The 57,051-nt window shown below is 65.0% G+C and carries 52 protein-coding genes (2 of these 52 running past the window's edge); 23 read left to right on the top strand and 29 right to left on the bottom strand.

All coding sequences use genetic code 11. The annotated features are described in order from the left end of the window. The 11 genes from J2X09_RS09955 to J2X09_RS09905 all read left to right on the top strand — a co-directional run. On the top strand, window positions 1-16 hold the 3' end of the coding sequence (locus J2X09_RS09955) for a TetR/AcrR family transcriptional regulator (protein ID WP_204733043.1). Its footprint begins 635 nt before the window's first position; 16 of the gene's 651 nt are visible here — the last part of the coding sequence; its start codon lies beyond the left edge, outside the window; its stop codon occupies window positions 14-16. Between the two features lie 78 nt (window positions 17-94). After that, window positions 95-1,102, top strand: coding sequence for a Bug family tripartite tricarboxylate transporter substrate binding protein (locus tag J2X09_RS09950; protein WP_204733044.1), 1,008 nt, complete (start codon window positions 95-97; stop codon window positions 1,100-1,102). A gap of 21 nt (window positions 1,103-1,123) precedes the next feature. Further along, a complete protein-coding gene (locus tag J2X09_RS09945; RefSeq protein WP_204733045.1) occupies window positions 1,124-1,621 on the top strand; it encodes a tripartite tricarboxylate transporter TctB family protein in 498 nt (165 codons plus the stop codon). A 9-nt stretch (window positions 1,622-1,630) separates the two neighbouring features. Further along, window positions 1,631-3,130, top strand: a complete 1,500-nt coding sequence (locus J2X09_RS09940; RefSeq protein ID WP_204733046.1) for a tripartite tricarboxylate transporter permease — start codon at window positions 1,631-1,633, stop codon at window positions 3,128-3,130. Then, entirely contained in the window at window positions 3,127-3,957 is an 831-nt protein-coding gene (locus J2X09_RS09935) for a sugar phosphate isomerase/epimerase family protein (protein ID WP_204733047.1), read from the top strand. Before J2X09_RS09940 ends, J2X09_RS09935 begins: the two co-directional genes overlap by 4 nt. Continuing rightward, the gene (locus J2X09_RS09930) at window positions 3,954-5,309 is read left to right on the top strand and encodes an enolase-like domain-containing protein (RefSeq protein WP_204733048.1); all 1,356 of its coding nucleotides are present in this window, start codon (window positions 3,954-3,956) and stop codon (window positions 5,307-5,309) included. Before J2X09_RS09935 ends, J2X09_RS09930 begins: the two co-directional genes overlap by 4 nt. A 218-nt stretch (window positions 5,310-5,527) precedes the next feature. Next, window positions 5,528-6,499 (top strand): tripartite tricarboxylate transporter substrate binding protein, encoded by a 972-nt coding sequence (locus tag J2X09_RS09925; protein ID WP_204733049.1) that lies wholly within the window; start codon window positions 5,528-5,530, stop codon window positions 6,497-6,499. 53 nt (window positions 6,500-6,552) lie between these two features. Next, window positions 6,553-7,716: a Gfo/Idh/MocA family protein gene (locus J2X09_RS09920; RefSeq protein ID WP_204733050.1), complete on the top strand. Its 1,164-nt coding sequence runs from the start codon at window positions 6,553-6,555 to the stop codon at window positions 7,714-7,716. 4 nt (window positions 7,717-7,720) lie between these two features. Continuing rightward, window positions 7,721-8,905 carry a dihydrodipicolinate synthase family protein gene (locus tag J2X09_RS09915; protein ID WP_204733051.1) on the top strand — a complete coding sequence of 395 codons (1,185 nt, stop codon included), beginning with the start codon at window positions 7,721-7,723 and terminating at the stop codon, window positions 8,903-8,905. Window position 8,906: 1 nt separating this feature from the next. Further along, entirely contained in the window at window positions 8,907-9,785 is an 879-nt protein-coding gene (locus J2X09_RS09910; RefSeq protein WP_204733052.1) for a sugar phosphate isomerase/epimerase family protein, read from the top strand. Between the two features lie 283 nt (window positions 9,786-10,068). Continuing rightward, complete coding sequence (locus J2X09_RS09905; RefSeq protein ID WP_204733053.1) at window positions 10,069-10,371, top strand: putative quinol monooxygenase; 303 nt, start codon at window positions 10,069-10,071, stop codon at window positions 10,369-10,371. Window positions 10,372-10,428: 57 nt separating this feature from the next. On the opposite strand, the gene J2X09_RS09900 is transcribed toward J2X09_RS09905, so the two are convergent. The 5 genes from J2X09_RS09900 to J2X09_RS09880 form a co-directional block, all read right to left on the bottom strand. Further along, complete coding sequence (locus J2X09_RS09900) at window positions 10,429-10,698, bottom strand: hypothetical protein (protein ID WP_204733054.1); 270 nt, start codon at window positions 10,696-10,698, stop codon at window positions 10,429-10,431. 157 nt (window positions 10,699-10,855) lie between these two features. Then, window positions 10,856-11,665 carry a diiron oxygenase gene (locus J2X09_RS09895; RefSeq protein WP_204733055.1) on the bottom strand — a complete coding sequence of 270 codons (810 nt, stop codon included), beginning with the start codon at window positions 11,663-11,665 and terminating at the stop codon, window positions 10,856-10,858. A 27-nt stretch (window positions 11,666-11,692) separates the two neighbouring features. Continuing rightward, window positions 11,693-11,824 carry a hypothetical protein gene (locus J2X09_RS09890; RefSeq protein WP_310308129.1) on the bottom strand — a complete coding sequence of 44 codons (132 nt, stop codon included), beginning with the start codon at window positions 11,822-11,824 and terminating at the stop codon, window positions 11,693-11,695. A gap of 6 nt (window positions 11,825-11,830) precedes the next feature. Beyond that, window positions 11,831-14,362: a DUF1631 family protein gene (locus tag J2X09_RS09885; RefSeq protein ID WP_204733056.1), complete on the bottom strand. Its 2,532-nt coding sequence runs from the start codon at window positions 14,360-14,362 to the stop codon at window positions 11,831-11,833. A gap of 156 nt (window positions 14,363-14,518) precedes the next feature. Continuing rightward, on the bottom strand, window positions 14,519-15,757 hold the full coding sequence (locus J2X09_RS09880) for an MFS transporter (RefSeq protein WP_204733057.1): 1,239 nt from the start codon (window positions 15,755-15,757) through the stop codon (window positions 14,519-14,521). Window positions 15,758-15,840: 83 nt separating this feature from the next. Between J2X09_RS09880 and J2X09_RS09875 the strand changes: the two genes are divergently transcribed. Both J2X09_RS09875 and J2X09_RS09870 read left to right on the top strand, forming a co-directional pair. Further along, on the top strand, window positions 15,841-16,674 hold the full coding sequence (locus J2X09_RS09875; protein ID WP_204733058.1) for an AraC family transcriptional regulator: 834 nt from the start codon (window positions 15,841-15,843) through the stop codon (window positions 16,672-16,674). 115 nt (window positions 16,675-16,789) lie between these two features. Continuing rightward, complete coding sequence (locus tag J2X09_RS09870) at window positions 16,790-17,038, top strand: hypothetical protein (protein ID WP_204733059.1); 249 nt, start codon at window positions 16,790-16,792, stop codon at window positions 17,036-17,038. A gap of 21 nt (window positions 17,039-17,059) precedes the next feature. Here J2X09_RS09870 and J2X09_RS09865 read toward each other — a convergent pair whose 3' ends face one another. The 9 genes from J2X09_RS09865 to J2X09_RS09825 form a co-directional block, all read right to left on the bottom strand. Beyond that, complete coding sequence (locus tag J2X09_RS09865; RefSeq protein ID WP_204733060.1) at window positions 17,060-18,481, bottom strand: coniferyl aldehyde dehydrogenase; 1,422 nt, start codon at window positions 18,479-18,481, stop codon at window positions 17,060-17,062. Window positions 18,482-18,560: 79 nt separating this feature from the next. Then, entirely contained in the window at window positions 18,561-21,167 is a 2,607-nt protein-coding gene (gene clpB, locus J2X09_RS09860) for an ATP-dependent chaperone ClpB (RefSeq protein WP_204733061.1), read from the bottom strand. A 110-nt stretch (window positions 21,168-21,277) separates the two neighbouring features. Further along, the gene (locus tag J2X09_RS09855; RefSeq protein ID WP_204733062.1) at window positions 21,278-22,036 is read right to left on the bottom strand and encodes a GNAT family N-acetyltransferase; all 759 of its coding nucleotides are present in this window, start codon (window positions 22,034-22,036) and stop codon (window positions 21,278-21,280) included. An 8-nt stretch (window positions 22,037-22,044) separates the two neighbouring features. Beyond that, complete coding sequence (locus J2X09_RS09850; RefSeq protein WP_204733063.1) at window positions 22,045-22,518, bottom strand: molybdenum cofactor biosynthesis protein MoaE; 474 nt, start codon at window positions 22,516-22,518, stop codon at window positions 22,045-22,047. A gap of 1 nt (window position 22,519) precedes the next feature. Continuing rightward, window positions 22,520-22,771, bottom strand: coding sequence for a MoaD/ThiS family protein (locus J2X09_RS09845; protein WP_204733064.1), 252 nt, complete (start codon window positions 22,769-22,771; stop codon window positions 22,520-22,522). Then, complete coding sequence (locus J2X09_RS09840) at window positions 22,768-24,048, bottom strand: molybdopterin molybdotransferase MoeA (protein WP_204733065.1); 1,281 nt, start codon at window positions 24,046-24,048, stop codon at window positions 22,768-22,770. The genes J2X09_RS09845 and J2X09_RS09840 overlap by 4 nt, the downstream gene beginning before the upstream one ends. Window positions 24,049-24,179: 131 nt before the next feature. Next, window positions 24,180-25,622, bottom strand: coding sequence for a threonine synthase (thrC, locus tag J2X09_RS09835; RefSeq protein ID WP_204733066.1), 1,443 nt, complete (start codon window positions 25,620-25,622; stop codon window positions 24,180-24,182). Next, the gene (locus J2X09_RS09830) at window positions 25,622-26,944 is read right to left on the bottom strand and encodes a homoserine dehydrogenase (RefSeq protein ID WP_204733067.1); all 1,323 of its coding nucleotides are present in this window, start codon (window positions 26,942-26,944) and stop codon (window positions 25,622-25,624) included. Before J2X09_RS09830 ends, thrC begins: the two co-directional genes overlap by 1 nt. A 27-nt stretch (window positions 26,945-26,971) precedes the next feature. Next, window positions 26,972-28,198 (bottom strand): pyridoxal phosphate-dependent aminotransferase, encoded by a 1,227-nt coding sequence (locus tag J2X09_RS09825; protein WP_204733068.1) that lies wholly within the window; start codon window positions 28,196-28,198, stop codon window positions 26,972-26,974. 138 nt (window positions 28,199-28,336) lie between these two features. Between J2X09_RS09825 and J2X09_RS09820 the strand changes: the two genes are divergently transcribed. The 3 genes from J2X09_RS09820 (at window position 28,337) to J2X09_RS09810 (ending at window position 31,318) form a co-directional block, all read left to right on the top strand. Beyond that, window positions 28,337-28,717 carry an Mth938-like domain-containing protein gene (locus J2X09_RS09820; RefSeq protein ID WP_204733069.1) on the top strand — a complete coding sequence of 127 codons (381 nt, stop codon included), beginning with the start codon at window positions 28,337-28,339 and terminating at the stop codon, window positions 28,715-28,717. 179 nt (window positions 28,718-28,896) lie between these two features. After that, window positions 28,897-29,373 carry a peroxiredoxin gene (locus J2X09_RS09815; RefSeq protein ID WP_204733070.1) on the top strand — a complete coding sequence of 159 codons (477 nt, stop codon included), beginning with the start codon at window positions 28,897-28,899 and terminating at the stop codon, window positions 29,371-29,373. Window positions 29,374-29,569: 196 nt separating this feature from the next. Further along, entirely contained in the window at window positions 29,570-31,318 is a 1,749-nt protein-coding gene (locus tag J2X09_RS09810) for a PhoH family protein (RefSeq protein WP_204733071.1), read from the top strand. A gap of 57 nt (window positions 31,319-31,375) precedes the next feature. Here J2X09_RS09810 and dnaB read toward each other — a convergent pair whose 3' ends face one another. From dnaB to ppsA, 10 genes are all read right to left on the bottom strand, one after another. Then, window positions 31,376-32,758, bottom strand: coding sequence for a replicative DNA helicase (gene dnaB, locus J2X09_RS09805; protein ID WP_204733072.1), 1,383 nt, complete (start codon window positions 32,756-32,758; stop codon window positions 31,376-31,378). 240 nt (window positions 32,759-32,998) lie between these two features. Next, window positions 32,999-33,451, bottom strand: coding sequence for a 50S ribosomal protein L9 (gene rplI / locus J2X09_RS09800; protein WP_204733073.1), 453 nt, complete (start codon window positions 33,449-33,451; stop codon window positions 32,999-33,001). A gap of 13 nt (window positions 33,452-33,464) precedes the next feature. After that, window positions 33,465-33,746, bottom strand: a complete 282-nt coding sequence (gene rpsR / locus J2X09_RS09795) for a 30S ribosomal protein S18 (protein WP_068166407.1) — start codon at window positions 33,744-33,746, stop codon at window positions 33,465-33,467. 11 nt (window positions 33,747-33,757) lie between these two features. Further along, window positions 33,758-34,030: a primosomal replication protein N gene (priB, locus tag J2X09_RS09790; RefSeq protein ID WP_310308119.1), complete on the bottom strand. Its 273-nt coding sequence runs from the start codon at window positions 34,028-34,030 to the stop codon at window positions 33,758-33,760. A gap of 40 nt (window positions 34,031-34,070) precedes the next feature. After that, entirely contained in the window at window positions 34,071-34,457 is a 387-nt protein-coding gene (gene rpsF / locus J2X09_RS09785; RefSeq protein ID WP_204733075.1) for a 30S ribosomal protein S6, read from the bottom strand. Between the two features lie 130 nt (window positions 34,458-34,587). Further along, complete coding sequence (locus tag J2X09_RS09780; RefSeq protein WP_204733076.1) at window positions 34,588-35,061, bottom strand: hypothetical protein; 474 nt, start codon at window positions 35,059-35,061, stop codon at window positions 34,588-34,590. 216 nt (window positions 35,062-35,277) lie between these two features. Continuing rightward, window positions 35,278-36,963, bottom strand: coding sequence for an MFS transporter (locus J2X09_RS09775; RefSeq protein ID WP_204733077.1), 1,686 nt, complete (start codon window positions 36,961-36,963; stop codon window positions 35,278-35,280). Between the two features lie 126 nt (window positions 36,964-37,089). Beyond that, complete coding sequence (locus tag J2X09_RS09770; protein ID WP_204733078.1) at window positions 37,090-39,153, bottom strand: VC_2705 family sodium/solute symporter; 2,064 nt, start codon at window positions 39,151-39,153, stop codon at window positions 37,090-37,092. Further along, window positions 39,146-39,418 carry a DUF4212 domain-containing protein gene (locus J2X09_RS09765; protein WP_310308115.1) on the bottom strand — a complete coding sequence of 91 codons (273 nt, stop codon included), beginning with the start codon at window positions 39,416-39,418 and terminating at the stop codon, window positions 39,146-39,148. Before J2X09_RS09765 ends, J2X09_RS09770 begins: the two co-directional genes overlap by 8 nt. A 70-nt stretch (window positions 39,419-39,488) precedes the next feature. Beyond that, window positions 39,489-41,882, bottom strand: a complete 2,394-nt coding sequence (gene ppsA, locus J2X09_RS09760) for a phosphoenolpyruvate synthase (protein ID WP_204733080.1) — start codon at window positions 41,880-41,882, stop codon at window positions 39,489-39,491. Window positions 41,883-42,042: 160 nt separating this feature from the next. Between ppsA and ppsR the strand changes: the two genes are divergently transcribed. The 4 genes from ppsR to J2X09_RS09740 all read left to right on the top strand — a co-directional run bounded on the left by ppsR (window position 42,043) and on the right by J2X09_RS09740 (window position 45,454). Then, window positions 42,043-42,864 carry a posphoenolpyruvate synthetase regulatory kinase/phosphorylase PpsR gene (gene ppsR / locus J2X09_RS09755; RefSeq protein WP_204733081.1) on the top strand — a complete coding sequence of 274 codons (822 nt, stop codon included), beginning with the start codon at window positions 42,043-42,045 and terminating at the stop codon, window positions 42,862-42,864. Window positions 42,865-43,117: 253 nt separating this feature from the next. After that, on the top strand, window positions 43,118-43,303 hold the full coding sequence (locus tag J2X09_RS09750) for a hypothetical protein (protein ID WP_204733082.1): 186 nt from the start codon (window positions 43,118-43,120) through the stop codon (window positions 43,301-43,303). 121 nt (window positions 43,304-43,424) lie between these two features. Then, window positions 43,425-43,733, top strand: a complete 309-nt coding sequence (locus J2X09_RS09745; RefSeq protein ID WP_204733083.1) for a DUF485 domain-containing protein — start codon at window positions 43,425-43,427, stop codon at window positions 43,731-43,733. Next, complete coding sequence (locus J2X09_RS09740; protein ID WP_204733084.1) at window positions 43,730-45,454, top strand: cation acetate symporter; 1,725 nt, start codon at window positions 43,730-43,732, stop codon at window positions 45,452-45,454. The genes J2X09_RS09745 and J2X09_RS09740 overlap by 4 nt, the downstream gene beginning before the upstream one ends. 45 nt (window positions 45,455-45,499) lie before the next feature. On the opposite strand, the gene ahpF is transcribed toward J2X09_RS09740, so the two are convergent. Beyond that, the gene (ahpF, locus tag J2X09_RS09735) at window positions 45,500-47,092 is read right to left on the bottom strand and encodes an alkyl hydroperoxide reductase subunit F (RefSeq protein ID WP_204733085.1); all 1,593 of its coding nucleotides are present in this window, start codon (window positions 47,090-47,092) and stop codon (window positions 45,500-45,502) included. A gap of 143 nt (window positions 47,093-47,235) precedes the next feature. Then, window positions 47,236-47,799 carry an alkyl hydroperoxide reductase subunit C gene (ahpC, locus tag J2X09_RS09730; RefSeq protein WP_204733086.1) on the bottom strand — a complete coding sequence of 188 codons (564 nt, stop codon included), beginning with the start codon at window positions 47,797-47,799 and terminating at the stop codon, window positions 47,236-47,238. 426 nt (window positions 47,800-48,225) lie between these two features. Between ahpC and J2X09_RS09725 the strand changes: the two genes are divergently transcribed. From J2X09_RS09725 to J2X09_RS09715, 3 genes are all read left to right on the top strand, one after another. Continuing rightward, entirely contained in the window at window positions 48,226-50,631 is a 2,406-nt protein-coding gene (locus tag J2X09_RS09725) for a TonB-dependent receptor domain-containing protein (protein WP_204733087.1), read from the top strand. Between the two features lie 256 nt (window positions 50,632-50,887). Beyond that, on the top strand, window positions 50,888-53,077 hold the full coding sequence (locus J2X09_RS09720; protein WP_204733088.1) for a catecholate siderophore receptor Fiu: 2,190 nt from the start codon (window positions 50,888-50,890) through the stop codon (window positions 53,075-53,077). 76 nt (window positions 53,078-53,153) lie between these two features. Beyond that, a complete protein-coding gene (locus J2X09_RS09715) occupies window positions 53,154-53,834 on the top strand; it encodes a Fe2+-dependent dioxygenase (protein WP_204733089.1) in 681 nt (226 codons plus the stop codon). Window positions 53,835-53,867: 33 nt separating this feature from the next. Here the strand turns inward: J2X09_RS09715 and J2X09_RS09710 are convergent, their stop codons facing one another. The 3 genes from J2X09_RS09710 to J2X09_RS09700 all read right to left on the bottom strand — a co-directional run. After that, a complete protein-coding gene (locus J2X09_RS09710) occupies window positions 53,868-55,280 on the bottom strand; it encodes a sulfite reductase subunit alpha (RefSeq protein ID WP_204733090.1) in 1,413 nt (470 codons plus the stop codon). A gap of 19 nt (window positions 55,281-55,299) precedes the next feature. After that, window positions 55,300-56,319: an FAD:protein FMN transferase gene (locus tag J2X09_RS09705; protein ID WP_204733091.1), complete on the bottom strand. Its 1,020-nt coding sequence runs from the start codon at window positions 56,317-56,319 to the stop codon at window positions 55,300-55,302. A gap of 75 nt (window positions 56,320-56,394) precedes the next feature. Further along, window positions 56,395-57,051, bottom strand: the 3' portion of a protein-coding gene (locus J2X09_RS09700) for a DUF4198 domain-containing protein (RefSeq protein ID WP_204733092.1). Its footprint extends 300 nt past the window's final position; the window shows 657 of its 957 coding nt (coding positions 301-957); its start codon lies off the right edge, out of view; it ends in the stop codon at window positions 56,395-56,397.

The raw sequence follows: 57,051 nt of genomic DNA, 5'->3' as shown, positions 1-57,051 counted from the left end.
TGTCCTGATGAGCTGAGGCGGCTGGCGGCTTGACGTCGCAGGGGGCGGTTTCTACTATTAACCGCTCGGTGAATTAAACCCCTGGAGACAACGCATGAAGACCGCCCTGCCCCTTCGCCACCTGTTGATCACCTCCTTGCTGGCCGCCGCATCGGCCAGCGCCCTGGCCCAGTGGAAACCCGACCGCCCGATCACGCTGATCGTGCCGTGGGCCCCCGGCGGCTCCACCGATCAGGTCAGCCGCGTGACCGCCGCCGAGCTGGAGAAACACCTCGGCCAGAAGATCGTCGTGATGAACCAGCCCGGCGCGTCGGGCTCGGTGGGCACCAAGAACGCGATGGCCGCCCCGGCAGACGGCTACACCTGGACCGCCGGTGGCGCGAAGGACTTGGGTACCTACAAGGTGCTGGGCATGCTCGACACGTCCGCCGCGGACTGGAACCTCTACCTGAACGTCGCGCACATCGCTGTGGTGGGCGTCAACGCGGACGCGCCGTACAAGAACATGAACGAACTGCTGGCCGCGATGAAGGCCAAACCGGGTGCGGTCTCCGTGGCCACGGCGGGCGTGAATTCCAGCGGCCACTCGGCGATCGAGGCGCTCTCGCGCGCGGCCGGCGTCACCTACAAGCACGTCACCTACGACGGTGGCGCGCCGGCCGCCGTGGCGGCCGCCTCCGGCGAGACGGAAGTGACGACGCAACTCGCGGCCGAGCAGACCGACATGATCCGCGCCAAGCGCATCCGTCCCCTCGCGGTGGTGGGTGACAAGTCGATCGAGATCGAAGGCTACGGCACCATCCCGCCGCTGTCGCAGTTCATCCCCGGCTTCAAGGACCCGATCAACTACTTCGGCATCTTCGTGCCCAAGGCCGCACCGCCGGAAGTGGCGCAGACGCTCAACCGCATCTGGAGCACGGAGATGGTGAAGAGCGATGCGCTGAAGAAGTACGCGCAGTCGCGCGGCGCCATGTTCGCCCCCATGTCGGGTGATGAAGCGCAGAAGGCCGTGTTCCCGGCCATCCAGTCCTACGCCTGGACGCAGCAGGCGGCCGGCAAGGCCAAGGTGTCGCCCGACACCGTGGGCATTCCCAAGCCCTGACCTTCACACACGGAACACAACATGAGTGAGGGTGGAAAGACCGCCCGCTCCGACCTCATCGGTGGAGCGGGCTGGGTGGTGTTCGGCCTGGCGATCGTGATCGGCTCCGTGCGCATGGAGCGCTTCGAGTCCATGGGCGCGGAGCTCTACACGATGCCGGGTTTTGTGCCCGGAATGATCGGCGGCCTCGTCGCGTTGCTCGGCCTGGTGCTGATGCTGCGCGGCTGGGTACGGCGCGGCAGCGAAACCCCAGTGCCCGGGGCGGAGGCTGTCGAGCCGCTGCTGAACCGCCGCATCGTCACGACGATGCTGCTCACGCTGGTCTATGCCGGCCTGCTGATCGGACGCGCGCCTTTCTGGCTGGTGACGGCCCTGTTCGTCGCGGCTTTCGTGGCGATCTTCATGCCCCCCGGCTCGACCCCGATGCGCCGAGCCGCGGTGGCGATGCTGGCCGGCGTTCTCACCTCGGCCGTCGTCACGCTGCTCTTTCAGCAAGTCTTTCTCGTCCGCCTTCCCTAAGCAATCTGTATGTTTGATGGACTGATCATGTTCGGGCAGTCGATCGGGCGCTTCGCCGCGCCCGAGACGATCGCCTACGCCCTGCTGGCCTCGCTGGTCGGTGTGGTCATTGGCGCGCTGCCCGGTCTCACCGCGACCATGTCGCTGGCGCTGGTAACCACGCTCACACTCAAGCTGCCGCCCAGCCAGGCGTTGCTGATCCTGATCTGCACCTACGTCGGTTCGATCTACGGCGGCTCGCGTTCGGCGATCCTGCTGAACATCCCGGGCACGCCGGCCTCGGCCGCCTCGTGCCTCGACGGTTACACACTCGCGCGTCAGGGTATGGCAGGCCGCGCCATGGGCATTGCCACCACCGGCTCGGTAATGGGCACGCTGATCGGCATGTTCTTCCTCGCCACGCTCACGCCGGTGCTGGGCAACATGGCACTCAAGTTCGGTGCGTACGAATTCTTCTGGCTTGCGCTCTTCGGCGTCATCATCGCCGGCACGCTCACAGGCGACGACCCGCTCAAGGGCTGGATTGCAGGCATCGCCGGCCTGTTCATCGCCACCATCGGGCAGGAGCCGCAGTACGGTTACGAGCGCTTCGCCTGGGGCGTGCGCGATCTGGCCGGGGGCATCCAGCTGGTGCCCGCGCTGGTGGGCGCCTTCGGTTTCGCCGAGCTGCTCACCGCCATGCGCGACCGCCAGCCTCCAGTGAAGATCAGCCCCTTCGACACGGTGATTCCCAAAGTGCGGGACGTGATGCAGTACTGGCGCACCATCCTGCGCTCGGGCCTCATCGGCACGGGCGTGGGCATCGTGCCCGGCGTGGGCGAAGACGTGGCGGCCTGGTCGTCCTACGCCGCCGCCAAGCGCGCAAGCAAGGAAAAGGAAAAGTTCGGCAAGGGCTCGGTGGAAGGCCTGATGGCCGCCGAGACCGGCGACAACGCCTGTGTGCCCGGTGCGGTCATTCCCGTGCTCACGCTGGCCATCCCCGGATCGGCCCCCGCTGCCGTGCTGATGGCCGCGATGATCATCCACGGCGTCAAGCCCGGCCCGCTGATCATGGTGGAGAACCCCAGCTTCGTGTACGACGTGGTGACCATGATGCTGTTCGCCACCATCGGCATCCTGATCTTCGGGCTGGTGCTCACCAAGGCGCTGGTGCAGGTGCTTCGCGTGCCCCAGCACCTCATCACGCCCATCGTCTTCGTGCTCTGCGCGGTGGGCAGCTTCGCCATCGCCGGGCGGCTGTTCGACGTGTATGTGATGCTGGCCTTCGGCCTGATCGGCTTCTTTCTTCGGCACTACGGCTACCCCATGGCACCGCTGGTGCTGGGCATCGTGCTCGGCGACCTGCTGGAGAAGAACCTGCGCCGCGCACTCATCCTGTCCGACGGCGATCTCTCACCCTTCTTCACGCGCCCCATCGCCGGCACCGTGGCCGCCGTCATCTTCGTCACCATCGCCTGGAAGCTCTGGGCCGTGTATGGCCGAAAGCCGCTGAGCAAGGCGCCGGCATGAAGCTCTCGTTGTGCAACGAGGTGCTGCAGCCCATGCCGCTGGCCTCCCAGTGCGAGGCCGCCGCGCGCATGGGGTACGAGGCGCTGGAGATCGCGCCCTTCACGCTGACGGACGAACCCGAGACGCTGGACACCGCCGCCGCACACCGTGTGCGCGCCACGGCGCACAGCCAGGGCCTGGCGATTTCCAGCCTGCACTGGCTGCTGGTCAAACCCGATGGGCTGTCGCTCGTCAACGGCGATGCGGCGCTGCGGCGGCGCACGCTGGACCTGTTGCGCCGCCTGATCGACTTCACCGCCGCCTGCGGTGCGCGCGTGCTGGTGCACGGCTCGCCCCGGCAGCGCTCGCCACAGGCCGGCCAGACGGTGGCCGACGCCAGCCTGCGCTTCGAGGCCGCCATGGCCGAGCTCGCCCCGCATGCGGAGGCCGCCGGTGTGGTGTATTGCATCGAGCCGCTGGGCCGGTTCGAAACCAGCGTGGTGAACACGGTGGCCGACGCCGCCGCGATGGTGGACCGCATCGGCTCACCCGCCCTGCGCACCATGCTGGACGTGAGCGCGGCATCGCACAGCGAGACCGAGCCCGTGCACGAGGTGCTGCGCCGGTTTCTGGCCAGCGGGCACATCGCACACGTGCAGCTCAACGACCGGAACCGCCGTGGCCCGGGCCAGGGCGACACCGACCAGAGGCCCGTTCTCCAGGCGCTGAAAGACCTCGCCTACCCCGGCTGGCTGGCGGTGGAACCCTTTGAATACGTGCCCGACGGGCCGGGCTGCGCCCGCTCCTCGGCACGGCATGTGATTGATCTCTGGAGGAAGCTTTCATGACCGGTGTGCCCCTGCGCGTGCACGAGGTGCAACTCCATCAGCGCCACGTCACACTCCGCCTGCCCTTCCGCTTCGGTGCGGCCACCGTCACGCAATGCCCGCAGGCCTTCGTCCGTGTGCTGGCGGAAGTCGACGGGCGCCGCGTCGAAGGCGCCAGCGCCGAGCTGATGGTGCCGAAGTGGTTCGACAAGTCACCCGCGCTCACGCACGAGCAGAATTTCGAACAGTTGCGCGAGTCGCTGCGCAACGCGCGCGAATCCGTCCTTGCCGTGCGCGGCTCGCTCAGCCCCTACGCGTTCTCGCACGAAGCGGGTGAAGCGGCCATCGGGGTATCCGTCGCGCGCGGCCTGCCGCGTCTGGCCGCGCAGTTCGGCCCGGCCCTGCTGGACAAAGCCATCGCCGACGCCGCCCTGCGCGCTGCCGGACACACCTGGGTGGACGGCCTCCGTGCGGGCCTGCTGGGCGATCCCTGGAGCACGCGGCTCGACGTCCAACGGCCTGCGCAGGTCGTGCTGCGCCACACCGTGGGCCTGGCCGACCGGCTGGTGGAAAGCGACGCAGGTGCCGACCCGCAGGACGGCCTGCCCGCGACGCTGGAAGCCGCCATCCAGCGCCACGGCCTGCACCACTTCAAACTCAAACTCTGCGGCCAGATCGAGGCCGATGTGGAGCGCCTGACCCGCATCGCCGAGGTGTTGCAACGCCGGAGCAGCGACTACCGCGTGACGCTTGACGGCAACGAAACCTTCACCGACGCGACCAGCCTGGGCCGCTTCTGGCAGACGCTGCGCACCACGCCCGCGCTGGCCGACCTGCTGCGCCGCACGCTGCTGCTGGAACAGCCGTTGGCGCGCACGGTGACGCTGAGCGAATCCATCGCCTCACTGGGCATCGGCGTGCCGGTGATCCTGGACGAGTCCGACGACCACGCCGGCGCGCTCGACGAAGGCCTGGCACTCGGCTACCACGGCATCTCCAGCAAGGCCTGCAAGGGCATCTACCGCTCGCTGCGCAACGCCCACCGCATCGCGCAGGACCCACGCCTGCTGCTCTCGGGCGAAGACCTCACCTGCCAGGCCGGCCTGGCAGTGCAGCAGGACACGCTGCTCGCCGCCAGCCTGGGGGTGCGGCACATCGAGCGCAATGGCCACCACTACGTGGACGGCTTCGGCACCGCGCCCGCCGAAGAAGCCCAGGCCTTCGCCACGGCCCACGCCGGCTTCTACGAGATCAGCGCCGGGCGGCCGCACCTCGCGGTGCACCACGGCCAGCTGGATCTGAGCTCGCTGCACGTGCCCGGTTTCGCGAGCGCGGCAGCGCCGCAGTGGCGGAGTTTGCAAGCGATCAACTGAAATTCACCATTCAGTTAACAAAATTGGCCAGCACCACAAGCCAGGTCGCGCTGCGAGCGCCCAAGCCGTCGCCCGCTTCACCCGAAATCATGGGGAAAACCCTTAACAACAGCCCTGCAGTCGTCGCTTGCAGTCCCCATGTGCCTGCTCCTATAATTTCCACTATTCACTGATTGGTGAATTAAACCAACGCCAGAACCTACTCACCGGAGACAAGCATGAAACTGATCCACGCCACGGCCCTGGCCGCCATCGCCCTCGTCACCAGCCTGCCCGCCACCGCCCAGCAGGGCTACCCGAACAAGGCCATCCGCGTGATCGTGCCGTTCGCCGCCGGCAGCACCACGGACATCATTGCCCGCGCCATCACGGACAAGATGAGCGCCAGCATGGGCCAGCCGATCGTGGTGGACAACCGGGGCGGTGCCAGCGGCACCATCGGCCAGGCAGCGGTGGCCACGGCCGCGCCCGATGGCTACACGATCATGATCCACTCGTCGTCGCACACGGTGAGCCCCTCCACCTTCGCCAAGCTGTCGTTCGACACGGTGAACGACTTCGCGGGTGTCACGCCCATCTCCTCCACGCCCAACGTGCTGGTGATCGCGCCGAGCAAGAACATCAAGACGCTGCCGCAGCTGGTGGCCAACGCCAAGGCCAACCCCGGCAAGATGAACTTTGCTTCCGCCGGCCAGGGCAGCGCCACCCACCTCAACGCCGAGAAGTTCAAGATGGCCGCTCAGATCGACGCGGTGAACATCCCCTTCAAGGGCTCCGCCGAAGCCGTGACCGAAGTGCTCGCCGGCCGCGTGGACTACTACTTCTCGCCCATCGCGCCCGTCATCGGCCAGATCAAGGAAGGCCAGCTGCTGGCCCTGGCCGTGGGCTCGCCGCGCCGCGCCAGCGCCCTGCCCGACGTGCCCACCACCGCCGAATCCGGCGTGCCCGGCTCCGAATTCAACTTTTGGATCGGGATGATGGCTCCGGCCAAGACCCCGCGCGACATCGTCAACCGCCTGCACGACGAAGTGGTGAAGGCCCTGGCCACGCCGGAAGTGAAGGAACGTTTCCTGAAGCTGGGCGCCGACGCCTGGACGCTCAAGCCCGAGCAGTTCGATGCCTACATCAAGGAAGAAATCAAGAGCAACGCCTCGCTGGTGAAAGCCGCCGGCCTGCAAGTGACCAACTGACCCGTTTCATCCAACCCACGGGTTTTCACAGAGAGAAGAGAAGGAACTCAACGATGGCCGTTCAACAACTCGGGATCATCATGCACGGCGTGACCGGACGCATGGGCATGAACCAGCACCTGATCCGCTCCATCTGCGCCATCCGAGCGCAAGGCGGGGTGACGCTGTCCAACGGCGACAAGGTCATGCCCGACCCCATCCTCATCGGCCGCAACGCCGAGAAGATGGAAGCGCTGGCCAAGGCGCACAACATCGCGCGCTGGGGCACCGACCTCGACGCCGCACTGGCCAACCAGAGCGACACGATCTTCTTCGACGCCGGCACCACGCAGATGCGCCCCGCCCTGCTGGCCAAGGCCATCCGCGCGGGCAAGCACGTGTACTGCGAGAAGCCCATCGCCACCAACCTCAACGAGGCGGTGGAGATCGCGCGCCTGGCCGAAGCCTCGGGCCTCAAGCACGGCGCCGTGCAGGACAAGCTGTTCCTGCCAGGGCTGCGCAAGCTCGACATGCTGCGCCGCGCCGGCTTCTTCGGCCGCATGCTCAGCGTGCGCCTGGAGTTCGGCTACTGGGTGTTCGAAGGCGACCTGCAGCCCATCCAGCGCCCGAGCTGGAACTACCGCAAGGAAGACGGCGGCGGCATGATCCTGGACATGATGTGCCACTGGCGCTACGTGCTGGACAACCTGTTCGGCGAAGTGAAGTCGGTCTCGTGCATCGGCACCACGCACATTCCCACCCGCTGGGACGAAGCCGGCAAGCCCTACGAGTGCACGGCCGACGACGCGGCCTACGCCACCGCCGAACTCACCGGCCACAACGGCGAACACGTGATCGCGCAGCTCAACATGAGCTGGGCCACGCGCGTGAACCGCGACGACCTGGTGACCTTCCACGTCGACGGCACGCACGGTTCCGCCGTGGCCACGCTGACCGGCTGCAAGGCACAGAGCCGCGTGAACACGCCGCGCCCGGTGTGGAACCCGGACGTGAAGAACACCATGAACTTCTCCGAACAGTGGCAGGACGTACCGGACACCCAGGTGTACGACAACGGCTTCAAGATCCAGTGGGAACACTTCATCCGCCACGTGGTGGAGAACGAGCCCTACAAGTGGACCCTGCCCGAAGGCGCCAAGGGCGTGCAACTGGTGGAAGCCGCGCTGGAGAGCTGGGAACAGCGCCGCTGGGTCGACGTTCCTCCGTTGAAAGTCTGACGGCATGGCCATCTCGCTCACCCTCCCCAACGCCTCGGGCAAGCTCGAGGCCTACACCCTGCGCGGCACGGCCCCGGCCAAGCCCGCCAGGGGCGTGAAGTTCAACCGCATCGCCTACTCGGCAGCGCACGTGGTGGCCGACCCGCTCGCCGCCATCGACCCGTGGCTGCAATGCGGCGTCGACTGGGACGCCACCATCGCCTACCGCCAGCACCTCTGGTCGCTCGGCCTGGGCGTGGCCGAGGCCATGGACACCGCGCAACGCGGCATGGGCATGGACTGGCCCACCTCGCTCGAACTCATCCGCCGCTCCATCGACGCGTCCAAAGACGTGCCCGGCGCCTTGCTCGCCTCCGGCTGCGGCACCGACCACCTCGCGCCGGAAGACGTGACGTCGGTCGACGAAGTCATCGCCGGTTACGAAGAGCAGATGGCCGCCATCGAGAAACTCGGCGGCAAGCTCATCGTCATGGCCAGCCGTGCCCTCGCCCGTGTGGCGAAGAGCCCGGCGGACTACGAGCGCGTGTACGACCGCATCCTGAGCCAGGCCCAACAGCCCGTGGTGCTGCACTGGCTGGGCGACATGTTCGACCCGGCGCTCAAGGGCTACTGGGGCAACGTGGACGCCGACAAGGCCATGGACACCGCGCTCGCCGTGATTGCCGCGCACCCCGAGAAGGTGGACGGCATCAAGATCTCCCTGCTCGACAAGGACAAGGAAATCGCCATGCGCCGCCGCCTGCCCAAGGGCGTGCGCATGTACACCGGCGACGACTTCAACTACGCCGAACTCATCGCCGGCGACGGCCACGGCCCCGAGATCACCCACGGCCAGAGCGACGCGCTGCTCGGTATCTTCGATGCCATCGCCCCCGCCGCCGCCGCCGCGCTGGGCGAGCTCGCGCAAGGCAACACGCAGAAGTTCCACGACATCCTCGGCCCCACCGTGCCGCTGTCGCGCCACATCTTCGCGGCGCCCACGCGCTTCTACAAAACCGGCGTGGTCTTCATGGCCTGGCTCAACGGCCACCAGACGCACTTCAGCATGGTCGGCGGCCAGCAGAGCACGCGCTCGTTCCCGCACCTGGCCGAGCTGTTCCGCCTGGCCGATGCCGCCAACCTGCTGGAAAAACCCGATCTGGCCGTGCAGCGCATGAAGTCGCTCGCGGCCGTGCACGGGGTGGCATGACATGCGGGACTTCTCCCAGGACCACCGCGCGCTGTCCATCAACACCGCCACGGTTCGCAAGAGCCGGGGGCAGGACCTGCCGCTCACCGACATTCTCGACGCCTGCGCGCGCCACGGCATTCCCGCCGTGTCGCCGTGGCGCGACCAGGTGGCCGCCGTCGGCCTCAAGACCATCTCGGCCCAGGTGAAGTCGCTCGGCCTCAAGCTCTCCGGCTACTGCCGGGGCGGGATGTTCACCGCCACCGACGATGCCGGCCTGCAACTGGCGCGCGACGACAACCGCCGCGCGGTGGACGAAGCCTGCGAACTCGGCGCGCCCTGCCTCGTGCTCGTGGTGGGCGCCCTGCCCGGCGCCCTCGCCGGCAAGGCCGCGCACAAGGACATTGCCCACGCACGCCAACAGGTGAGCGACGGCATTGCGGAACTGCTGGAGTACGCCAAGGCCAACGGCATGCCGCTGGCCATCGAACCGCTGCACCCCATGTACGCGGCCGACCGCGCCTGCATCAACACCATGGAACAGGCGCTGGACGTGTGCGACGCACTCGACCCCGGCAAGACCGGCGCACTCGGCGTGGCCGTGGACGTGTACCACGTGTGGTGGGACCCGAAGCTGCAAGCCCAGATCGAACGCGCCGGCCACAGCCGCCTGCTCGCCTTCCACGTGTGCGACTGGCTCACCCCCACCACCGACCTGCTCAACGACCGCGGAATGATGGGCGACGGCGTGATCGACATCCCCCGCATTCGCGGCTGGGTGGAAACGCAAGGCTTCAACGGCTTCAGCGAGGTAGAGATTTTTTCCACCGGCAACTGGTGGAAGCGGGATCACGATGAGGTGTTGAAGACTTGTATTGAGAGGCACCGCAGTGTCGTCTGACCTCTCGATTCGTTGATTCATGAGGGCACCCGGTGGGTGCCCTTTTTCTTTGCCATGACCAGGTGACGTGATTTTTGCGGATCCCGTGTGGGAAGCATTCCGCCAGGATGGCCGGAATCGGCCAGAAGCAGCCGTCCGGATCGTTTTGCCAATGACCGAGTGGTTGCGGAGCTTGCCTCCGGACATTGCTGGCCGTCTTATTCTGTAAGTTTCCCGTGCATTTACGTTCAGGCCTCTAAAAGCGCGTAGCCTTGGGACCCCTTGGCACACTAGGAGATCACTCATGGTCAAAGTCGCTTTGTTCGTTCGTCTCGAAGCGAAACCCGGCAAAGAGAGCGCGGTTGAGAGCTTCCTGATGAGTGGCCTCCCCCTGGTCATGGAGGAGCCCGTCACGACGGCCTGGTTTGGCATACGTCTTGGGCCGACAACCTTCGGGATCTTCGATGCCTTCCCCGATGAAGCGGGAAGACAGGCGCATCTCTCCGGCAAGGTCGCAGCAGCCTTGATGGCAAAGGCCGGAGAACTGTTCTCTACGCCGCCAACCATCGAGAAGGTCGACGTGCTCGCAGCAAAATTACCCGGCTAGCAAGCCGAAGCCCATCTGGTCACACGCGTGGCGCAGCGCTTGGGAACAAGCGTTGCATCAGCGCAGGGCCGGCGACTCCGTGGCGGCGGTCATCACAGCATTGCTGATGCCGCCCCGTTCCTTGCGTTCGTCCGCCAGGATGAGCGAACCCGTGGTGCGCTGCTGAATGCGGCGCTGTTCGCCACGCTGGGTGACGTCGTCCAGCACCGCCACGAACCACATCAGCAGCAGGCCCGCCGCCGCGAACAGAACCCACACCAGCGCGTTCGAGAAGAAGGTGAACCACGAGTCGTCACGTGGGGTGGGCAGGCTGCGCAGATGGTTCATGGTGGGCTCCTCGGTGCGTTGTGGGTTGGACGCATGATCTCCGCGTGCAACGCTGCGGCCTGTCGGCACACAACGGTGTCGCGCGTAGGAGCTTGCCGACAACAGGCCGCTGCCGTCAGGGCACGGCGGCCCTGATCCGTCCCGCCAGGGCGAGACGTCAGAACATCCGGTCGCGGTCGATCAGGCCGCTCTGCACGAACGCTTCGCGCAGCGCCTCGTCGTTGAACACGCCGCAGCGCTCCAGCACCTGCAGCGTGTTGCCGCAGCGGCCGCGCATGCGCGCGGTCTGCGGGGCTTCACCGGCCACCTTGGCCAGCACGCGGTCCCGCGCGGCGGCATCGAGCCCCGCATCGCCGAGGATGCGCTGGTGGAAGCCCTTGTCCCAGGTATGGAAGGCCGCGATGATGCGCGGCAGCAGCCGCCCGAAGAAGGCCTGGCTGCCGGCATCCAGCCGGGGCCAGATGTGCTCGAACAGGTGGGCGAAGTAACGCGCGTGCACCCATTCGTCTTCCAGGTGCGCGAGCAGCATGCCTTGCACGCCCGAGTGCGCGGTGGCGCGCATCACGTCGACGATGGCCTTGCTGATCATGGTTTCGCCGACGAAGCCGACCATGAACCAGGCCATGTCGCGCCGCTCGGCCGGGGTGTCGGCCACGAGAGCTTCGAGCGTGGCGATCTTGAGGTTGGGGCCGTCGCTCAGGTCCATGCCGAATGCCTGGCGGATGCTGCGGCTGGCGTGGGCGGTGAAGTAGGCGTGGTAGCCCTCGTCGGTGTAGAGCTTGAGGGCGTCGAGCGCGAGGACTTCGGGGATGAAGGCGCGCAGGCGGTTTTCGGCGATGACCTGGGCCGCCACGTTCACGATGCGGTGTTCGGTCAGCGTCATGTCGTCGAGAAAATGCACCAGCCGCGCGGCGAAGAGCCGGTTGCGTTCGGCCAGGCCGAGGGAGCGCAGGGCGGGATGGGCCATGAGTTCGTCCGACTCGCCGAAGACGAATCACCGCACGTTGCTGAAATCGCCGGAGCCACCGGAGAGATCGAACTCCGTCAGCGATGGTTTGGCGCGCACGGCCGACGTGTCGATCCAGCCCTCCAGGGGCGAACGCTCATCCGCCTTTTGCTTGCGCATGCCGGCTCAGGCCGGTTCCGAGACGCGCTTGAGCTGCCCGGGTGGGTCCGCGACCATGGCGTCGAGCGCCTTTTTCACCACACCCTGTGCGTTGACCGGGCGCAGCAGGCGGCTGGCGATCAGGCGCTCGCAGCTGCGCTTGGTCATGGAGTGTGGGCGCCCTCCCCGGCTCACGAACATGAACAGCGTGCCCTTGCTGCTGGCCCAGATGAGCTGGGCGCGCAGCCACTCACGGTGCGAGTACAGGTCAACCCAGTCGCCTTCACGCAGGCCCGCCAGCGTGGCGGCGGCGTTGATGTTCTCGGGTTCGGCCTCTTCGGCCAGCGAGGCGGCCTGGGAATCGTCCGCACTGGCACGGGCGAGCACCTGCGTTTCTTCAAGGTCGCCGTGGTCGGTCGGCATGGTGTCCTCGAAGCCGGCAGCTTCCAGTTCGCGTTTGCCCAGCCAGGGCTGGGCGCGGGGTTTGGGTTTGCGCTGCTCGGCGGTGGCCGGCAGGGTTTCGTCAAGCTCCATGGACATGGAGGAAGGAATGTCGTCCAGCGGCATGGCGCCCGAGCCTTCGAACTGCGGCAGTCCGGACTGGCTGGCATCGGCGCGGATGCGCGCCCGGCGCAGGCCGAGCACCGGCTGGTGCAGGCGCATGAGGGCGTCGAAGAAAGGCTTGGTTTCGTCGCGCGTCTTGCCGAGCATGTCCAGCCCCGCATGCAGCGTGGCCAGCATGCCGGGCACCATGGCGAAGAGTTCCTTGGGCCGCTTGAGGGTGACTTCCTTCTTCACGCTCCACAGGAGGTTGGACACCACCTTGCGGTAGCCACCAGGGTCGGCCTCGCCGTCGGGGGCACCGAGCCTGGCCGAGGCGATCACCAGCGACCAGGGGCCGTAGAGGAAGTCGAGGATCACGCCAGGCACGTTCTCCACATCGGGTCGCTGACTCAGGTCCCAGGCGATCTGGTCGGCCATGGCCTGCCGTTCTTCGGCATAGCGGATGGACTGCAGGCTGTTGTCCTGCAGCGCGAGTTCCTTCTGGTCCTGCGCTTCCCAGCCCGCCCGCAGCTCAGCCAGCACATCGGCGAAAGGCTCGGGCTCGCGCGTGGCGGTGGCGTTGAGTTCGTTGAACGCCTTCTGCACCGGCTGGAAGAAGCTGTTGAACTCTTCCGTGAACTCGTCGTTGAACTTGAAGCTGCGCTGCGCCACGCTTTCAATGAGGCGGCGCGCAGGGTGCTGGTCTTCGTTGAAGAAGCGCGGGTTGGCCATGGCCAGCCGCAACAGCGCGGGCTCCAGCGCCACCACAGCCTCGCGCACCGGGCCGAGCAGCAGCGGGTCGCTTGCCACCTGGCCAACCAGCGTGCGCACCAGGTCAAGGCCCACCGCCTGGCTGACGCGCTGCGCCTTCTGCTTGAGGTGCATGAGCACGCGCGAGCGCTCGTGCGCGGCCGCGTACGTGCCCCAGGCCTTGTGGCTCAGCTGGCTGGAAATGCCGATCTCGCGAGCGGGACGATCGACCACGGGCAGATCGCGGTACTGCGTCTGCTGCTCCAGGATCATCGATTCGTCGAGCACGGGGATCGCAGCGAACGCCTCGATGGCGGCGAGCTCTTCGCTCACCTGCTCGTAGTAGTCCGGCGTCAGGTGGCGGTCGAAGTGCTGGCCACCCTTGTTCAGGAATTCGTGGAAGACCTGATGGTCCTCGCCCGGCTGCATGCGCGCCAGGGACTGCATGGGCGGCAGCTGGTCGGCGCGGGACCACGAGGGCGAATGGTGCCCGCTGTGGCCCGAGTCGCCCACATCCTGCCACTGGCTGTTGCGCGAAACGCCCAGCCCCGCCGCGCGCGACGACAGGCCCAGGCCGCCAGAGCGCGTGGACAGACCACCCGAGCGCGTTGAGGCGCCGGCATCTTCCACCAGGCGCACGCGGTAGCCGGCTTCCTGCACGTTGGCACGTTGCAGGATCAAGGCCACGCGCTCATAGAGCTTCTGCAGCTCGCGGCCCAGCGCATCGCCCATGTGGCGCAGCCAGAGCGCGCGCACCTCCGGCTCGGATTCGGCCGACGACATGAGTTCGCGCAGCGCCCGTACAAAGACGGAGGGCCGCATGGGATTGCGCTCGGCCTGCACGGTCTGCAGGCCGATGACCGAGCTCATCAGCGCGTCGAGCACGCCGAGTTGTTGCTCCAGCACGGGCATGAGGCTGTGCACCAGACGGGCCGATTCGAGCGACTCGTTGACGGCATCGTCTTCCACCAGGGAGAGCAGCGATGGCGATTCGGACAGCAGCGCCGGCCGCGAGGTGTTGGCCTCGGGGGAGGCCATGAGCGCGTCGCGCAGATGGTCTGCGAAGGTACGCCCCCATTGAATCTTGTTCTGCAGCAGGCCCCACCACGCAAGCGCCAGCCGATCGCGCTGGGCCACTTCCTTCGATGCCTTCTCGGCCGCCTGAAGGCTGGCGATGGCCGAATCCGCGCAGCGCGCCAGCAATTCGGGCGCGCCGGAAAGTGCTTCCTGAAAGCACTGCTGAAGCAAACGGGAGGGCGCCGTCATGGGCGGTAAACGGAAATCTGCCAACGGGTGGGGGTATGTATCAAGATGCTTTTATACCCGCTGGCACGTCCGCCGGCATGAAGGACGTCAAATATTCGGCAGCCGGGCGCAACACCGGCATCGGCGGCGACCCCGACGAAGTCGCACCAAAAGGGTTCAGGCCGGCGTCAGCGCCGTGCGACGCACGCGGCGCACATTGAACGCACTGGCGATCAGCACCGCCTGCACCACCGCCAGGCCGATCAGCACGCCACGGAACTGGCCGTGGTCCATCAGCACCCCGAAGATCAGCGGCGACACGGCCTGGCCGATGTCCAGCCCGGAGTACACGACGCCGTACACGCGGCCCGTGGAGTTCTCGGGCGTGGACCGCTTGACCAGCAAATCGCGCGAAGGCCCGGCGATGCCCGCCGAAAAGCCCATGGCACCGAACAGCACCGGCACGGCCGCGGCCGGCACATGGGCCAGGGCCAGCAACAGCGCGATGCCGGCGGCCAGACCGAAGCCGACGCCCACCACACGCTCGCAGCGCTCCGGGTCAACGGCCAGGAACCCGCCCAACACCATGCCGCCGGCCGAGCAGACCATGTAGATCGACAGGCACACCGCCACCAGAGCCATCGGCACGTTGTGCAGATGACGTGCGGCCTCGGGCGCGAAGGCCTGGACCACGCTCAGCGACATCGCGTAGAAAAAGAAGAAGCCGAAACACATCCACACGGCCGGGATGCGCAGGAAGGCCATGGAGTGCTCGCCAGCCTGCAGTGCCCCCGTTGCCGGCTTCGGCGCCGCGGGCAGACTCAGGCGCTCGCGGTTGAACCACAGCACCGCCAGCACGGCAAAGGCCAGCACACCGGCGCTGGCGAGCGCCGCACGCCAGGAATACGCCATCGCGATGGGCACCATCATGGCCGGTGCCAGCGCCCAGCCAAGGCTGCCGGTGATGCCGTGCACGCTGTAGGCATGGCCCAGGCGCTGCGGGCTCACCTTGCGGTTGATGAGGGTGTAGTCCACCGGGTGGAACACCCCGTTGCCAATGCCGGCCACGATGGCAAAGAACGCCATCATCCAGTAACCGGTGCTGGCGGCGAAGCCGAAAGCCGCCACCCCCAGCATCGCGAGACCCGCAAAAAGCACCGGGCGCGGGCCCAGGCGATCCACCACGAAACCCGAGGCGGTCTGTACCGCGCAGGAGGTGACGAAGAAGATCGTCATGAGAAAGCCGAGTTCGGCGTAGCTGGCGTTGAGCGCGTCCTTCAGCCACGGAAACAGCGGTGCCAGGAGGAGCTGGCTGAAGTGGCTGACCATGTGGGCGAGGCCGATGAGGCCGATCAGACTGGCGTCCTGCCGCAGGGCCACAGGCGGCAGGGAATGGGTGGTGCTGGAAGAAGACATGGCGAGATCGTAGACCTCTGCGGGCATGCAGGATCGCGACGATCTGTCAGAATTCGTTGAAATTCCGCCAACGCACCAAAACCATGCCACGCGTCAAACCTGGCCCCACGCCGGTCGGCGACACCGACCCCTTCACGCCAGACGAAGCACGGCCGGTTCGGGTGCGCGCGCGTGCCCTCAGTGCAGACACCCACTTCGAGCCACACCGCCACCCTTGGGGCCAGCTGGCGTACTGCGCGACCGGTATCGTTCAGGCAATGGCGGTTCCCCAGGAAACCAGCCTGCAGGCCGTCACCTACATCGTGCCGCCCTCGCGAGCGGTGTGGATTCCTCCCGGCATGCGCCACGCGGTCACCGTGCGCGAGGCCGCCGAGCTGCGCACCCTATACATCCACGCGGGCTCGGCGCCACCGGGCTGGGAGTCGTGCCGCATGATCGTGGTCTCATCGCTGCTGCGCGAGCTCATCCAGGCGATGGACGCGGCGACCCGCCGTGCCGCCGAGCCCACGCGCGACCGGCTGCTCACCGAACTGGTGCTCGACGAACTGGCCCACGCTGACACGCAGACGCTGGGCGTGCCCATGCCGAGCGACAAGCGCCTGCGCACCCTGTGCGAAGCGGTGCTGCGCGCGCCCGGCGAGAAGGCCACGCTGGCGGAATGGGCCGCGGACACCGGTGCCAGCGAGCGCACCGTGGCCCGGCTGTTCCGCGAGGAGCTCGGCACCACCTACCAGCAATGGCGGCAGCAGGCGGTACTGGCACACGCCTTGCCTATGCTCGCCCGGGGCATGTCCATCGGTCAGGTGGCGGCGGCCACCGGTTATGCCAGCGACAGCGCGTTCAGCGCCATGTTCAAGGCGGCCATGGGCCATCCGCCAACGCGCTGGGGCTTGCGGGCCGGCGGTCAGCAGCGCTGAGAAGCCACCGACGCGCGGCACAGACCCGAGTTGTGCTTCAAGCGGCTGTCATATCTGACAGGCAGCATGGCAGATCTGCGGACCAGAATCGCCGCAGAGATCAGGGAGATAAAAAATGAACGACACCCGGCGTTACGCCAAGACACCCCGTGCCTGGGAGGCCCTGGCACGCCCCGACGTGGTGGGACGACAGGCCCACACACTGCTTCTGATGGCCAACGGCCGGCGCACCGAAAGGGAGCTGGCCCTTCTGCTCGGTGGCGACGTGAAAGAACTGCTGCAGAGCCTGCACCAGCGAGGCTACCTGCACTGCGCTGCCAGTGCCACCACATCGGAGGACGACGACGCACTGGCGGGCGCGTGACGGCGCTGGCCGGGCACCGCGTCAGAACAGGCGCTTGAGCAGCCCCATCACCCGGGCGAAACGCGGCCCATAGGGCGGATAGAACAAGTGCCCCATCGCCCAACGCGACTGCACCAGCACCGGTTTCTGCTGGGTGAAGCGAAGGAAACCCGATTCGCCGTGGTACGAGCCCCAGCCGCTCTCGCCCACACCCCCGAAGGGCAAGCCCTCGTGGGCCACATGCATGAGCGTGTCGTTCACGGTCACGCCCCCGCTCACGGTGCGCGACAGCAGGCGGTCACGCGCAGCGCTGTCGGCACCGAACCAGTAGAGCGCCAGTGGGCGCGGGCGCAGGTTGATGAAGGTGATGGCATCGTCCATGCCGTCATACGGAACCACCGGGAGGATGGGGCCGAAGATTTCCTCATGCATCAGGCGCAGGTCGGGCTCAGGGTCGAACACCAGTGCGGGACTCATCTGGCGCGCTGCGGTGCCCCCGCCTCCGGCGGGCGCCACATCCACCACACGGGCCCCGCGGGCCCGGGCCTCTTCGAGCAACGCGTTCAGGCGTGCCTGATGCCGTTCGCTCACGATGGCCGCATAGTCGGGGTTGCCCGCGATGGTGGGAAACAGCCTGGCCGCCGCTGCGGTGTAGGCCCGCTCGAACGCGGCTTCCTGGCCGCGCGGCAGCAGCACGTAGTCGGGCGCGATGCAGGTCTGGCCAGCATTGAGCAACTTGCCGTGAGCGATCTTGACGGACGCGTCCTCAAGATCGCAAGAGGCATCCACCACGCAGGGCGACTTGCCGCCCAGTTCGAGCGTGGTGGGCGTGAGGTTGGCGGCCGCGGCGGCGGCGACCAGGCGTCCGACCTGGGTGGAGCCGGTGAAGAACAGATGGTCGAACGGCAGCCGGGAAAACTCCTGCGCCACATCAGGGCCACCCACCACCACGCTGAATTCATCGGCGGCAAACGCCTGCTGCACCAGAGAGGCCATGAGGGCCGAGGTGTGGGGCGTGAGCTCGCTGGGTTTGAGCATCACGCGGTTGCCCGCCGCCAGCGCCGTGGCAGCGGGGCCGAACGTGAGCTGCAAAGGGTAGTTCCACGGGCCGATCACGCCCACCACGCCCAGCGGTTGACGCTGGATGTGCGCACTGGCGGGTTGCAGGTACAGGGGTGTGGCCACGCGGCGCGGCTTCATCCAGCGCGCCAGGTGTTTGTCCACCTGCGCCATGCCGGCGCGCAGCACGAAAAGGTCGGCCGCTTCGGTGAGTTGGGGCGAGCGGACGCCGAAATCCGCCTGCACGGCTTCGGCCAGGGCCTGCGCATGGGTGTCGACCAGGGAACGCAGACGGCCCAGCCGGTCCCGCCTGAGTGCCAGGGGCACATCCACCTGGGCGCGGCTGGCGTTGTACTGAGCGTCGAACAGCGCCCGCAAGGGTAGTGTGGGGGGTATCTGCGTCATGGAGACCATGATAGGCCGCACCTCTCCTCGGGACTAGAGCCAGGCCCCCATCCGCGACGGACGGGGGCGCGCTCATGCGTCAGGTTTCGGCGACCGCGTCGCCGAACTCGAACACGCCCGGGTTCTGCACCGGGTCCACGTCCACCGGGATGGCGGACTTGGGCGGGTAGCGCCCTTCCAGCAGGTACTTCGAGAGGGGGTTCTCGATGCGCTGCTGGATCGCGCGCTTGAGCGGACGGGCACCAAACACCGGGTCGAAGCCGACTTTGGCCAGCTCGGCCAGCGCGGCCGGGGAAACCTGCAGGTGCAGGTCCATCTTCTGGAGGCGCGACTCGAGCACCTTGAGCTGTATCGCGGCAATCGATTCGATGTGTTTCGCGTCGAGCGCGTGGAACACCACGGTCTCATCGATGCGGTTGAGGAACTCGGGCCGGAAGTGGTTCTTGAGCTCGCCCCACACCGCCTCCTTCACCTCGTCGTACGGCTCGCCCACCATCGCCTGGATCATGTGCGACCCGATGTTGCTGGTCATGACAATCACGGTGTTCTTGAAGTCGACCGTGCGCCCCTGCCCATCGGTGAGGCGACCATCGTCGAGCACCTGCAGCAGCACGTTGAACACATCAGGATGGGCCTTCTCGACCTCGTCGAGCAGCACCACGCTGTAAGGTTTGCGGCGCACCGCCTCGGTGAGGTAGCCGCCCTCCTCGTAGCCCACGTAGCCAGGCGGCGCGCCGATCAGGCGGGCCACCGAATGCTTCTCCATGAACTCGCTCATGTCGATGCGGATGAGCTGCTCTTCGCTGTCGAACAGGAAGCCGGCCAGTGCCTTGCACAGCTCGGTCTTGCCCACACCGGTAGGGCCCAGGAACAGGAAGGAGCCGGTCGGCCGGTTCGGGTCGGAGAGGCCCGAGCGCGAGCGGCGGATGGCATTGGCCACGGCGCCGATGGCCTCGTCCTGGCCGACCACGCGTTCGTGCAGCTTGCCTTCCATCAACAGCAGCTTGTCGCGCTCGCCCTGCATCAGCTTGGACACCGGAATGCCGGTGGCGCGTGCCACCACTTCGGCGATCTCTTCCGCTCCGACCATGGTGCGCAGCAACTGGGGACGTCCGCCCTCCTTCTTGCCCGCTTCCGCAGCCTGCGCTTCCTTGAGCTGTTTCTCCAGCTCGGGCAGCTTGCCGTACTGCAGCTCGGACACCTTGGCGAGATCGCCCTTGCGGGTGAGTTCGGTGATCTGCAAGCGAACGCGGTCAATTTCCTCGCGCAGGTGGGCAGAACCCTGGGCCTGCGCCTTCTCGGCTTTCCAGATGTCTTCGTAGTCGGCGATTTCCTTGCGCAGCCGATCGATTTCTTCCTGAAGAAGCCCGAAGCGCTTCTGCGACGCCTCGTCCTTCTCCTTCTTCACGGCCTCGGCCTCGATCTGCAGCTGGATCAGCCGGCGGTCGAGCCGGTCCATCACCTCGGGCTTGGAGTCGATCTCGATCTTGATCTTGGCGGCGGCCTCGTCGATCAGGTCGATCGCCTTGTCGGGCAGGAAGCGGTCGGTGATGTAGCGATGGCTGAGTTCGGCCGCGGCGACGATGGCCGGGTCGGTGATGTCCACGCCGTGGTGAACCTCGTACTTTTCCTGCAGGCCACGCAGGATGGCGATGGTCGCCTCCACGCTGGGCTCACCCACCAGGATTTTCTGGAAACGGCGCTCGAGCGCGGCGTCCTTCTCGATGTACTTGCGGTACTCGTCGAGCGTGGTCGCGCCCACGCAGTGCAGTTCACCACGCGCCAGCGCCGGCTTGAGCATGTTGCCCGCATCCATCGCGCCTTCGGCCTTGCCCGCACCCACCATGGTGTGGAGCTCATCGATGAAGACGATGGTCTGGCCTTCGTCCTTGGCCAACTCGTTGAGCACGGTCTTGAGGCGTTCCTCGAATTCGCCACGGAACTTGGCGCCGGCCAGCAGTGCGGCCATGTCCAGGCTGAGCACGCGCTTGCCCTTCAGCGAATCGGGCACCTCGCCCGCCACGATGCGCTGCGCGAGGCCTTCGACGATGGCGGTCTTGCCCACACCGGGTTCGCCAATCAGCACCGGGTTGTTCTTGCTGCGGCGCTGCAGCACCTGGATGGCGCGGCGGATCTCGTCGTCTCGACCGATCACGGGGTCGAGCTTGCCCAGCCGTGCGCGTTCGGTGAGGTCCAGCGTGTATTTCTTGAGCGCTTCTCGCTGCCCTTCGGCCTCGGGGCTGTCCATCTTCTGGCCACCGCGCACGGCCGTGATGGCGGCCTCCAGGCTCTTGCGGCTCAGGCCGTTCTCGTTGGCCACTCGGCCCAGTTCGCCCTTGCTGTCGGTCAGGGCCAGCAGGAACAGCTCGCTCGCGATGAACTGGTCGCCGCGCTTGATGGCTTCCTTCTCTGTCGCCTGCAGCAGTTTGGCCAGCTCGGGGCCGACCTGGACCTGGTCCTGGCCCTGCACTTCGGGCAGGCGCTTGACGGCGGCTTCGGCCGCCTTGGCCAGGCCCGGTACGTTGACACCTGCGCGCTGCAGCAGCGATTGCGGGCCGTCGGCCTGGCGCAGCAACGCGAGCAGCAGATGGGCCGGCTCGATGTAGGCATGGTCCGCACCCAGGGCCAGCGTCTGCGCTTCGCCGAGGGCTTCCTGGAACTTGGTGGTGAGTTTGTCGAGACGCATGGAAAGGCTCTCCGTGAATTCAGAACTGCCCCACAAATGGCACCGATCACCCGGTTTTCAAGGCGCGCCGTCAGCATGCCCGCGTATTCGCGCACCTGGCTTGACGCGGATCAAACCGCCCCGGGATCGGCCGGCTGCCAGTAAGCGTAAGGCCACGCGGTGGAAAAGCCCAGCCGCCGGTAGAGCGACAGCGCCGGGGCATTGCTGGCGTCCACCTGCAGGAAGACCTGCTCGATGCCGCACCGGGCGGCCTCTGCCGCCATGGCCTTCAGCAGACGAGCCGCGAGCCCCCGCCCACGTTGCGCCGCCGCAGTGCGCATGCCGTGCACCCCCAACCAGCCGTGGCTGAAAGACGCGGCCCCGCAAGCCACCGTCTCGCCCCCCTCGCGCAGGCTGGCAAACCGCGTACCCGTGGCCCGCGCCAGAGAGTGGGCACGGCTGGCGCCGTCCACGGGATCCAGGCCCGGGCCAAGGAACATCGCCATCCAGGCATGGTCAGGTGCATCTGCCAGCGCCACATCGGGGTCGGGGTCCACGGCCGGCAGCGCGTGAACCGGGGTCGTCTGCGTCAGCGTGGGCTTTGCACGCACGAAGCCGCGTTGTGCCAGCGAGCGCTGGAAGTCTTCGAATGCAGGCAGATCTGGCAGACGGAACGACGGGACGAAACCCCGTGCGACGTAGCGCGCCAGCAAAGGCTCCAGCAGGTCGAGATCTGGCGCGCCATGATGAAGCGGGACCGCGCTGCGCGCCCGCCCCACGGTGCCGCTGTCCATGGGCAGCAACCAGCCGGGCAACGACTCCACCACCTCCGGGGCGACCGCCTGCAACGTAGCGCGTTCGATGGCTTCGATGTCGCCGGCGCTGGACATCGTGCAGGTCAGCCGTTGTGAGACTCGATGCCCCAGCGGGCGAGTGCGGCGTCGTCGCTCACGCGGGCATCCACCCAGCGCGCGCCTTCGGGTGTCTGCTCTTTTTTCCAGAAAGGCGCCTGCGTCTTGAGGTAGTCCATGAGGAACTCGCAGGCCTTGAAGCTCTCGCCCCGGTGCGCGGAGGTGACGGCCACCAGCACGATCTGGTCCAGCGGCTGCAACAGGCCAACGCGGTGGATCACCCGCGCCGCGTACAGATCGAAGCGGCGGAAGGCCTCGTCGATCATCGCCTCGATGGCCTTTTCCGTCATGCCGGGGTAGTGCTCGAGTTCCATGGTGCTCACGTGCTGACCGTCGTTGCGATCCCGCACGGTGCCGATGAAGCTGCAGACCGCGCCCACCCGCGCGTCCTGCTGGCGCAGCCGGGCGACTTCGGCGGACAGATCGAAGTCCCCGGTCTGGATGCTGACGCGCGCGCTCATGTCAACCACCTGTGACCGGAGGGAAGAACCCGACCTCGGCACCGTCGACCAGTGCAGCGGCCTCGTCACTCATGGCCTGGTTCAACGCCACGCGCACGGCCTTGCCGGGGGCGAGCACGTCTGCATAAACGCCGCCACGCGCGACCAGTTCGGCACGCAGCGCGGCGAGCGTGGCGGCCTGCGTCTGCACCGACTCGCTGCCCGTGCCGATGGCTTCCCGGATGGAGGCGAAGTAACGCAGCTGGATGTTCATGCAAGCAGGTCCGAAAAGGAGATGTAGGACACCGGGTCACCATGGGCGATGGTGGTGCCTGCGGGGTTGTCGACCAGGCCATCGGCCCACACCGTGGAGGTGAGCACACCGGAGCTCTGGTTGGGGAACAGGTCCAAGCCACCTGCCGCGTTGCGGCGCACACGCAGGAACTCGCGGCGCTTGTCGGCCCTGGGTAGCGTGAAGTGCGCAGGCAGTGTGATGGCGGCGGGCAAGGGCTGGAAGCGTGCTGCAGGCACGCCCTGCAGTTTGAGCAGGAATGGCCGCACCAGCAGCAGGAAGGTGACGAAGCTGGAGACCGGGTTACCGGGCAGGCCGATGAAGTGGCAGTTCTGCCCAGCCGCGCTGCGTCGCACGGTGCCATAGGCGAAGGGCTTGCCTGGCTTCATGCCGATCTGCCAGATATCCAGGCGGCCCAGCTGCTGCACCGATGGCTTGATATGGTCTTCCTCGCCGACCGACACCCCCCCGCTGGTGAGAATCAGATCGTGCTGTTCCGCAGCGGACTGCAACGCGGCCAGCGTGGCCTCTCGCTGGTCGGGCACGATGCCAAGGTCCGTCACTTCGCAGCCCATGCGCTGGAGCAGGTTTCGCAGGAAGAAGCGGTTGGAGTTGTAGATGGCGCCGGGCTTCATGGCCTCTGGCGGCACCTCCCCTGGCATCACGAGTTCGTCTCCCGTGGAAAAAAGTGCCACCCGCGGGCGCACCACCACACGAAGCTCGGCCAGCCCCAGGCTCGCCGCGAGCCCGAGGCCCGCAGGCGACAGCCGCTCACCGCGCGCAAGCACCACAGCCCCGTGCGTCACGTCTTCCCCTGCACGGCGCACCCACTGGCCGCGCTGCGGCACCGCCTGGATGTGCACGGCGTGGATGTCTCCACCGACTTCGATGGTGTCCTCCTGCATCACCACGGCATCGGCGCCGGCGGGCATGGGTGCCCCGGTGAAGATGCGCGCACAGGTGCCCGGCTCCAGCGGCCCGCCGGCCTGCCCGGCAGCAATGCGCTGGCTCACCCGCAACACCTGGCCTGGCTCGAGCACATCGGCAGTGCGCACGGCGTACCCGTCCATTGACGAGTTGTCTTTGGGCGGCACTTGCAGGGCGGATACGAGGTCCTGCGCGAGCACGCGGCGGTCCGCATCGAAAGTGGCCACCGTCTCGGTTCCAGTGAGCGCGTCGACGCGACCCAGGAGGTCGGCCATGGCGTCGCCGAGTGGCATCAGGGGAGCACGGCCGGCAGGCGGTGAAGAAGCTTTCATGGCGTGAGGTGGCGGTTTGTCGAAGAAGGCGGATGGGCCTGCATTGTCGAACAAGCCGGGCGCTGCGTCACCGCCGGGGCCGGATTCCAGCGCGCGCCCAGGGGCAGAATCCCCCGGACGCCCCCAACCACTCACGCCGGTGTGCAGTGCTCGGCGATGTAGGCCTGGACGGCCGCAGTTCGCGCGGACATCACCTTCACGCGCTTGGGCAGCGCCTCGATGCCGTGGAACTGCGCCGGGCGATCGGGATGCTGGCCCAGCGCTTCGACGATGGTCTCTGCGAACTTGATGGGCAACGCCGTTTCCAGCACCACCATCGGTGTGCCGGCCTCCAGGTGCTCACGCGCGACCTTCACGCCGTCAGCGGTGTGGGTGTCGATCATCACGCGATGGCGCTGGAACACGTCACGGATGGTGTCGAGCCGGTTGGCGTGTGTGCTCTTGCCGCTGCGGAACCCGTAGTGGCGCGCGGCCTCGGCGAACGCGGGATCGGCGCTCAGGTCGAACCGCCCCTCACGCGACAGGCCTTCGCCGAAAAAGGCCTTGACCCGATCGCCGTTGCGGCCCAGCAGATCGAACACGAAGCGCTCGAAGTTGCTGGCCTTGGAGATGTCCATCGAGGGGCTCGAGGTCTCATGCGTGTCGGCGCTCCCGCGCACCCGGTACACACCGGTGCGGAAGAATTCGTCGAGCACATCGTTCTCGTTGGTCGCGACCACCAGCGTGCGGATCGGCAGGCCCATCTGCCGCGCCACGTGACCGGCGCACACGTTGCCGAAGTTGCCGCTGGGTACGGTGAAAGACACCTGCTCCGTGTTCTCCGAAGTGGCCTGGAAATAGCCGGCAAAGTAGTAGACGACCTGAGCCAGCAGGCGCGCCCAGTTGATCGAGTTCACCGTGCCGATCTTGTGGGCGCGCTTGAACGCGAGGTCGTTGCTGACGTCCTTGACGATGTCCTGGCAATCGTCAAACACACCTTCGATGGCGATGTTGTGGATGTTCTCGTCCATCAGGCTGAACATCTGCGCCTGCTGGAACGGGCTCATGCGGCCGTGCGGGCTGAGCATGAACACACGCACGCCCTTCTTGCCGCGCATGGCGTACTCGGCCGCGCTGCCCGTGTCGCCAGAAGTGGCCCCCAGGATGTTGAGCTCCTCGCCACGGCGAGCCAGTTCGTACTCGAACAGATTGCCCAGCAACTGCATGGCCATGTCCTTGAAGGCCAGCGTCGGTCCATTCGACAGGGCCTCCAGATAGAAGCCGTCGTCCAGCTTCTTCAAGGGCACGATCTGCGGTGTGCCGAACACGGCCTCGGTGTAGGTCTTGTCGCACAGGGCTCGCAGATCGGCGGCGGGGATGTCGTCGATGTAGAGCGAGAGAATGTCGAATGCGAGGGCGGCGTAGCCCCCCGGTTTGCCACCGTTGAACGACGCTCGCAGGCGCTGCAGCGCGGCACCGTCGATCTGAGGGTAGCGCTCGGGCAGGTACAGGCCACCATCGGGCGCCAGGCCTTCCAGCAGGATTTCGCAGAAGCGCTTGCGGTCGGCGTGGCCGCGCGTGGAGAGATAACGCATCAGTTCAACTCTTCCTTGCGGATGCGCACGATGGGTGCCAGCACGGTCGGCAGGTTCTGCAATTGCGCCAGCGCGTCGTTCATGGTGCCTTCGCGCGTATCGTGGGTGAGGATGATCAGGTCGGTGGACGTACCGCCTTCACCGCTCACCTCATCGGCTTCGCGCTGCAGCACGGCGTCGATGCTGATGCCCGCGCCGGCCAGCAGGCCGGTGACCTTGGCCAGCACGCCGGCCTGGTCGGCCACGCGCAGGCGCAGGTAGTAACTCGTCACCACCTCGCTCATGGGCAGCACCGCCACGTCGCTCAGTGCATCGGGCTGGAAGGCCAGGTGAGGCACGCGGTGGTGGGGGTCGGCGGTGTGCAGGCGGGTGATGTCGACCAGGTCGGCAATCACGGCGCTGGCCGTCGGCTCGCTGCCCGCACCCTTTCCGTAGTAAAGCGTGGTGCCCACGGCATCGCCGTTCACCACGACCGCGTTCATCGCGCCCTCGACATTGGCGATCAGGCGCTTGGCAGGCACCAGGCTGGGGTGCACGCGCAGCTCGATGCCTTCGGTGGTGCGCTTGGTGATGCCCAGCAACTTGATGCGGTAGCCCAGTTGCTCGGCGTACTTGATGTCCGTGGCACCCAGCTGGGTGATGCCTTCCACGTGGGCCTTGTCGAACTGCACCGGGATGCCGAATGCGATGGCGCTCATCAGCGTGACCTTGTGCGCCGCGTCCACACCTTCGATGTCGAACGTCGGGTCGGCTTCGGCATAGCCCAGGCGCTGGGCCTCCTTGAGCACGACGGCGAAGTCCAGCCCCTTGTCGCGCATCTCCGAGAGGATGAAGTTGGTCGTGCCGTTGATGATGCCGGCAATCCACTGGATGCTGTTGGCGGTCAGGCCCTCGCGAAGCGCCTTGATGATGGGAATGCCTCCGGCCACGGCGGCTTCGAACGCCACCATCACGCCTTTGGCGGAGGCCGCCGCGAAAATCTCGGTGCCGTGCACGGCCAGCAAGGCCTTGTTGGCCGTGACCACATGCTTGCCAGCAGCAATGGCTTCCAGCACCAGCGACCTGGCGATGCCATAGCCACCGATGAGCTCGATCACGATGTCGATCTCGGGGTTGGCGATCACGGCGCGGGCGTCATTCACCACCCTGACGTCCGGACCCACGATGGATTGCGCGCGGGCCGTGTCGAGGTCGGCCACCATGGTGATCTCAATGCCACGACCGGCACGGCGGCGGATCTCTTCCTGGTTGCGCTTGAGCACGTTGAACGTGCCACTGCCTACGGTGCCTATGCCCAGAAGGCCTACTTGGATCGGTTTCATGTCGGTCATGGTTGGGGAGCAGAGAAATCAGGTGCCGTGGCGTTTTCGCCAACTCTCGAGAAATCTGGCCACGCGCTGGATGGCCTCGCGCAGGTCATCTTCATGGGGCAGGAAGACGATGCGGAAATGCTGGTTGTCCGGGTAGTTGAAGCCAGAACCCTGCACCAGCATCACGCGCGTCTCCTGCAGCAGTTCCAGGAACATCTGCTGGTCGTCGTCCACCGGATACAGCTTGGGATCGAGGCGCGGGAACATGTAGAGTGCCGCCGATGGCTTGACGCAGCTCACCCCCGGAATGGCGGTGATCAATTCGTAGGCCAGGTCGCGCTGGCGGCGCAGGCGGCCGCCCTCACAGACCAGATCGTTGATGCTCTGGTAGCCACCCAGCGCAGTCTGGATTGCCCACTGGCCCGGCACATTCGCACACAGCCGCATGTTCGAGAGCATGTTCAAGCCCTCGATGTAGTCCCTGGCGGGCTTCTTGTCACCCGAGACCACGAGCCAGCCAGCGCGGTAACCGCAGGAGCGGTAGCTCTTGGACAGCGAATTGAAGGTCAACGTGAGAACGTCGTCCGACAGGCTGGCGATGGCGGTGTGCTTCACGCCGTCGTACAGCACCTTGTCATAAACCTCGTCGGCGAAGATCACCAGTCCATGCTCGCGCGCGAGCTCGACGATCGCCTTGAGCAGGTCGTCTGAGTACAGCGCGCCAGTCGGGTTGTTCGGGTTGATCACCACAATGCCCTTGGTGGCTGGCGTGATCTTGCGGCGGATGTCGTCAAGGTCGGGCATCCACCCGTTCGATTCCTCGCACATGTAGTGCACCGGCGTGCCACCGGACAGACTCACCGCAGCCGTCCAGAGCGGGTAGTCGGGAGCGGGCAGCAGCAGCTCATCGCCGTCGTCCAGCAGCGCATTGGTCGCCATCACGATGAGCTCGCTCGCCCCGTTGCCGAGGTAGATATCCTCCAGCGCCACGCCCTTGACGCCCTGCTTCTGCGTCTCGTGCATCACGGCCTTGCGCGCCGCGAAAATCCCCTTGCTGTCCGAGTAGCCGGCCGAGTTCGGCAGGTTGCGGATCATGTCCTGCTGGATCTCCTCGGGCGCATCGAAGCCGAACACCGCCAGGTTGCCGATGTTGAGCTTGATGATCTTGTGGCCCTCTTCCTCCATCTGGCGCGCTGCGTCCATGATGGGCCCACGGATGTCGTAGCAGACGTTGGCAAGCTTGGCGGATTTCTGGATGGTTTTCAAAGTCCCTCCAACGGGCGTTGGGTCAACATCGACGGGGTCCCGCCACAAGAGGGCGGGCGTTATATTTGCGGTCTGGTCAGCAGGGAAAACCTGCAATTTGACCACAGTTCCCCCACTGTCCTGATCACCCATCACCCCATGAAACTCCACGCCGACAAGCTGGACACGCAGTCCATCACCTCCTACGGCGAGGGGTGGATTGCCGTGAACGGTCAGCGTCAGACCGGCAGCCTCATCCTGGCCTCGGGTGGGCAACTGCTGGCCTGGGACTGTCAGCGCCTGGAAGACCTGACCCCGGCCCACTTCGAGCAACTGGCGAATGTGATGCCCGAAGCCCCCGAGCTGGTGGTGTTTGGTAGCGGATCACGGCTGCGCTTCGTCCGGCCCGCGCTGTTGCAGGGCCTGATCGAACGGCGCATTGGCGTGGAAACGATGGACACGGCAGCCGCCTGCCGGACCTACAACATCCTGGCCGGCGAAGGCCGGCGCGTGGTGGCGGCCTTGCTGATCGAGGCCTGATTCCGCCAATTGGTGACCGCGTTCCCCGTCCCCGAGGCGATGACGGGAAACCCCAATCAGGGTAAAATAGCGGATTGTTTCCTGCCACGAGGTCGTCTGTATGTCGGCTACAGGGCCCGTCGTGAAGCAGCCGGGAAGCCAACGAATCACCACCAACTTACGTCAGGGGTCCACGCAGTATGGCAGTCGTTGTCAACAAACCCATTCCCGAATTCGAATCGCAGGCCACCGGCGGCGTGAAGGTCAGCAACCAGACCCATCTTGGTCAAACCATCGTTCTGTATTTCTATCCCAAGGACAATACCCCCGGTTGCACGACCGAGGCCATGCAGTTCCGCGACAAATACAAGGATTTCGTCAAGGCTGGCGCACAGGTTTTCGGCGTCTCGCGGGACAACATGAAGTCGCACGACGACTTCAAGACCAAGCTGGAACTGCCCTTCGAGCTGATTGCGGACACCGAAGAGAAGATGTGCCACATGTTCGGCGTGGTGAAGAACAAGATCATGTACGGCAAGAAGGTCAAGGGCATTGAGCGCAGCACCTTCCTGATCGGGCCGGATGGCGTGCTCAAGCAGGAATGGCGCGGTCTGAAGGTTCCTGGCCACGTGGAAGAGGTGCTCAAGGCAGTCAAGGCGCTCAAGAAAGCGGCCTGACCTGTCTCGTGCCGGCCTCTGAGGGCCGGTCGATGTAGGGGATTTCAGGGTCACCGGACTCGTGCATAATGAATTCATGACACCGGGAAGCGCTTCAGCCCCACCCTCTTTCGATATGTCTCGCAGCACTCAAAGCCGCCCGGTTTTCCCGGCGGCTTTTTGTTTTCCGGCCTTGCGCTGAATTACCAAGCCCTCCATGCCACTGCCTCCCGCCCCTTCCAAACGCGCAGCCCTGCTAGCCCCCGACGCCTACTCCCTTCGAGCCGCCGAAGAGCCGCTGGACCTGAACCCGGTCCTGGAGCCGTCCATGCCCCCTGCCGTTGCGCCCCAGGCACCGGCCGCCCCGAGTGCGAAGACCAAGGCTCGTGGCCGACAACCGGCCGCTTCAGGCGCCCGCATCCAGGCAGAAGCCCCGGCGCCCGTGGCCCCCGCGCGCGCGCCGGTTGTGGCAGCCCCTGCCACCCGTCAACCTGCGGCCGAAGCATCTGCCGATCGCACGCCCCCCGCCACGAACAGCAACCGCCGCCGCACGACGGGCAAGGCGGCCCACCAAGGGCCTGCGCGCCTGTTTGTGCTGGACACCAATGTGCTGCTGCACGATCCGATGAGCCTGTTCCGCTTCGAGGAACATGACATCTTCCTGCCCATGATCGTGCTTGAAGAGCTCGACGGCCACAAGAAGGGCATGACAGAGGTTGCCCGGAATGGCCGCCAGACCAGCCGGACGCTGGACGCGCTGGTCGCCCAACAGGGTGGCGACATGACCAAGGGCCTCAAGCTCTCCGCCACTGGTCACCAGTCGGCGCGTGGCCTGCTCTTCTTCCAGACCGAGCCGCTGGACAACGCCCTGCCCTCCAGCCTGCCCCAGGGCAAGGCCGACAACCAGATCCTGGGTGTGGTGCACGCCCTGCGCGAACGCCACCCGCAACGTGAAGTGATCCTGGTGTCGAAGGACATCAACATGCGCGTGAAAGCGCGCGCCCTGGGTCTGGCGGCCGAGGACTACCAGAACGACAAGACGCTGGACGATGGCGAACTGCTCTACGCGGGCGCCCTCGCGCTGCCGCAGGACTTCTGGACACGCCAGAGCAAGACCATCGAGAGCTGGCAGAGCGGCAGCCATACCTTCTACCGGGTGAGCGGTCCATCGGTCGGGCAGTTCTACATCAACCAGTTTGTCTACTTCGAGGCCCCCGGGGAACCTTCTCTGTACGCACGGGTGACCGAAATCCGCGACAAGACCGCGGTGCTCAAGACGCTGAAGGACTACACCCACCTGAAGAATGCCGTGTGGGGTGTGACCAGCCGCAACAGGGAGCAGAACTTTGCGCTCAACCTGCTGATGGACCCGGAAATCGACTTTGTCACCCTCGCCGGCACGGCCGGCACGGGCAAGACGCTGATGGCACTGGCCAGCGGCCTGACCCAGGTGCTGGACGACCGCCGCTACACCGAAATCATCATGACCCGAGCCACGGTCAGCGTGGGCGAGGACATCGGCTTCCTGCCCGGCACCGAAGAGGAAAAGATGGGCCCGTGGATGGGCGCGCTCGATGACAACCTCGAGTTCCTCGCCAAGGGCGACGGCGGCAACGCTGGAGAATGGGGGCGCGCAGCCACCAACGAGCTCATCCGCAGCCGCATCAAGGTCAAGAGCATGAACTTCATGCGCGGCCGCACCTTCATGAACAAGTACGTCATCATCGATGAAGCGCAGAACCTGACGCCCAAGCAGATGAAGACCCTGATCACCCGCGCCGGCCCGGGCACGAAGATCATCTGCATGGGCAACCTGGCGCAGATCGATACGCCCTACCTCACCGAGGGATCGTCCGGCCTGACCTACGCCGTGGATCGGTTCAAGGGCTGGCCGCACGGCGGGCACATCACGCTGGCCCGGGGCGAACGGTCTCGCCTGGCCGACTTCGCGAGTGAAGTGCTCTGAACACGTGGTCGCCCACAAAAAACCCGGCCTTGGCCGGGTTTTTTGTGGGCCGCCGCGTCAGTAGTCGCTACCGCCACCCAGTCCACCACCCGCCAGACTCTCGAAGCGGGTGAGCATGTTCAGGAAGGCCAGCTTCACGGTTCCGGTGGGGCCATTGCGCTGCTTGCCGATGATGATTTCCGCCACGCCAGGCTCCTTGCACGCGTCCTTGGTGTAGTACTCGTCACGGTAGATGAACATGATGATGTCGGCATCCTGTTCAATGGCACCCGACTCGCGGAGATCGCTCATCATTGGGCGTTTGTCGGTGCGGGTTTCCACACTGCGGTTGAGCTGCGACAGCGCGATCACCGGGCATTGCAACTCCTTGGCCAGCATCTTCAAGCCCCGGGAAATCTCGCCCAGCTCCGACGCACGGTTATCGCCCTCGCTGCTCGTGCCGCTCATGAGCTGCAGGTAGTCGACGACGATCAGACCCAGTTTGCCGCACTGGCGGGCCAGGCGCCGGGCATTGGCACGCAGCACGCTCGGGTTCAGGCCAGGGGTCTCATCGATGTGGAGCGACACATTGCGCAGTTTTTCGATGGCTTCAGTCAGCCGCGGCCACTCGTCATCGGTCAGCTTGCCGTTGCGCAGATGGGACTGGTTGATGCGACCGATCGAACCCACGATACGCACGGCCAGTTGCGATGCGCCCATTTCCATGGAGAACACCGCCACGGGAAGCCCTTCATTGAGCGCCACATGCTCGGCAATGTTGATGGCGAATGCTGTCTTGCCCATTGAAGGACGGGCTGCAAGCACCACCAGGTCACCGGCCTGCAGCCCGGAGGTCATGCGGTCGAGATCGATGAAACCTGTCGGTACCCCCGTGATGTCATTGGGGTTGTCGGCCATTTCCTGCACGCGGTCGAGCAGATCGACCACCAGCTTGTCCATGGCCTGGAAGCCCTCCTTCATCCGCGAGCCCTCTTCGCCAATGTGGAAGATCTTCTGCTCGGCTTCATCAAGAATCTTGTCGACCGGCTTGCCCTGCGTGTTGAAGGCCGCCGTGGCGATCTCATCGCTCGCGGCCACCAGCTTGCGCAGGATGGCGCGTTCGCGAACGATTTCGGCGTAACGCCGGATGTTGGCGGCGCTCGGCACGTATTGCGCGAGCGAGTTGAGGTATGCCAGCCCGCCGGCCTCTTCGGCCTTGCCCAGGTTCTGAAGGTGTTCAAACACCGTGACGACGTCGGCCGGCTTGCTCGCATTGACCAGCGCAGCGATGGCCGAATAGGTCAGGCGATGCTCATAGCGATAGAAGTCGGAGTCGTTGACCAGGTCAGCCACCCGGTCCCATGCGCCATTGTCGAGCAGCAACCCACCCAACACGCTCGACTCGGCCTCAATGGAGTGCGGGGGCACGCGCAACTGGGTGACCTGCTGGTCGGACCCCATGCCCGCCTCATCGAAACCGGCATCAAAGGACGAAAAGGAAGGAGGGAAAACGGCGGCCATGAATAAGTCGGTGGTGACCGGGAATGGTACCCCCGGGGGTCTTCCAAGTCACTGGATAAGCCTGTGGAAAAGCCGTGTATCAAGGGTGGAGAACACGGGACAACCAGAAGCCCACAAAGAAAAAAGCCGCCCCAGGAAGGAAGCGGCTTTCAGACAGGCGCCAAGGCGCCTGGGCGGGACTCAGGCGGTTTCGCCGAGCACCGAGACGTTGACGTCCACCGTCACGTCGGTGTGCAGGTTCACACTGACCGTGTAATCCCCAACGTTCTTCAGGGGACCATTGGGCAGGCGAATCTGGGACTTCTCCACGTCGAAGCCTTGCTTGCTCAGCTCGCTGGACACATCGCGGTTGGTCACGGAGCCGAACAGACGACCGTCAACGCCAGCCTTCTGCGACAGCTTGACGGTGAGGCCAGCCAGCTTTTCACCCAGTGCCTGGGCCTGGGCCAGCGTGGCGGCGTCTTCTTGCTCCAGCTTCGCGCGGTTGGCTTCGAATTCGGCGAGGGCTTGCGCGGTGGCGCGGCGAGCCTGGCCAGTGGGAATCAGGAAGTTGCGGGCGTAGCCGTCCTTGACCTTGACCTTGTCGCCAAGGGCGCCAACTTTGGCAACTTTTTTGAGCAGGATAACTTGCATGTCAGGCTCTCTTTCAGACGCGGTGCTGGTCGCTGTAGGGCAGCATCGCCAGGAAGCGCGCGCGCTTGATGGCGGTATTCACCTGGCGCTGGTAGAACGCGCGGGTGCCGGTCAGACGCGCCGGGATGATCTTGCCATTTTCGGCGATGAAATCACGCAGGACATCGACGTCCTTGTAGTCGACTTCCTCGACGTTGGCCACGGTGAAGCGGCAGAAGCGCTTGCGCTTGAAAAGCAGCGACTGGGTATTGCGCTTGGGGCGCTTGTCTTTGTTGAAACGTTTGGGTGCAGCCATGATGGGCCTTCCTATGTCTTGCTGAAATCTTGGATGTGGAACACCACGCCTTTGCCATTGCGCGCATTCGTCATGAAACCGTGGAATTCGCAAGCTGTATCAAGTCCCTGACGGGAAAGAACTTCAGCCTGGGCACCAAAGGCGATGGCCCTCAGTTGCAACTTCACCTGGCGGGGGGTGTCCATCTCGACCACCTGCGACTCGTGCTCAAGCACAAGGTTGACGGCCGGAATGCCAGCCGGTGTGTAGCGCAGGCTCTGCACCTGGACCACCACGGCGGACAATCTGAGAAGGTTCACCCGATGACGACGCTGCGCCGCGGGTTCAAGCGGCGGCCTGCTCCTGCGACTGGTGCGATGCAGGCTGCTGAAGCTTGCGGGCTTCTTCGCGCTCGACCGACTTCATCATCGCCGAAGGACCGGTATCGGCCTTCTTGCGCAGCACCGTGAGGTGACGCAGCACGGCATCGTTGAACTTGAAGGCATGCTCCAGTTCAGACATCACGGCCTGGTCGGCCTCGATGTTGACGCACAGGTAGTGGGCCTTGGACAGCTTGTTGATCTGGTAAGCCATCTGGCGACGACCCCAGTCTTCAACGCGGTGAATCTTGCCGCCACCAGCGGTGATCATGCCCTTGTAACGCTCCAGCATGGCCGGAACCTGTTCGCTTTGGTCCGGATGGATCAGCAAAACGATTTCATAGTGACGCATAGACACTCCTTGAGGATGAGCCGTGGTTGCCCACAGCGGAATTCAGCCACCCGCCGCGTCTGGAAGCGGTGTGGCAAGGCGAAAAGCTCACGATTATAGCAAATCGGGCATTTCTGTCGCCAATGGCGCTTCAGCGGTTGTTCAGCGCCCTGTCCAGTGCGGTGAACTTCTCAGGCCCCACCGCTTCGCGGATCCGGGGTGCCAGCTCAAGGAGCTGCTCGTAGTTGCCTGCGGCCTCCACAGCCAGATTCAACCGGAACCCCCGCAGTCCCAGGGCTGCGGTCAGCCTGGTAGCAATCGGATAGGCCTCCTGATAGCGCTGCATCGGGCTCCGTGCATTGTGCTCCCTGGCCGCTTCGTCATGGGCCGCGGCGGCGGCTCGTTCGCCGGGCGATGGCTGCGGCGTTGCATCGGTGATCAGGCCCAGCTCGAACAATTGCTCGATATCCTCGGGTGCCACGCCCATGGCCGCCGAAGCGGTCAGCAACTCCTGCATGGAGCGCTTGCCGTCGATGAGGATGAAGACCGACCGTTGTCGAGGCGTCAGCGGTACCGAGCGGTCTTTCATGACCTGGAGCCCTGCCTCGGTTTTCACAATGCTCATTGGTTCTCTCAAGGAAGCTCAACCGGGGTGGTTTTGTAACCGCGTGCCGGGTTTGCCTAATGCGAAAGTTGGATGAAACGAGCTTTACATGCGACTGGCGGCAATTGAATTGGGGTTTATCCATACGGTTCGCCCATGAAAAAGCCCGCGCTAGGCGGGCTTCGTGAGGAAAGTCGCATCCCCCTGCAAGCCGGGGGGATGCGATGGTCACCGGGTTCAGTCCTTGGCGTAGATGTCCACGTCCTTGGTTTCGCGGATGAAGATCATCCCGATGATGAAGGTGCCCGCAGCAACGACCACCGGGTACCACAGACCGTAGAAGATGTCACCGGTGGCCGCCACCATTGCGAATGCCGTGGTCGGCAGCAGACCGCCGAACCAGCCGTTGCCAATGTGGTACGGCAGGCTCATCGAGGTGTAGCGGATTCGCGTCGGGAACATCTCGACCAGCATGGCGGCGATGGGGCCGTAGACCATGGTCACCAACAGCACCAGGAACACCAGAATCAGCAGCACCATGCCCTTGTTCATCTTGGCCGGATCGGCCGCGACGGTCAGGTTGGCGGCCTTGGCGGTATCGGTGAGCTCCTTGCGGAAGTCGGCGATGGCCTTCGCGCTTTCGGGCGAGAACGCGTTGCGGCGCTCGTTCAGCGTAGCGGCGGGCGAATTGATCACCTTGTCGCCCAGGGTGACGGTGGCCGGAGCACCTGCAGGGCCTTGAACGCTGGTGTACGGGATGTACGACTGCGTGAGTGCACGCTTGGCGATATCGCACGAGGTGCGGAAATCGATGTCGCGGGCAATCGGACTGCCTTGGAACGAACATTCTTTCAAGTCGGCGGTCACGGTGACCTTGGTTGCCTGTTGAGCAGCCACCAGCGTCGGGTTGGCGTAGTTCAGCAGCATCGGGAAAACCGTGAAGTAGGTCAGCGCGGCGATCAGGCAGCCACCCATGATGATGGGCTTGCGGCCGATCTTGTCAGACAGCACACCGAAGACGATGAAGAACGGTGTGCCGATCAGCAGCGATGCGGCAATCAGCAGGTTGGCCGTCGTGGCATCGACCTTGGCGATCGTCGTCAGGAAGAACAGCGCGTAGAACTGTCCCGTGTACCAGACCACAGCCTGGCCGGCAGTCAGACCCAGCAGCGCCAGGATCACGACCTTCAGGTTCTTCCATTGGCCGAACGACTCCTTCAGCGGCGACTTGGACGTCTTGCCCTCTGCCTTCATCTTCTGGAAAGCCGGCGACTCGTTCAGGCTCAAGCGAATCCAGACCGAGATGCCCAGCAGCAGGATGGACACCAGGAAGGGAATGCGCCAGCCCCACTCGCCGAACTCCTTGTCGCCCATGGCGGTACGCACGCCCAGGATCACGAGCAGCGACAGGAACAAGCCCATGGTTGCCGTGGTCTGGATCCAGGCCGTGTACGCGCCACGCTTGCCGTGAGGCGCGTGCTCCGCCACATAGGTTGCGGCGCCACCGTATTCACCACCGAGCGCCAGGCCTTGCAGCATGCGCAGGACGATAAGGATGATGGGGGCGGCCAGGCCGATGGAGGCGTAGCTCGGCAGCAGACCCACGATGAACGTGGAAGCACCCATGAGCAGGATGGTCACCAGGAACGTGTACTTGCGCCCGATCATGTCGCCCAGACGGCCGAAAACGATCGCACCGAACGGCCGCACAAGGAAGCCCGCCGCAAAGGCCAGCAGGGCAAAGATGTACGCGGAGGTTGGGTCCAGGCCGGAGAAGAACTGGCGCGCAATGATCGCAGCCAGAGACCCGTAGAGGTAGAAGTCGTACCACTCGAAAACCGTCCCGAGAGAAGAGGCGAAGATCACCTTTCTCTCCTCCTTGGTCATCGGTGCGTTTGAAGCACTGGCCGTCGAAGTTGCCATGATGTTGAAGTCTCCTAAGTTAGATGGCTGGCACAAGATGCCACCGCAGTGTTTTAGGAGCGTCTGACAGGAAACTGACAGCGCAAGCCCGGCGGGCGCCAGGGGCCTCAGAATCGGTGTAAACCCCTAAGGGCCTGTGACTCTGTGGCGCTGCAACAAGCTCAGGATCGCGATCACGGCGAACCCGACGGGCACGCCGAACACCCCCGCCGACAGGGGCTGGATGCCGAACCAGAGATTCTGGCCAGCGGGCGCGCCGAAGAACTCGCGCACGCCGGGCGAATTGATCATCATGTAAAGCACCGTGGTGCCCAGGCCCACCAGCATGCCCGCCACGGCTGCTGAGCCGGTGGTGCGCGACCAGAAGATGCCCATGATCATGGCGGGGACGAAAGCCGACGCTGCGAGCGAGAACGACGAGGCCACTAGCGGCAGAATTTCAGCGGGCTTGAGTGCGGCGACAAAGGCCGCGAGTGTGGCCACGCTCAGCAGCGCAAACTTCGACAGGATCACCCGCTGCTCGGGCGTGACGTTTCGTTTGACCTCATGGCAGTAGGTGTCGCGCACCAGCGAGTTGCTGATGGTCAGCAGCAGGCCGTCGGCCGTGGACAGTGCGGCGGCGAGCCCTCCCGCGGCCACCAGGCCCGACACGACGTAAGGCATGCCGCCCAACTCCGGCGTGGCTAGCATGATGACGTCGGCCCCCAATCGAAGTTCGCTGAACTGCAGGATGCCGTCTCCGTTGACGTCACTCACCGAAATGAGGGAACCGTCAAGCCGCGACCACTGCGCGATCCAGGGTGGCAAGGCATCGAAGCTGCTGCCCACCACGTTCTGCATCACCTCGTACTTCACGAGCACCGCCAGCGCAGGCGCGCTCAGGTAGAGCAGCGTGATGAAGAAGAGCGACCAGGCCACGGAAGAGCGAGCGGTCGCCACCGAGGGGGTGGTGTAGTAGCGTGTGAGCAGGTGCGGCAGGCCCGCCGTGCCCACCATCAGACAGAACATCAGCGCCAGGAAATTCGCGCGCGACGCGTGGAACGCTTCCTGTTCGGCCGATGTCCCGTGTGGATCGCCGGCAAAGGCCTGGCTGTGGGGTAGCAACCCACCCAGCGGTCTGGACCGCTCCTCGCTCTCCTGCATGGCGCGGGTCCATCGCTCGCGTGCGGTGGCCACGTAGGGTGGCAATGCCGCGAGTTCACGCGTGGCTGCGATCACCAGTTCCATGTCTGCATTCTGCGACTTGAGGGTGCGCACGCGCTCCTGCTTGGCCGCGCGCTCCCGCTTGAGCGTGCCTTCCACGTCCCGCAGCCAGACCGCATATTCGCGCGCGCGCCGCGCGAATTCGTCCTGTACCTGCTTCTCGGCCGGCGAGGCAAGCAGCTCCGTTTCGAGCTTGGCTATCTTCTCCAACTGCTCGCCATAAACGAGAGGCGCCAGCGGATTGCCCAGCTGCTTGTAGGCCAGCCAGGACACCGGGATGAGAAAGGCCATCAGCAGGATGATGTACTGCGCCACCTGCGTCCAGGTGATGGCCCGCATGCCACCAAGGAACGAGCACAGCACGACGCCTCCAAGGCCGAGCATGATCCCGATCTCGAACTGCACGCCGGTGAGCCGCGAAGCCACAAGCCCGATGCCGTAGATCTGCGCGACCACGTAGGTGAAAGAGCACAGCACCGCCGAGAACGCGGCAATGCGCCGGGGCCAGCGCCCACCGAAGCGCTCCTTGAAGTAGTCCGGTACGGTGTAGAGATTGAGCTTGCGCAGGTGCGGCGCAATCAGCAGCGCCACCAGGCAGAAGCCCCCCGTCCACCCCAGAACAAAGGCCAGACCGCCGGCTTGCAGCTCCGTGCCACCGAAACCCTGCAGGTACAAGCCGCCGGCCAGGCTGATGAAAGAGGCCGCGCTCATCCAGTCGGCGGCGGCGGCCATGCCGTTGTAGACCGGTGGAATGCGCCGGCCGGCCACGTAGTACTCCTCCGGGTCGGCCGTGCGGCCATAGATGCCGATACCACCGTACATCATGACGGTGGAAAACAGGAAGATCGGCCCAAGCCAGCGGCGCGACAGTCCGCTCTGCTCGGCCCAGGCCATCAGCAACAGAAAGGCGATGAGGGCCAGGATGTAGAACGCCAGAATGCGGTGCAAACGGCGCTTGTAGGCGGCATAGGCCGGGCTGTCAGCCATCGCCGGCCTCGAGTTCCTGTTCGGCCGCATCCTCCGCTTCCAGACGGCTCATGACGGTGGCATAAACGACCACAATGACGATGAACACCAGGACGGCGCCTTGCGCTGCCATCCAGAAGTGCACCGGCCAGCCCATCACGACGAAGCTCAGTTCTCTCGCGAAGAAGCAGACGCCGAACGACACCATCACCATGACCGACAGCAACACCGCCTTCAGCGCCAGGGCGCGGCGGTCGTGCTCGTCGGTCGTGGGTCGCTCGGACATCAGCGGATCATCGCACCCGGGCGGCATGCGTCGCCTAGGTATTTGCTCGCAGCAGCTCGCGCTGAAGCGATCAATCCCGCGCCAGCTGCTTCCAGGTGTCGACCACGCTGTCGGGGTTGAGCGAGATCGAGCTGATGCCCTCGTCGCGCAGCCATTCGGCAAAGTCGGGATGATCGCTGGGTCCCTGGCCGCAAATGCCGACGTATTTGCCCTCGGCCTTGCAGGCACCGATGGCCATCGTCAGCATGGCCTTGACCGCCGGATCGCGCTCGTCGAAATCGTGCGCCAGCAGTTCGAGGCCGGAATCGCGGTCCAGGCCGAGCGTGAGCTGCGTCAGGTCATTGGAGCCGATCGAGAAGCCGTCGAAGTACTGGAGGAACTGCCTGGCCAGCACGGCGTTGCTGGGAATCTCGCACATCATGATGACCTTGAGGTCGTTCACGCCGCGCTTGAGCCCCTTGTCGGCCAGCAGGCCGGTCACACGCTCGGCCTGGGCCAGCGTGCGAACAAAGGGCACCATCACCTGAACGTTGGTCAGGCCCATGTCCTCGCGCACGCGCTTGAGCGCCTCGCACTCCATGGCGAATGCCTCACGGAATTCCTCGCTGACGTAGCGTGCCGCGCCCCGGAAGCCGAGCATGGGGTTCTCTTCCTCGGGTTCGTAACGCGAACCGCCCACCAGCTTGCGGTACTCGTTGCTCTTGAAGTCCGACAGGCGAACGATCACCGGCTTGGGCCAGAAAGCCGCCGCGATGGTGGCCACACCTTCAGCCACCTTGTCCACATAGAACGCGCGAGGCGAAGCATGGCCACGTGCCACAGACTCCACCGCCTTCTTCAGGTCGGCATCCACCGCGGGGTAATCCAGGATGGCCTTCGGGTGCACGCCGATGTTGTTGTTGATGATGAACTCGAGCCGCGCCAGGCCGACGCCGCCGTTCGGGATCTGGGCGAAGTCGAAGGCCAGCTGCGGGTTGCCGACGTTCATCATGATCTTCACGTCCAGCGCGGGCATTTCACCGCGCTGCACTTCGGTGATCTCGGTTTCGAGCAGGCCGTCATAGATGTTGCCGGTGTCGCCTTCGGCGCAGCTCACGGTGACCAGCGTGCCGTCCTTGAGCAGGTCGGTGGCATCGCCACAACCCACCACGGCGGGAATACCGAGTTCGCGCGCGATGATGGCCGCGTGGCAGGTGCGTCCGCCCCGGTTGGTCACGATGGCGCTCGCGCGCTTCATCACCGGCTCCCAGTTGGGGTCGGTCATGTCGGTCACGAGCACGTCGCCGGGCTGAACCTTGTCCATCTCGCTGATGTTGTGCACGAGGCGAACGGGACCGGTACCCACCTTCTGGCCAATGGCGCGGCCGCTGGCCAGCACCGCGCCCTTGCCCTTGAGCTTGTATCGCACCTCGGTCTTGCCGGCGCTCTGGCTCTTCACGGTCTCGGGGCGCGCCTGCAGGATGTAGATCTGGCCATCGGTGCCATCCTTGCCCCACTCGATGTCCATCGGGCGACCATAGTGCTGCTCGATGACGAGCGCGTATTTCGCAAGCTGCTCGACATCGGCGTCGGTCAGGCTGTAGCGGTTGCGCTGCTCGACCGGTACGTCGATGGTCTTCACCAGCTTGCCGCTGGCGGCTTTTTCCTGGGTCGAGCTGAACACCATCTGGATCAGCTTGGAACCCAGGTTGCGACGGATGAGCGCGCGCTTGCCCGCCTTGAGCATGGGCTTGTGCACATAGAACTCATCGGGATTCACTGCACCCTGCACCACCGTCTCACCCAGACCGTAGCTGGAGGTGATAAAGACCACGTCCTCGAAGCCGCTTTCGGTGTCGATGGTGAACATGACACCGGCTGCTCCCGTGTCGGAGCGCACCATGCGCTGCACGCCGGCAGACAGTGCGACATCGGCGTGGGCGAAGCCCTTGTGCACGCGGTAGCTGATGGCACGGTCGTTGTAGAGGGAGGCGAACACCTCCTTCATCTTGCTCAGCACCTCTTCGATGCCCACCACGTTCAGGAAGGTTTCCTGCTGGCCCGCGAAGGAGGCATCGGGCAGGTCTTCGGCGGTGGCCGAAGAACGCACCGCGAACGAGGCCTGGGCATTGCCGGCGCTCAGCTTGGCGAACTCGTCCCGGATGGCTTTTTCCAGGTCGGCCGGGAAAGGCTGGTGCTCGACCATGGCACGGATTTCGGCACCGGCCTCTGCAAGAGCGCGAACGTCTTCGGTATCGAGTTTTTCCAGCCGGGCGTTGATGCGCTCCGTCAGCCCATCGTGCTTGAGGAACTCACGAAAGGCGTGTGCCGTGGTGGCGAAGCCGGTCGGCACCTTCACGCCGGTGGGCAGTTGCGAAATCATCTCGCCGAGGCTGGCGTTCTTGCCGCCGACCGACTCGACGTCGCTCATTCGCAGTTTCTCGAAAGGCACGACCAGATCGGTCGCTCCAAACAGCTGGGTCATGGGGAAAGCTCCTAAGGTTGAAAAACCGGGGGTTCCATGCGCCAGCGGGCGACCTTTTGTTCTGTTGTGGGTCCGGCACCGGGCAGGGAAGCAGATACAGCCAAGCCGGCACAGGATAATGGCACCGGCTCAATACCCAGCATTGTAAGGACGCGGCCTTATGCCCAATCGCACGGTTTTCTTCATTTCAGACGGCACCGGCATCACCGCCGAAACTTTCGGCAACGCCATCCTGAACCAGTTCGAAACGACCGTGCGGCGCGTGCGCCTGCCGTTTCTGGACACCGCCGACAAGGCGCACCAGGCCGTGCGGCAGATCAACCACGCGGCCGACCTGGAGGGCAACCGCCCCCTGGTATTCACCACAGTGGTGGACATGGAGGTGCTCTCGGTGTTCCGCAACGAATGCAAGGGTGTGCTGCTGGACATGTTCGGCACCTTCATTGCGCCGCTGGAGCATGAACTGGGCATCAAGTCCAACCACCGGGTGGGCCGCTTCTCCGATGCATCCCAGAGCCAGGCCTACAACGACCGCATCGAGGCGATCAACTTCTCGCTCGCGCACGACGACGGCCAGAGCCACAAGGACCTGCAAGGCTCGGACGTCATCCTGGTCGGCGTGAGCCGCAGCGGCAAGACGCCGACCTCGCTCTACCTGGCGATGCAGTACGGCTTGAAAGCATCGAACTACCCGTTGATCCCCGAAGACTTCGAGCGCCGCCAGTTGCCACCCGCGCTGGTGCCGCACCGCAAGAAGATTTTTGGCCTGACGATCGCGCCTGAGCGCCTGAGCCAGATCCGCAACGAGCGCAGACCGAATTCGCGCTACGCGCAACTCGAGAATTGCCGCATGGAAGTGAGCGAGGCCGAGGCCATGATGCGGCGCGAGGGCATTCGCTGGCTCTCCACCACCACGAAGTCGATCGAGGAAATCGCCACCACGATCCTGCAGGAGATCCGGCCTGAGCGGCTGGAGTACTGAGGAACACCCCCCTGCGCCGCTTTGCGGCTTCCCCCCTCTCTGGCGCGCCTTCGGCGCTGGGAGGGGGGACGGCATCTCGGGCCGGCGGAGCCGGACCTTCGATACCTCTGGTCGAGTTGCGCAGTGCGCTCCGGCACAGTGAACGCTCCGTCAGAAAGACGTCAGCAAGGGCTTGAAGAATCGCCCTGCGGGCGCTCGCCCGTTTCTGCCAACCCCCTGCCCTCGCGGCAGGCCGACCATAAGTAAACGAGACATGATCAAGATCTTCATCGCCTTTGCCATCTTCGCAGCTGTTGCCATCTTTGCCCTCATGAAAGGTGGCGACATCGACATGGGTGGTGAGAAGCACGGCATGGATCACGTTGAGCATCCAGCTCCTGCGGCTCCCGCCCCCGCAGCGACGCCTGCAGCGCCTGCACCTGCCGAACAGCCGAAGTGAACCCGTTGGTCTGACCGGCCCGAAGGCCCGGTCGGTCAGTTCCGCGTCAGCGCGGGGTCAGTGCTCCGTAAGTGCCACGACCTAACCTGCATGTCATCCGAAATCAACACGAGGGACATGTATGGACGACAGTCTGGTGCAGAAAATCGCAAGCCATCCGGCCTATCAACAACTCCGGGGCCGAAGGTCCCGATTCGGCTGGTGGCTCACGCTGGCCATGATGGTCGTGTACTACGGCTTCATCCTGCTGGTGGCCTTCAACAAGGACTTCCTCGCCCAACACCTGGGCAGCGGTGTCATGACGGTTGGCATTCCGCTGGGCTTTGGTGTCATTCTCTTCACGATCATCATCACAGCGGTCTACGTCAAGCGCGCCAACACGGAGTTCGATGACCTCTCCGCTGCCATCGCAAAGGCGGTGCAACCATGAATGCGGTGGGCAACACCACGCGCCGCTTGCTGACGCTGCTGGCCCTGGCCGGTGTATCGGTCGCCTGGGCCGCTGGTGCCGACCTCGGCCAGGCACAGAAGCAGGCGACCAACTGGACGGCCATCGGCATGTTCGGGCTGTTCGTCATCGCCACGCTCTACATCACCAAATGGGCGGCAGCCAAAACGCGTTCTGCCTCCGACTTCTACACGGCCGGCGGCGGCATCACCGGATTCCAGAATGGCCTGGCGATTGCGGGTGACTACATGTCAGCCGCTTCATTCCTGGGCATCTCTGCCGCGGTGATGGCTTCCGGCTTCGACGGCCTGATCTACTCCATCGGCTTTCTCGTGGGCTGGCCGGTCATCACCTTCCTGATGGCCGAGCGTCTGCGCAACCTCGGCAAGTTCACGTTCGCCGACGTGGCCGCCTTCCGCTTCAAGCAGGCGCCGATCCGCATCTTCGCGGCCTCCGGCACGCTGGTGGTCGTGGCCTTCTATCTCATCGCGCAAATGGTCGGCGCGGGTCAGCTCATCAAGCTGCTGTTCGGCCTGGAGTACTGGATCGCGGTGGTGATCGTGGGCGCGCTGATGATGGTGTACGTGCTCTTCGGCGGCATGACCGCGACGACCTGGGTGCAGATCATCAAGGCCTGCCTGTTGCTCGGCGGCGCATCGTTCATGGCGTTCATGGTGCTCTGGCATTTCGGCTTCAGCCCCGAGGCCATGTTCGCGGGCGCCGTTCAGATCAAGACCGATCTGGCGCTCAAGGATGGCAAGCTGGCCGAGGCAGCCGCGGCCATCGGACAGTCGATCATGGGACCGGGCAACTTCGTGAAGGACCCGATCTCCGCGATCAGCTTTGGCATGGCTCTGATGTTCGGCACCGCCGGCCTGCCCCACATCCTGATGCGCTTCTTCACCGTGCCCAGCGCGAAGGAAGCACGCAAGTCGGTGATGTGGGCCACTGGCTGGATCGGCTACTTCTACCTGCTGACGTTCATCATCGGCTTCGGTGCGATCACCTTCGTACTCACCAACCCGCAATTCCTTGACGCCAATGGCGGCCTGCTGGGGGGCAACAACATGGCGGCCGTGCACCTGGCCAGCGCCGTGGGTGGCAACGTCTTCCTGGGCTTCATTTCGGCCGTGGCTTTCGCCACCATCCTCGCCGTGGTGGCCGGGCTCACACTGTCGGGTGCGTCCGCCGTTTCACACGATCTCTACGCGACCGTGATCAAGAAAGGCAAGGCCGACTCATTCACCGAGCTGCGCGTCTCGAAGATCACCACCCTGTGCCTCGGCCTCGTGGCCGTGGTGCTGGGCATCGCGTTCGAAAAGCAGAACATCGCCTTCATGGTCTCGCTGGCGTTCGCGATTGCGGCGTCCGCCAACTTCCCCGTGCTCTTCATGAGTGTGCTGTGGAAGGACTGCACCACCAAAGGCGCGGTGATCGGCGGCTTCATGGGGCTGGTGTCGTCGGTCGCGCTCACGGTGGTGTCACCCTCCGTGTGGGAAGCCACGCTGGGCAATCCCAAGGGCTCGGCCCTCTTCCCCTACACCTCGCCCGCGCTGTTCTCGATGGCCATCGGCTTTGCCGGCATCTGGCTGTTCTCGGTGCTGGATCGAAGCCAGCGCGCACGCGTGGACCGCGCGGGCTTCCTGGCACAGCAAGTGCGGTCGGAAACCGGTATCGGTGCAGCCGCAGCAACTGCCCACTGACACATCGGCAAGGGAAAGGGCTGCGCGCCCTTCCCTGCGCCGATATCAGGCCGCGACGGTTTCGACCTGTGCCGCGGCCACCGGCTGACGGATCAGGTAGTCGAAGGCGCTGAGCGCGGCCGTCGAACCAGCACCGGCAGCGATCACGATCTGCTTGTAAGGCACGGTGGTGCAGTCGCCTGCCGCGAACACGCCTGGCACATTGGTGTGGCCCTTGGCGTCCACTTCGATCTCACCGAACCGGCTGAGCGTGACTGTGCCCTTGAGAAACTCCGTGTTGGGCACCAGGCCGATCTGCACGAAGACGCCTTCGAGCTCGATATGGTGCAGCTCACCGCTCACACGGTCCTTGTAGCTCAGGCCATTCACCTTGCCATCCGCTCCGGTGATCTCGGTCGTCTGCGCGTTCACATGGATGTCCACGTTCGGCAGGCTCTTGAGCTTGCTCACCAGCACCGCGTCGGCCTTGAGCGCATCGGCGAATTCGACCAGTGTCACGTGCTGCACGATGCCCGCCAGATCGATCGCAGCCTCCACGCCCGAGTTGCCGCCACCAATGACGGACACACGCTTGCCTTTGAACAGCGGGCCATCGCAGTGCGGGCAGTACGCCACACCCTTGTTGCGGTATTCGGCCTCGCCTGGCACGTTGACGTTGCGCCAGCGCGCACCGGTCGACAGGATCACACTGCGCGCGCTCAGCACGCCGCCATTGGCCATCTCGACCTGCACCAGGTCACCCGGCTCGCTCGCGGGAATCAGCTTTTCAGCGCGCTGCAGGTTCATGATGTCGACGTCGTAGTGGCGCACCTGCGCTTCCAGCGCGGCGGCGAACTTCGGGCCGTCGGTCTCCAGCACACTGATGTAGTTCTCGATCGCCATCGTGTCGTTCACCTGTCCACCGAAGCGTTCGGCTGCGACGCCCACGCGAATGCCCTTGCGCGCGGCATACACCGCGGCCGCTGCACCGGCGGGACCACCACCGATGATCAGCACGTCGTACGGGTCCCGCGCATTGAGCTTGGCGGCCTCGCGGGCATCGGCGTTCACGTCGAGCTTGCCGACGATCTCCTCGACCGTCATGCGGCCCGAGCCGAACACCTCACCATTCAGGAACACGATGGGCACAGCCATGATCTCGCGCGCCGTCACCTCTTCCTGGAACGCGCCGCCCTCGATCACGGTGGTCTTGATGCGTGGGTTGAGCACAGCCATGAGGCTCAGCGCCTGCACGACATCCGGGCAGTTGTGGCAGGTCAGGGACATGTAGACCTCGAAGTCGAAGTCACCGTCCAGCGCCTGGATCTGTTCGATCACGTCCTGCTCCACCTTGGGCGGGTGGCCGCCGGTCCAGAGCAAGGCCAGCACCAGCGAGGTGAATTCGTGGCCCAGCGGAAGTCCAGCGAAACGCAGCGAGGTGCTGGTGCCCGCGCGCTGCAGCGTGAAGGACGGCTTGCGCGCATCCTGCCCGTCGGTCTTCAAAGTGATCTTGTCGCTGCGCAGGCCCTGGATGGTCTGCAGCAGATCGAGCATTTCACGGGAGCTCTCAGAGTCGCTCAGGGAGGCGACGATCTCGAAAGGTTGGGTCACGCGCTCAAGGTAAGCGCCGAGCTGAGCCTTCAGGGTGTCGTCCAACATGATGTGTTTCCTTTTCAAGCGACTTTGAGAACCGGCCTCCTGCGAATCGATAGGCGGCCAGGGAGCAACCCGCCGGCCTCGTGGGCCCGCAGGTATTGCCATGACAAACCGGTGAGGCGATGCCTCATCTCGGATCTGTGGAATCAGATCTTGCCGACCAGATCCAGCGAGGGAGCGATGGTCTTGGCACCTTCGTTCCACTTGGCGGGGCAGACTTCACCCGGATGGGCGGCGGTGTACTGGGCGGCCTTCAGCTTGCGCAGCGTTTCCTTCACATCACGGGCGATCTCGTTGGAATGGATCTCCGCCGTCTTGATGATGCCTTCGGGGTTGATGATGAAAGTGCCACGCAGCGCAAGACCTTCTTCAGGGATGTGCACGCCAAAGGCATTGGTCAGCACGTGCGTCGGGTCGCCCACCAGCGGGAACTTGGCCTTGCCCACGGCAGGCGAGGTTTCATGCCACACCTTGTGCGAGAAGTGCGTGTCGGTGGTCACGATGTAGACCTCCGCCTTGGCCTTCTGGAACTCTGCGTAGTTCTCGGCCGCATCCTCCACTTCGGTGGGGCAGTTGAAGGTGAAGGCGGCCGGCATGAAGATCAGCACGGACCACTTGCCCTTGAGCGTTTCGTCGCTGACGTCGATGAACTTGCCGTTCAGGAAGGCCGTGGTCTTGAAGGGCTGGACTGCGGTGTTGATCAGGGACATGGTTTTCCTTGGTTTGGTTAAGAAAAAGAAAAGGGACTGCGACCAGCAGGAGAAGCCTTCTGTATCGCGATAGCCGCAATGATAGCAAAAGACTACCAAACTTCAGGATTGATAGTCTTTATTCGCCCGATAGCTTTTTGCTGCGACGCAACAAGGGGCCGTCTGGACAGGGCCTTGTTTACCACACTTGAGCGGCAGGCGAATGCGACCTCTTCAAGGGCAAGCGGCGCGCCCGAAGGTCGCTATCGACACCCTCTCTGCGGGCTATCACAAAAAAATTATAGAAAACTTAACAAGAATGGTTTTCATTTGTAATAATGACAGGAGTTAGCCAGCCAGCCCCTGAGACCCGTCCTTGTGTGATGCGCGTACGAGTGGATGCACGCCAGCCGTCTGTATCAACGCATCCATACATAAGGATTTCCGATGTCGAAAGCATCCACCTCGCTGGCCGGCCAGCGCGGCGTTTCTTCGGGCAACCGCTTCCCGCTGCAGGCCACCGCCGTGGCATGCAGCCTGTACCTCTTGAGCCTCGGCCTGGCACAGGCTCAGCAAGCCGAAGGAGGCTCCCTGTCGGAGGTGGTGGTTTCCGCCTCCGGTGTCGAACAGAAAATCGCGGACGCGCCAGCCAGTATTTCGGTGGTGACGCGCGAGGAACTCGCCAAACGCCCCTACACCACCCTGCTGGACGCCGTGCGCGACATCGAGGGTGTTGACGTGGGCGAAACCACCGACAAGACTGGCCAGGGCACGATCAGCATCCGGGGCATGGGCGGCGACTACACCCTGATCCTGGTGGACGGCAAGCGCCAGAACAACAACGGGGACCTGTATCCCAATTCCTTCGGTGGCAACCAGTTCAACCACATCCCACCGATCGAGGCCATCGAACGCATTGAGGTGATCCGGGGTCCGATGTCCACGCTCTACGGTGCTGATGCGCTGGGTGGCGTGATCAACATCATCACGCGCAAGATCCCCGACCGGTGGACGGGCTCGGTGACCCAGTCGTTCACACACCAGGAAAACAAGGACTTCGGCAACGACCGCACCACCGATTTCAATCTGATGGGACCGATCAAGCCGGGCCTGCTGGGCATGCAGATCCGCGGCAGCATCTACAACCGCGAAGCCTCGAAACCCAACTACGGCGATATCGTGTACCCCAACGGAGAAGTGCGCCCACGCGTGCTTGGTTTCGGCGGCGGTGGCAAGACGGTCGACAACGAGAACCAGAGCCTCGGTCTGCGCCTCGCACTCACGCCCAACAGCCGGCACGAGTTCATCTTCGATATTGACGCGTCACGCCAGGAGTACAACAACCGTCCGGAAGCAGACGGCAGTTTCCCGCTCGGCACCGTGGACAGCATCAGCACCATCTGGCGAGCGTCGGGTGGCGTGGTGGCGCCTCAGGTCGGCTACCTGCCCGAACAGAAGTTCACCCGGGACCAATGGTCGCTCACACACAAAGGCAAGTGGGACATCGGCAACAGCGAGGTCTCGCTGTCCTACGTCGACACGGCCAACAAGGGCCGCACCCTGCCTTTCTCCCCTGAAGAGCGTGCGCGACTGCAAGCGCTATGGAATGCCGTACCCGGCGCGACCGCTGCGGCCAAGCTGGCGGCCATGACGCCAGCCCAGCGCGCCACACTCGAAGCCTTCCTGCCACGGCCCGCACGCGTCATGGAAACCCGCCAGTACACGCTGGACGCCAAGCTCGACATGCCTTTGGGCGACCACCTCATCGTTGTCGGCGGTCAGTTCATCGACGGCGAGATGGAGGACGGCACCTTCGGCATGTTCGGCAACAACCCGCGACCGGGCACGGTGCAGGAACACAAGATGAAGTCGGTATTCGCCGAGGGCAACTGGCAACTTCGCCAGAATGTGACGCTGACCACCGGTGTGCGCCACGACAACCACAACATCTTCGGCGGCCAGACCAGCCCTCGCGTCTATGGCGTGTGGGAGGCGTCCCCCTCCTGGACCTTCAAGGGCGGCGTGAGCACCGGCTACAAGACGCCCAAGACCAGCCAGCTCTTCCCCGGCATCACCGGATTTGGCGGCCAGGGCACCTCGCCCTTCGTTGGCAACCCCGACCTCCAACCGGAAACCAGCGTCAACGGCGAACTGGCGGCCTACTTCAACAGCCCCAACGGCCACAGCTTCAATGCAACGGTGTTCCAGAACCGGTTCAAGGACAAGATCGACAGCGGTGGCCCGCGCGTGCAGAACTGCGAGGTGGCCGGCTCCAATCCAGCCACTTGCGCCGACGTCGGCACCGGCTGGCTGGCCCTCGGGTTCGCCGACTTCGCACAGACGCAGAACATCAGCCGGGCAGAGATCAACGGCTTCGAGCTGGCTGGCCGCTACAGGATCTCGCCGACCTGGATGCTGCGCGCCAACTACACCTACACCGACTCCGAACAGAAAAGCGGCGCAGCCATTGGCCGACCCTTGTCGGAGAGCGCCAAGCACATGGCCAACACCACGTTGTCGTGGGCGGCGACCCCTGCGCTGGAAATGTTCCTGACGATGGAGGCTGCTTCCGATCGCTACCGTGGCTGGGACACCGCCACCAACAGCGCGCTGTTCTACAAGTCGTACAACATCTTCCACCTGGGCGGCTCCTTCCGCCTGAGCAAGAACGTGACGATCAACGCCCGGATCAACAACCTGCTCGATCACGATTTCACGACCTACCGAACCACGTTCGCGGCCTGTACAACGGGCACCACCTGCGTGGGTGGACAGGCACCGACTTTCGTCGACGACTACAACGTCAAGGCCAAGTCGCGCAACTTCTGGATCAGCCTGAACGCGCGCTTCTGACGCACACCCGCCTCGCCCGCTGACCTCGGTTAGCGGCCAAGCGCCACGGCTTCATGGCCCTGGCGCCATTGATCGTTCCTGACGCAAATTCACAACAAAATGGAAGAATTGTGAATAGGAATGATTTTTATTTGCGATAATCCCGGCCGAAGCCAGCCAAGCCCCCTTTTCGATCGCCTGTTGTGCCCTGTGCACCCAGCGAGTGCGATGTGGATGCGCGCCAGCCAACACACCATCGCACCGCAAGGACTCACAAATGGCACACATCCGCAGCCGAAAACACAGCAAGCCTGTCCATCTCCTGGCCCTTCTCGCCGCCTCCGTTCCCGTCGCCGGCCTGGCCCAGCAAACGCCGACACTGCCCACGGTGACCGTCAAGGAAGCCCCCGAAGTTCCGTTCAAGGCCGACAAGTCGGCCAACGACAAATTCACGGCACCCTTGGTCGACACCCCCAAGACGATCCAGATCATCAAGAAGGACGTGCTGGAGGAACAAGGCGCCGTCACCCTGATGGAAGCGCTGCGCAACACCCCCGGCATCACCATGCAGATGGGTGAGAACGGCAACACGTCCGCCGGCGACACCTTCCAGTTGCGCGGGTTCTCGCTGCAACAGAACACCTTCGTCGACGGCATCCGCGACCTCGGCTCCGTGACGCGCGATACCTTCAACCTGGAGCAGGTCGAAATCGTCAAGGGCGCGGCTGGCGCCGAAACCGGCCGGGGTGCGGCCTCGGGCTTCCTCAACCTGATCTCCAAACAGGCCCACCTGGGTGACGAGAGCAGCGCCTCCGGCACGATCGGTACCGCCAGCCGCAAGCGCGCCACCGTCGACCTGAACAAGCAGCTCGGCGAGACCTCGGCTTTCCGCCTGAATGCCATGGTTCAGGACAGCGGCGTTGACGGCCGTGACTACGTGGAGAACACCGGTCAAGGGCTGGCGCTGTCATATGTCACTGGCTTGAACACGCCGACCCGTATTCACCTGTACAGCCAGCACGTTCGCCAGAAGAACGTGCCCGACGGTGGCATTCCTTCGATCGGTTTCGAAGGCTTCTACAACGCAAGCGCAGCCATCCGCGGGGCAGCCAAGGTCAACCGCGAAAACTACTACGGCAGCGTCAACGACCGCGAGAAAATTGAAGCCGACATGTTCACCGCCAAGGTCGAACACGACCTCGGTCAAGGTACCACCGTGCGCAACGTTACTCGAGTTGGTCAGAATCACAACGAGCGCGTGCTCACAGGCATCAACGCGATCACCGCGGTGACAGCCGACCCTGCCACCTGGACGATCAGCCGCTCACGCCAGCGCGTTGACCGCGAAAACACCATCGTCGCCAATCAGACCAGCATGAACACCGAGTTCAGCGCAGGTGGAATGCAACACTCGCTGGCAGCAGGCGTCGAACTCATGCGCGAGACATACAAGGACATCTCGTTCGCCACCACCGGGCTCACCATCACGCCGGCCAATCTGTACAACCCCGACCCCTACCAGGCACTGCCCATCCCATTTGCCAGTGGCGCACAAAACCTTCGCAGCGTCAGCACGCTGGGGCTGTACGTCTTCGACACCGCCAAGCTCAACGATCGGTGGTCGTTGAACGGCGGGGTGCGGGTGGACCGCTACAAGCTAAGAACTCGCACCTTCGATACCGCTGGCGCGCTCACGGACCTGGACGATTCGCGCAGCCTTGTCAGCTGGAGCTTTGGCGGCGTCTACAAGCCAGCGGAAAACGGCAGTGTGTACGCCTCGTATGCCAACTCGTCCACGCCGCCAGGCACCGACGCTCAGCTCAGCACCGCGGCGGGCAATATCAACAACCCGGCGCTCGATCCGCAGAAAACCCAGACCGTCGAACTCGGCACGAAATGGGAGTTGCTCAACAAGCGCTTGAATGTGGCCGCCGCCGTGTTCCGCACCGTCAACGACAACCAGACCAGCTACGACTACATCAGCAACACGACGCAGCAGTTCGGCAAGACACAGGTGCAAGGTATTGAGCTGTCTGCCGTCGGCCAGATCACCAACTTCTGGCAGATCACAGCCGGCCTGGCCAAGACCAGCACCAAGCAGATCGATCAACGCAGCGCGACGACGACCACTGACAGCGTTCGCTGGTCACCCGACCTGACTTTCACGCTCTGGAACTCGTACCAGCTTGACAAGTGGACGCTGGGTCTGGGCGCGCGTTACACGTCGGAACAGAAGCGCGTGATCACCGCCGGCACCAATCTTTCCACACAGAACGTGCCCAACATTCCGTCGTCCTGGGTGGCTGACGCCATGGTGGCTTACCAGTTCAGCGACAAGGTCAGCGTGCGCCTCAACGTCTACAACCTGTTCGACAAGGAATACCTCTCTGTGTTGAACAACGGTGGTTCGCGTCTGGCATTGGGTGCACCCCGCTCCGCCGCCCTGACGGCCAACTTCAAGTTCTGATTCCGGCTCCCCTGGAGCAACCCTCGAAAAGGCCCGCCGCACGGCGGGCCTTTTCCCGTTTCAACAAAGACACACCATGCTGCTGCACATTCCCCAGGTTCTTGCCCAGGCCGAAGTCGCCGAGATCCGACAGGCGCTCGACACCCAGGGCTGGGTCGATGGTTTGCGCAGCACCGGGCCGCAGGCCGCCAACGTCAAGCGCAACCTGCAGCTCGACACCTCATCACCGGTGTTCGCGCCCCTGTCGCAACGCATCGCACAGGCGCTGCAGCGTCACCCTCTTTTTGTTTCGGCGGTATTGCCCGCCACCATGTTGCCGCCGATGTTCAACCGCTACGAAGGCGGTGGGCACTACGGCAACCACATCGACAACACCATCCAGACCGACCGTTTCACCGGCCAGAAGGTGCGCACGGATGTGTCCACCACGGTGTTCCTCAACGACCCCGATGAATACGAAGGTGGCGAGTTGATCGCGGAGGACAGCTTCGGCACGCACGAGATCAAACTGGATGCGGGCGACGCGATCGTCTATCCCTCCACCAGCCTGCACCGCGTGGAGCCCGTGACCCGTGGCGTTCGCGTGGCCTCATTCCTCTGGACGCAAAGTCTGGTGCGCGATGCCTGGCGGCGCTCGATGCTGTTCGAGCTCGACATGACCATCCTCAAATTGCGCAACCAGTTCGGTGACACCGCCGAAGTGGTCGCCCTCACGGGCCACTATCACAAGCTCCTTCAGCAGTGGGCAGAGACCTGATCCAACCGGCCAGCGCCTGACGCGCGGGGTGGATCAGTAGACGTCCCGACGGTAGCGGCCTTCTGCCACGAGTTGCTGCAGCGCCTCGTCGCCAAGGATCTGCTGCAGGCCGAGGTTCACCTCGCCGGCCATGCCTTCGAGGCTGCCGCAGACGTAGATGGCCGCGCCATCGGCCACCCACTGTCGCACCGTGTCGCCAGCGCTGGCCAGCCTGTGCTGCACATACAGACGCTCGCTCTGGTCGCGTGAGAACACCCAGTCCACCCGGCTGAGCCAGCCCTGCCGCGCCCAGGCGTCGATCTCGCTGCGGTAATGCGCGTCGCAGAGCGCGTTGCGCTCTCCGAACAGCAACCACATGGGCGCGACGTTGTCTGGCCGCCGCACGCTGTCGGCATCGGCCAGCCGACCGGCCGAGGCAAGCCGGCCGCGAATGTGGCCGCGAAGCCCCGCCAGGCCGGTGCCGTTGCCGATCAGGATCAAGGGACGCGAAGCGTTGTCGCCGATGCGGAATCCCCCGTGCGCGCGCACGCGCAGCGACACCGGGGTCTTGTCCACGGCGGCCTGCGTGAGCCAGCCCGACGCCACGCCCAACGTGCCGTCCGTGCGCCGCGCACGGCGCACCAGCAGATGCACGGCACCGTCCTGCGGTACCGAGGCGATGGAATAGTCGCGCGGTTCGCCGGGCGCACCGGGCACCTCCACCTGAACCAGATCGCCTGCCTGCCAGTTGGGCAACGCCACATCGGCCTGCGGCACCAGCTCCAGGTGATGCACTTCCTCGCCCGCGCTGCCAGGGTTGAGATGCCGCCGGGCGCGCAACTGCCATGCCTGCAACGCCGGCGCTTCCCAGTCCGGCAGATCGCTCGTGCCCGCCAGGTGGGCCAGGTGCTGGCGCCAGCGTTGCAGCGCTTCGGGATCGCTCTTGTCGACGTCGATGCGCTCGAACAGCGGCTGAGCTCCGCGGTCCACCAGCCAGCGGTCGAGCGCGCGGCCGAAACCGCAGAAGTGCGCATAGGTCTTGTCCCCCAGCGCGAGCATCCCGACGTGCAGGTGCGCCAGCGAGGCCTCCGCATTCGCCATCACCAGGCGCGCGAACGGCACAGCGCTGTCGGGTGGATCGCCTTCACCGTAGGTGCTGGCAATGCACAGCAGCCGATCGGCCCGCTGCAGGTCGGCCAGGCTGATCTGGCTCAGGGGCGCAAGCCGCACGGGCACCCCCGCCGTGTGCAGGGCCTGCGCGGTCTGCAGCGCGAGCTCCTCCGCCTGGCCGGTCTGGCTGGCGTACGCCACCCACCAGGCGGGCACGCCCGGTGTGGCGGGCAACAAGGCGTCGGCGCGCCGTTGCGCAGCGCGCTGACGGCTGCGGTGCTGCCAGGCGATGGCACCGCACATGAGGGCGTAGCACAGCACCGTGGCCAGGGCATAGAGAATCTTTTCACTCGTCATTCAACACGCCTCACCGCGTTCACGCAGCGAGTTCCTTCATGGCGGGGGTCAGGGTTTCGGCAAGCCGACCATCGGCTCCGCGCTGAACGAACAGCGCCGCAATGCCGTGGGCCGTCGCCAGCGCCAGTCCTTCGTCGCGGCCAAGCACGGTCAGCGCGGTGGACCACGCGTCGGCCCACATGCATTCCGCGTGCAGCACACTCACCGACGCCAGACCGTTCGACAAGGGCCGGCCGTTGCGCGGATCGATGGTGTGCGGCCAGCGCACGCCGTCGCGGGTGTACACGCGCCGGTAGTCGCCGGAGGTGGCCACCGCCATGCTGTGCAACGCCACACGGGTCGTCTGTAGCGCGGATGGGCCGGATGCCACGGGCGGCGACTCGAGATCGACCCACCAAGGCTGCCCGCCCGGACGCAGGCCGCTGCCGCGCAATTCACCTCCGACCTCCACGAGGTGATGTGCCAAGCCCATGCCCGCCAGCCGACGCGACACGCGATCCACGGCGTAGCCTTTGGCGATCGCGGAGAAGTCAAGCAGAACCGCACCCGGTTGGCGTGCCTCCCGGGTGGTTGCGTTCCAGGCCAGTGCACGCCAGTCTTTCAGCGCCAGAGCCCCCAGCACCGCTCCTTCGGAGGGTGGCTCGAAACCCGGATCGGTGTAGCGCGGGCCGGGCCCGAATCCCCACAGGTTCACCAGCGCGCCGGCGGCAGGATTGAAGGCCCCGTCAGACACATGGGCCATCCACAGCGCGGCATCCAGCACGGCCGCCATGGCTTCAGGCACGGTGTGCAGCGTCCCGGCTGCGGCGCGGTTGAAGCGGTCAACGTCGGAGCCGGCAAGCCAGGTGCTCATCTGGGCGACGACGAGATCAAGCTCGTCCTGCACGGCGACACGCACCGCCTGGCCTTGCGATGGCCCGGTGGTGGCCCAGAGCACCTGCCAGGTGGTACCCATCGTCTGCCCCTCGAGACGATGAGCCTGTGCGGCGAGCAAGGGCATGGAGTCATCCAGCTGCAAGGGCACCAGCACGCGGGTCATGTCGGTTCGGGTCGGTTGAAAAAAACAACCCCAGCCATCTGCATGGACTGGGGCATGTCGGCCAGGGCCGGTGGATCAGTTCGGCAGCACTTCCAGCGTCAGGCTGTAGCCCGAGCGGCGCACCGGCTCGGCTAGCGTGCCTGCCGGGCCGGTGGGCGCGGGGCGCGCGCCCGGCGCACCACCAGGAGCGCCGGCGACCGGCCCTGCGCCGGGGGCACCTGCCCCCGGCCCGCCCGGGCCAGGACCACCTTGACCAGGGCCACCCGCACCAGGGGCCCGGGGTGGCACCACATTCAGCCAGTACATGCCCGCAGCGGGCCACTTCACCTGGATCTCACCGTTGTCATCGGTGGTCAGGCGGATTTCGCCCAACTCGCTGCGGTAGCGCAGGCCCGCCAGAATGACTGTGGTGGCGTAGCCAGCGGCCGGCTTGCCGTTGTCCAGAAAACGGAACGTGGCCGTCTCGCCCGCCACAAGATCGTTCGGGTGCGTCACCGGCACCAGTTCGATGCCACGGTTGGTGGGCTTTAGCGCTTCGGTGGTGGGTTTGCCGGACGTCACGAAAGTCTCGACACGGTTTTGCGACTGGCTCACACGCAGATCTTCGGCGTTCGCCGGAATTTCCCTGGCCAGCGATTCGGCCGTGCCGCGCAGGCGCTTGGTCTCAGCGCCCACCCGGAAGCTGACGATGAGCGCATCGTTCACCAGAGCGAGGCGGTAGGTACCCTGCTT

Source organism: Hydrogenophaga laconesensis (assembly GCF_031457235.1).
In the GTDB taxonomy this organism is placed as follows: domain Bacteria; phylum Pseudomonadota; class Gammaproteobacteria; order Burkholderiales; family Burkholderiaceae_C; genus Hydrogenophaga; species Hydrogenophaga laconesensis.
Note: the sequence above shows the minus strand (reverse complement) of the source record. Positions and strands in the feature narration are given on the sequence as shown.

Bases quoted from the DNA above. Each gene is read 5' to 3' on its own strand.
- J2X09_RS09950 (WP_204733044.1), top strand. From the start codon at position 95: ATGAAGACCGCCCTGCCCCTTCGCCACCTGTTGATCACCTCCTTGCTG.
- J2X09_RS09945 (WP_204733045.1), top strand. From the start codon at position 1,124: ATGAGTGAGGGTGGAAAGACCGCCCGCTCCGACCTCATCGGTGGAGCG.
- J2X09_RS09940 (WP_204733046.1), top strand. From the start codon at position 1,631: ATGTTTGATGGACTGATCATGTTCGGGCAGTCGATCGGGCGCTTCGCC.
- J2X09_RS09935 (WP_204733047.1), top strand. From the start codon at position 3,127: ATGAAGCTCTCGTTGTGCAACGAGGTGCTGCAGCCCATGCCGCTGGCC.
- J2X09_RS09930 (WP_204733048.1), top strand. From the start codon at position 3,954: ATGACCGGTGTGCCCCTGCGCGTGCACGAGGTGCAACTCCATCAGCGC.
- J2X09_RS09925 (WP_204733049.1), top strand. From the start codon at position 5,528: ATGAAACTGATCCACGCCACGGCCCTGGCCGCCATCGCCCTCGTCACC.
- J2X09_RS09920 (WP_204733050.1), top strand. From the start codon at position 6,553: ATGGCCGTTCAACAACTCGGGATCATCATGCACGGCGTGACCGGACGC.
- J2X09_RS09915 (WP_204733051.1), top strand. From the start codon at position 7,721: ATGGCCATCTCGCTCACCCTCCCCAACGCCTCGGGCAAGCTCGAGGCC.
- J2X09_RS09910 (WP_204733052.1), top strand. From the start codon at position 8,907: ATGCGGGACTTCTCCCAGGACCACCGCGCGCTGTCCATCAACACCGCC.
- J2X09_RS09905 (WP_204733053.1), top strand. From the start codon at position 10,069: ATGGTCAAAGTCGCTTTGTTCGTTCGTCTCGAAGCGAAACCCGGCAAA.
- J2X09_RS09900 (WP_204733054.1), bottom strand. From the start codon at position 10,698: ATGAACCATCTGCGCAGCCTGCCCACCCCACGTGACGACTCGTGGTTC.
- J2X09_RS09895 (WP_204733055.1), bottom strand. From the start codon at position 11,665: ATGGCCCATCCCGCCCTGCGCTCCCTCGGCCTGGCCGAACGCAACCGG.
- J2X09_RS09890 (WP_310308129.1), bottom strand. From the start codon at position 11,824: ATGCGCAAGCAAAAGGCGGATGAGCGTTCGCCCCTGGAGGGCTGGATC.
- J2X09_RS09885 (WP_204733056.1), bottom strand. From the start codon at position 14,362: ATGACGGCGCCCTCCCGTTTGCTTCAGCAGTGCTTTCAGGAAGCACTT.
- J2X09_RS09880 (WP_204733057.1), bottom strand. From the start codon at position 15,757: ATGTCTTCTTCCAGCACCACCCATTCCCTGCCGCCTGTGGCCCTGCGG.
- J2X09_RS09875 (WP_204733058.1), top strand. From the start codon at position 15,841: ATGCCACGCGTCAAACCTGGCCCCACGCCGGTCGGCGACACCGACCCC.
- J2X09_RS09870 (WP_204733059.1), top strand. From the start codon at position 16,790: ATGAACGACACCCGGCGTTACGCCAAGACACCCCGTGCCTGGGAGGCC.
- J2X09_RS09865 (WP_204733060.1), bottom strand. From the start codon at position 18,481: ATGACGCAGATACCCCCCACACTACCCTTGCGGGCGCTGTTCGACGCT.
- clpB (WP_204733061.1), bottom strand. From the start codon at position 21,167: ATGCGTCTCGACAAACTCACCACCAAGTTCCAGGAAGCCCTCGGCGAA.
- J2X09_RS09855 (WP_204733062.1), bottom strand. From the start codon at position 22,036: ATGTCCAGCGCCGGCGACATCGAAGCCATCGAACGCGCTACGTTGCAG.
- J2X09_RS09850 (WP_204733063.1), bottom strand. From the start codon at position 22,518: ATGAGCGCGCGCGTCAGCATCCAGACCGGGGACTTCGATCTGTCCGCC.
- J2X09_RS09845 (WP_204733064.1), bottom strand. From the start codon at position 22,771: ATGAACATCCAGCTGCGTTACTTCGCCTCCATCCGGGAAGCCATCGGC.
- J2X09_RS09840 (WP_204733065.1), bottom strand. From the start codon at position 24,048: ATGAAAGCTTCTTCACCGCCTGCCGGCCGTGCTCCCCTGATGCCACTC.
- thrC (WP_204733066.1), bottom strand. From the start codon at position 25,622: ATGCGTTATCTCTCCACGCGCGGCCACGCCGACCGCAAGCGCTTCTGC.
- J2X09_RS09830 (WP_204733067.1), bottom strand. From the start codon at position 26,944: ATGAAACCGATCCAAGTAGGCCTTCTGGGCATAGGCACCGTAGGCAGT.
- J2X09_RS09820 (WP_204733069.1), top strand. From the start codon at position 28,337: ATGAAACTCCACGCCGACAAGCTGGACACGCAGTCCATCACCTCCTAC.
- J2X09_RS09815 (WP_204733070.1), top strand. From the start codon at position 28,897: ATGGCAGTCGTTGTCAACAAACCCATTCCCGAATTCGAATCGCAGGCC.
- J2X09_RS09810 (WP_204733071.1), top strand. From the start codon at position 29,570: ATGCCACTGCCTCCCGCCCCTTCCAAACGCGCAGCCCTGCTAGCCCCC.
- dnaB (WP_204733072.1), bottom strand. From the start codon at position 32,758: ATGGGGTCCGACCAGCAGGTCACCCAGTTGCGCGTGCCCCCGCACTCC.
- rplI (WP_204733073.1), bottom strand. From the start codon at position 33,451: ATGCAAGTTATCCTGCTCAAAAAAGTTGCCAAAGTTGGCGCCCTTGGC.
- rpsR (WP_068166407.1), bottom strand. From the start codon at position 33,746: ATGGCTGCACCCAAACGTTTCAACAAAGACAAGCGCCCCAAGCGCAAT.
- rpsF (WP_204733075.1), bottom strand. From the start codon at position 34,457: ATGCGTCACTATGAAATCGTTTTGCTGATCCATCCGGACCAAAGCGAA.
- J2X09_RS09780 (WP_204733076.1), bottom strand. From the start codon at position 35,061: ATGAGCATTGTGAAAACCGAGGCAGGGCTCCAGGTCATGAAAGACCGC.
- J2X09_RS09775 (WP_204733077.1), bottom strand. From the start codon at position 36,963: ATGGCAACTTCGACGGCCAGTGCTTCAAACGCACCGATGACCAAGGAG.
- J2X09_RS09770 (WP_204733078.1), bottom strand. From the start codon at position 39,153: ATGGCTGACAGCCCGGCCTATGCCGCCTACAAGCGCCGTTTGCACCGC.
- J2X09_RS09765 (WP_310308115.1), bottom strand. From the start codon at position 39,418: ATGTCCGAGCGACCCACGACCGACGAGCACGACCGCCGCGCCCTGGCG.
- ppsA (WP_204733080.1), bottom strand. From the start codon at position 41,882: ATGACCCAGCTGTTTGGAGCGACCGATCTGGTCGTGCCTTTCGAGAAA.
- ppsR (WP_204733081.1), top strand. From the start codon at position 42,043: ATGCCCAATCGCACGGTTTTCTTCATTTCAGACGGCACCGGCATCACC.
- J2X09_RS09750 (WP_204733082.1), top strand. From the start codon at position 43,118: ATGATCAAGATCTTCATCGCCTTTGCCATCTTCGCAGCTGTTGCCATC.
- J2X09_RS09745 (WP_204733083.1), top strand. From the start codon at position 43,425: ATGGACGACAGTCTGGTGCAGAAAATCGCAAGCCATCCGGCCTATCAA.
- J2X09_RS09740 (WP_204733084.1), top strand. From the start codon at position 43,730: ATGAATGCGGTGGGCAACACCACGCGCCGCTTGCTGACGCTGCTGGCC.
- ahpF (WP_204733085.1), bottom strand. From the start codon at position 47,092: ATGTTGGACGACACCCTGAAGGCTCAGCTCGGCGCTTACCTTGAGCGC.
- ahpC (WP_204733086.1), bottom strand. From the start codon at position 47,799: ATGTCCCTGATCAACACCGCAGTCCAGCCCTTCAAGACCACGGCCTTC.
- J2X09_RS09725 (WP_204733087.1), top strand. From the start codon at position 48,226: ATGTCGAAAGCATCCACCTCGCTGGCCGGCCAGCGCGGCGTTTCTTCG.
- J2X09_RS09720 (WP_204733088.1), top strand. From the start codon at position 50,888: ATGGCACACATCCGCAGCCGAAAACACAGCAAGCCTGTCCATCTCCTG.
- J2X09_RS09715 (WP_204733089.1), top strand. From the start codon at position 53,154: ATGCTGCTGCACATTCCCCAGGTTCTTGCCCAGGCCGAAGTCGCCGAG.
- J2X09_RS09710 (WP_204733090.1), bottom strand. From the start codon at position 55,280: ATGACGAGTGAAAAGATTCTCTATGCCCTGGCCACGGTGCTGTGCTAC.
- J2X09_RS09705 (WP_204733091.1), bottom strand. From the start codon at position 56,319: ATGACCCGCGTGCTGGTGCCCTTGCAGCTGGATGACTCCATGCCCTTG.